The organism is Collinsella sp. AF37-9, assembly GCF_003475115.1.
Classification (GTDB): Bacteria; Actinomycetota; Coriobacteriia; order Coriobacteriales; family Coriobacteriaceae; genus Collinsella.
This window is the reverse complement of sequence record NZ_QROQ01000021.1, coordinates 1-46,621: the sequence shown is the minus strand read 5'-3', so window position 1 is coordinate 46,621 and position 46,621 is coordinate 1. Positions and strand designations below refer to the sequence as shown.

The following is a 46,621-nucleotide window of genomic DNA, read 5'->3' as shown; positions in this document are numbered from 1 at the left end:
CGGCGTAGTCGCTATTTATTCAGTCCAAGTTTCGGGGCGCAGTTCACTGTTCCCTTTGTGGTGGTTTTTGGCGCGGATGGGTTAGTTGAGGGCGGCTCGGGCTAGGCGAGCTTCGGCGTCCTCCTCGGTGACGCCCAAGGCCACGGCGAACTCCTCGATGGAGCGGCGCTTGGCCTCCTTGAGTACGCGCATGTAGTAGGAGCTGGGCTTTTTATCGGCTTCCTCGGCCTGGCGAATGCGGTGCATCATGGTCTTTGCCACGCGGACCGTCTCGGGCGCGCCCAGCTTGAGCTGCTGCTTAAAGTGTGTCTCTTCAAGCGAGCTGTTGCGCTCGGTAAAGGTGTCGCACTCCAGCTCGTCATAGTGGCTCAGCAGATGCTCGGCATCTTGCTGAGAGATGGCGGCATGCAGACGGTCGGCCTGCGCCACGGGGTACATAAGGATCGTCTGCGCATGCCCCTGCTTGGCCTCGAGCAACAACATGGGCTGCGGCGTGTCGTCCCTAAAACCGACGACGGTGCAGACTCCCTGACCCGGATGAATGACGTGTTGACCGATTGAGAACATGCTACCTCCAACTTATACGAATTTACGTATGTCTAGAATAACACGCTGACGTGCGCAAATCCTCGCTTTATGCAGGAAAAGCACACAACTCCGATAGGTAAGAGTATTCGATAAAAGACACAGCTCGTTCACACCTTTATGCATTTTCAACGCGTGCATAATCTGCAGGCAGACCGGCATCTTTGAGTGAGTCCATACAAGCTGTAGTCAATTTTGTGCATATGCAATTTCGATTGGCTTTACCCTGCGACAGTGCCCGTCGCTTGTGATAGAGTGCTACAAACTCTGGCTTTTGCCCTACGAGCGACCAAGAGCTCGGGGGCTTTAACACAAGGAGGATCTATGCCCGAGAAGATTGAAGAGCTGGTACGCGCTGCGCTTGCTGCGGCCCAGGAGGCCGGCGACCTTTCCGCATTTGAACTTGACGATTGCGCTATCGAGCGACCGGCTGATACTTCTCATGGCGAGTGGACCTCTACCATGGCCCTGAAGTCCGCCAAGCTGGCCCACTGCGCCCCGCGTAAGATCGCCGAGGCCATTGTTGCCCATATGCCCGAGGACCCCGCGATCGAGAAGGTCGAGATCGCAGGCCCCGGCTTCATCAACTTCTACCTCTCCGTCGCCGTCAAGAATGCCATCTTTGGCGAGGCTCGCGAGAAGGGCATGGACTTCGCTAAGTCCAACGTTGGTGGTGGCCTGAAGACCCAGGTCGAGTTCGTTTCCGCCAACCCCGTCGGCCCCATGCACATCGGCCATGGCCGCTGGGCCGCGCTGGGCGACTCGCTCTGCCGTGTTATGGACCACGCCGGTTACGACATCCAGCGTGAGTTCTACATCAACGATCACGGCTCTCAGATGAACACCTTCGGCAACTCCATCAGCACGCGCTATATGCAGCTTGCCGACATCATCGCCAAGCAGGGCGTTGATATCGACGAGGCTCACAAGCTGCTGATCGCCGACCGCGACGCCTTTGTTGCCGACGAGAACGACGAGCACCCCGAGACCCATCCGTATCAGGACAACTTTGCCGAGACTCTGGGCAAGGACTCCTACGGCGGCGACTACATCATCGACGAGGCTGCCGAGTTCTGGCGCACCGACGGCGATAAGTGGGTCGACGCCGATCCCCAGGAGCGCATGGAGAGCTTCCGCGAGCGCGGCTACGTAAAGATGGTCGACAACATGCGCGACCTCTGCCACGCCGTCAATTGCGACTTCGATCGTTGGTACTCCGAGCGTTCGCTGTACGTGAAGGACACCGAGGGCGAGACCGCCGGTACCTCCGCCGTCGACCGCGCTTTTGAGAAGCTCGACAAGATGGGCTACCTCTACACCAAGGACGGCGCCCTGTGGTTCCGCTCCACCGACCTGGGCGATGACAAGGACCGCGTCCTGATCAAGTCCGACGGCGAGTACACCTACTTCGCCTCCGACGTTGCCTATCACTGGGATAAGTTCCAGCGCGTCGACCACGTCATCGACATCTGGGGCGCCGACCACCACGGCTACATCGAGCGCGTCCGCTGCGTCTGCGACGCTCTTGGCTATCCCGGAAAGTTTGAGGTTCTGCTGGGCCAGCTCGTCAACCTGCTGCGCAACGGCAAGCCCGTCCGTATGTCCAAGCGCAAGGGCACCATGGTGACCCTGCAGGAGCTCGTCGACGAGGTCGGTTCCGATGCCGCTCGCTACACGCTCATCTCCAAGAGCTCCAACCAGATGGTCGACTTCGACATCGAGGCCGTTAAGAAGCGCGACAACTCCAACCCGGTGTACTACGTGCAGTACGCTCACGCTCGCGTCTGCTCCATCCTGCGCCGTGCCGCTGACGTAACGCCTGAGCAGGCCGACGAGATGGGCATGAAGGCCGTTGCCGCCAAGGCCATCGGTGAGAACGTCGATTACTCGCTGTTGACCGACCCGACCGAGCTCGCCCTTTCGCGTAAGCTCAACGAGCTCACCGACCTGATCGCCAGCTGCGCTCGCGACCGCGCCCCGTTCCGTCTGACGCACTTTGCCGAGGAACTCGCTGGTGACTTCCACAGCTTCTATGCTGCCTGCCAGGTGCTGCCGAGCGAGGGCCGTCCCGTCGACCCCGAGCTTTCGCGTGCCCGTCTGGCCGCTTGCGACGCCGTCCGCGTGACGCTCGCCCTGGTGCTCACCCTCGTTGGTGTCTCCGCTCCCGAGCAGATGTAAGCTACGGGTCATTTGACCGCGCAGGTTTGGTTTAACTGAGCCTTGAAAGTCCGATCTCCCATATGGAGGTCGGGCTTTTTGCGTTTGGTGAGACTATTTGGTTTGCTGGGAAATGCTACCAAATCGCAACTATACCGGTTTACGGGGCTGAATCGCCAACTGGCGACCATGGTGCCAATGGCAAAATTAAACCCGCAGGTAGATGGCTTATTGTTTCTAGAAAATGCAGGGCATGGTTGGCTTGCAGCATTCTGGCCCCGTAATCCGGCGTAGTTTTGAAAATTGTCCCTTGGGGACGGAGGAAAATGGATCATTTTTGTCTCGCGGAGGGGTGGCGGGATACCGTCCGCCACGAATTGGGCTCATCTCCTACGTTTGGACGCATATCCCGAACCATGCCGAAAAGTACGATATTAAAACCGCAGGTAGCAGACTCGTTGTTTTTGAAAAAACAAGGGTATGGTCAGGGGCTCGGGTGCAAACGTAGTAGATGGGCGCGATTTGTGGCGCGGCTATTCCGGGTGCCACGGCTTCACTCCTCTGGCGCGACATTTCAAGGCGCTTTTGAGGAGGAGTGTCCCTGATGACTGGGCGTTTAAGAACGTCCAATGACTAAGTTGCAGGTGGTTGCGGTTGTGTTACACTAACGCTGCGTATATGACGCAATCATCTCGATACAGATCAATGATGTCCGTCGTTTTGAACGGAACTAGACTGTTTAGCCGCCCTGAAGGTTTATGCAGGGAGCATGTGATCACAGGGCTTGAAAAGAAAGTTGAGCAAACACTGTGTCTGATCAACAGCAAGAAAACGAAATAACGACGACGCAGGCCGCTCCCGCTGCACCGGTTGCGTCGGACCAGGTCGCGGCGCCCGCGCAAGCCTCGGCTCCTGAGACGCCTAAGGCTGCTTCGACGCCTACGCCTGCAGCGGCTGAGAAGGCCGTGCCTGCAACTGGTGAGGAGGCTGCTCCGGCAAAGCCCAAGCGCACGCGCCGCACGGCCAAGCCTGCCGCTGACGGCGAGGAGGTCACCAAGCCAAAGCGCCGTACCACGCGCACGACGCGCGCCAAGCTCACCGTTGCAGCTGACTCCTCGGCGCCGATTTCCGATGAGGTCGCGCAGGCACGTGCGTTGGCGCAGATTAGCGAGGCTCAGGTGGTGCGCGCCCGCCGTCGTGCTGCCGAGCGCGAGGCCGCGGCTCTGACCGAGCTTGCAGCTCCGTCTGTGCCCGAGACGCCTGCCGCCACCGAGACTCCTGTCGCCGACCAGCCGACCGAGAAGCCGGTACCGCGCACACGCCGTCGCACGGCTGCTAAGGCCGAGCAGGTTGCTGAACAGGTAACCCCCGAGCTCGCTGAGGCTTCGGTCCGTTCCGCGGCAGGGGAGGGCACATCGCCTGTTGAGCCCGCTGCGCCTGTCGAGGCCAGCGAAGTTCCCGTTGTCGATCCGGCTTTGCGCCCGCACCGTCGCGGTCGCAAGCCCAAGGCCTTTGTCGAGGCCGAGAAGGCCGCAGCCGCAGCCGCCGCCGCTCGGGATGCTGCGGCGACCGCCGAGTCTGCAACCGCTGCCGATGCACCCGTCCAGGATGCTACGACTTCCGAGGCCGCTCCCGCCGATGTCGAGCCCGCCGACGTCCGTCCTGGTCGCAGCCATCGTACTGCTGCTAAGCGCACGTCCAAGGCTAAGGCTGCCAAGAAGGGTGCGTCCGAGGATTCCGCCGAGACGACCGCCGATGCATCGACTGATGCCGCCGAGCCCCAAGACGTCGAACAGTCTGCGTCCGAGAAGCCCAAGCGCGGTCGTAAGAAGTCCGCTAAGGCCAAGGCGTCCGAGCAGCAGGCTGATGCCGAAGCGCAGATTGATTCCGGCGCCGAGGCCAATGACGCCGCTGCGGCCAATGTTGGCACCGCCGCAACCGATGGTGCCGCCCCCGCTGAGGGCGAAGACGGCACTCGTCCCAACCGTCGCCAGCACAAGCGCAACGACGAGCGCAACGAGCGTAAGGACGACCGCAACAACGACCGTCGCAACCGCCAGCGCGATCGCAAACAGCGCAACAAGGAGCGTAATGCCGCTCCCACCGAGCCCACGCTTTCGCGCGAGGAACTCGCGGCCATGAAGGTCGCTGAGCTGCGCGAGAAGGCTAAGGAGTTCGAGATCGAGACGACCGGCAAGAAGAAGGCCGAGCTCGTCGAGGAAATCTACGTCACCGCTGCGAAGGCCGAGGGCTTCCGCGACATCAAGGGCATTCTGCAGATTCGCCCGGACAGCTCCGGCATCATCCACGCCCATGGCTACATGAAGTCCAACGACGACGCCTTCGTGCCCGCCTACCTCATCCGCTCCGCGCGCCTGCGCACGGGCGACGTCATCGAGGGCTCGCTGCGTCCTTCGCGCGGCGGCGACAAGCGCGCCGGCCTCGCCAAAATCACGACCGTCAACGGTCTGGACCCCGAGCAGATTCGCAACCGTCCCAAGTTCGGCGACCTCACCCCGGTCTATCCCAACGAGCCGTTGCGCATGGAGCACGGCAAGGACTCTATTACCGGCCGCGCCATCGACATCGTGTCACCGATCGGCAAGGGCCAGCGCGGCCTGATCGTGTCCCCGCCCAAGGCCGGCAAGACCACGATCCTCAAGAAGATCTGCCAGTCTATCTCGATTAACAACCCCGAGGTGCACCTCATCTGCCTGCTCGTCGACGAGCGCCCCGAAGAGGTCACCGATATGCAGCGTTCCATCAAGGGTGAGGTTGTGGCGTCGACCTTCGATATGCCTGCCGACAACCACACCCGCGTGGCAGAGCTCGTCATTGAGCGCGCCAAGCGCATCGTGGAGCTGGGTGGCGATGTTGTGGTGGTGCTCGACTCCATCACGCGTCTTGCCCGTGCCTACAACTTGGCGGCGCCCGCCTCAGGCCGCATCCTTTCGGGCGGCGTCGATTCGGCGGCCCTGTATCCGCCCAAGCGCTTCCTGGGTGCAGCCCGCAATATCGAGAACGGCGGCTCGCTCACCATCCTGGCCTCTGCCCTCATCGACACCGGTTCCAAGATGGACGAGGTCATTTTCGAGGAGTTCAAGGGCACCGGCAACATGGAGCTTAAGCTCGACCGCGACCTGGCCGACCGCCGCATCTTCCCGGCTATCGACCCCGTTGCCTCCGGTACGCGTAACGAGGACCTGTTGGTCGACGAGCAGATGCGCCCGTTTGTCTTTGGTCTGCGTCGCATTCTTGCCGGCATGAACAACACCGAGCGCGCGGCCGCATCGTTTATCAAGGGTCTTAAGGGCACCAACACCAACCAGGAGTTCCTGGTGCGTTCGGCCAAAAAACACAGCGACTACGAGCAGACGTTTTAGACCATAACTGCGCGCAAAGCTGCCATAAGAATGGGCAATAGGGCCGGGGTTTTATATCCCGGCCCTTCCTTTATGGTGCCACTCGGCAACATTTTTTGACCTTATGACCGACAAGCAGCGGTTTTCGAGCCACAATCCGGCATCGCCGCTTGCAATCGGAGGGTCGGTTTCGCATAATAACTTTTAAGCTTCGCGACGGAAAACGCAGATGAAACGAACCATATACCGTTGCTTTGGGACGCATGTCCCGCTTCATCTTCTCTCGCGCAGCCAACTGAATGATGCGATTTGGGTGCTGGAAGATGGGGAGAGCTCATGGCTTCTTCTGATGCAACACAACGAGCAGTCCTTGCCGGACTTTCCTGCGGGATCGGCCTTGCCGCCCCCGTGGTGATGTATGCCGCGACGCTGCCGTTCTCGTCGGTCAACGAGACGGTTGTCGCGGGCGCTGTTCCCTTTGCCGTCGGTGCGGTGGCGGGCGTGGGCATCTATGCCGCCTCGCTGGGTATCTCCGAGTACCGTGCGCAGCGTGAAGAGCGTCTGTTCCAGCCCGATGCCATGGGCGGTGCCGCCAATCTCAATCAGCATCAAAGCGAGTTCAAGACCGCCTCGATTCCAGCTCAGCAGCAGGATGCGACTCCATATGCTGCCGCTTCTGCTTCTCAGGCTCAGTCGGAGCAGTCTACCTCGGCATTCCTTTCCGGCCTGACTGGTGCGTTCCAGCGCCGTCATGCCGATGATGGTGTCCCTACCATCGCTCGAGCCGCAGATGCCATGGACGAGGCCGAGGCTTGGTCCATGATCGACAGTATGCTCGACGACGATTCGCCGGTGAGCTGCGACCCTGCGCGCTCGCGCGACGTCTATCAAGTCGCCATCGACGAGCTCACCAACGGCGGGCAGACCGGCTCCTTCAATCGCGACGACATCGCCGCCGCGGCACGCGCCGTGTCTGGCTCCCAGGCCGCCCCTGCGGGCAGCACGGCGGCTTTCGTGGCACTCGTTGCCAGCGCGGCAGTCAATAACGCCTACAGCGCTACCTCGGCGGACGCGAACGCTTCTGCCGATAATTCGTACGTTGATGAAGCCATGACCGCGGACGAGGAGGCTGTTGCCGCCCGCCGTGCCGCCGAAAGCTCGCTTTGGGGCGCTCCTGCCCAGCAGCAGGCGGCTGAGGCTGCGCCGTACAACGCAAACCTCGCCAGCATGCCTATCATTTCCGGTGCCGCGGACATCGATCTCGATGACCTCGATGAGCCTGCAGCCATCACCGCATCGATTGATGCCCAAGATCGCATCGACACCGGCGACCTTCCGGACGCCTCGCTCGAGGTTGATGTCCCCATGGCCGACTACTCGGGCCACGAGGACATGTGGGCCGCCGCCACCGCGATTCTGGATGAGATCGACGAGCCTGCTCCTGTTACGGCCCCCGCTCCCGTCGCTGCCCCTCAGCCTGCTGCCCCCGCCTATGTCGGCCGTCACAGCGCCGTGTTCCCCGAGGATACCGCCCGTATCTCGCGCGAGAGCATCGAGCGAGCCGAGGCTATTGCCGCCGGCATTATGGAAAATCGTCGTCACGAGCGCGTCAATCAGATCCTCGAAGAAGAGATCGAGCGCCTGCAGTCCTCTACCGCCAAGCGTACGGGCCGTGCCTATCTGAGCGTTATCGAGGGCGGTACCGCCAGCTTCGCGCCGCTCCGCGCGGAGGCATAACTTCTGCATGGTTAAGATCAATCGAAAATGGGCGGTCGTGACCTGCCTGATGGCGCTCTTGATCTGGGGCAATTCGCTGGTTCCCGGCTCGGGGTCGGGCTCGCTGAGCCTAACGGTCATGGAAGCTATCCGCGGTTTCCTGCACGGCGTGGGACTTCCATATGAATGGGTGACCAACTTTGTTGTTCGCAAGTGCGCGCATTTTACCGAGTATATGGTGCTCGGCATCTTGGCAACGCACGCCTTTGATTTTGAGGGCCGGCGCACCTTTGACGTGCTGCTGCCCACGGCGGTGTTCCTGCTGCTGATTCCCTCGATTGACGAGACGATCCAGCTTTTTGTGCCCGGTCGCGCTGGCATGATCACCGATGTGATGATCGACTGCTGTGGAGCGGCAACGGGCGTTGTGCTCCGATATCTCTTACGGTCGCTGATGTGCGCCAAAAAAGCCGCCTAGGACGTATTGTTTGGTCCTAGGCGGCCTTTTTTATTTGAGGGCTTATATGAGGCGTGGTGGCGTCGTCCTGTAGGTCGGATTTGCCGGGCGTGCCACGCCCCGTGGGTGCGTCTGCTACTGGAGCGCCTGTGCACCAAGAGCCAGGCAGCCCATAATGCCCTGTTTGCCCTCGAGGCTGTTGTTGACGATATAGCTATCGATGTCGGCCATCTCGGGCGTGACGATGTAGCCGTTGAGCATCTCGGCACACTTCTTGCGGGCGAGCGGCACGATGGGGGTGTGGTCGGCCACGCCGCCGCCAATGATGATCTTTTGCGGCGCGTAGCACAGCGTGTAGGTCATGAGCGCCTGCGCCAGATAGCCGGCGAGCAGGTCCATGGCCTCCGGGTCATCGGCCATATCTCCGGCGCTCTTGCCATCCCAGCGCTTTTTAACGCCGGGGCCGGCGATGAGGCCCTCGAGGCAGTTGTCGTGGAAGGGGCAGCCGCTGTGCTCGCCAATGGTGTCGCGCGGGTCGCGCGTGACCAGGATGTGACCGGCCTCGGGGTGCATCATGCCGTGCACGAGCTGGCCGCCCGAAAGCACGCCGGCGCCCACGCCGGTGCCGATGGTCAGATACGCCACGTCAGTGAGGCCCTGGGCGCAACCAAAGGTGACCTCGCCCAGGCAGGCGACGTTGACGTCGGTGTCGTAGCCGCAGGGAATGTCGAGTTCGTTTTGAATGGTGCCCAGCAGGTCAAAGTAGCGCCATGCCGTCTTGGGGGTCTCCAAGATCTTGCCGTACTGGGGCGAGGCGGGGTTGACTGCGGTGGGGCCAAAAGCTCCGATGCCCAGTGCGGCGATGCCCTTGTTCGCAAACCATGCGTTGACGGCCTCGACGGTCTCCTGCGGGGTCGTGGTCGCGATCTGCTCGCACTCCAGGACCATACCGTCTGCATAGCCCGTGGCGCAGACCATCTTGGTGCCGCCGGCCTCGAGCGCTCCGATAAGCTGCTGCTCTGCCATAGTGTTCCTTTCTCTATGACGAGTTGCTCTGTCACTAAAGTATAGCGCTCTAAACAATGTAAGAAAGCGCTATAAAAAGAATCCTCGCAACGCGGTGGACGGTGCGAGGATTCTTTGGTTCCTATAGTTGTCGGGCTGTCCTTACCAGCGCGGCTTGATTTTATCTCGCAGAGACTTGAGGTTCTCCAGCGCCGCGCTGAGCGTCTCGTCTCGCTTGGCAAAGTGGAAGCGGATGAGGTGGTTGACGGGCTCGCGGAAGAAGCTGGAGCCCGGAACGGCGCCCACGCCCACCTTGGAGGCCAGATCCTCGCAGAAGTTGAGGTCGCTGTCATAGCCAAACTCAGAGATGTCCATCATCACGTAGTAGGCTCCCTGCGGCACGTTGTGCGTGAGGCCGATGCTGTCGAGTCCCTGACAGAATAGGTCGCGCTTGGCGGTGTAGAGGTCGAGGACCTCCTGGTAATAGCTGTCGTCGAAGTTGAGGGCGGTGACGACGGCCTCTTGCAGGGGGGCGGCGGCGCCTACGGTGAGGAAGTCGTGGACCTTCTTGATGCGCTCGGTGATTTCGGCAAGGGCGATAGTGTAGCCCAGACGCCAGCCGGTGATGGAGTAGGTCTTGGACAGCGAGCTGCAGCTGATGGTTCGCTCGAACATGCCGGGCAGCGTGGCCATATAGACGTGCTCGTGGGGCGCGTAGACGATGTGCTCGTATACCTCGTCGGTGATGCAGTAGGCGTCGTACTTTTTGCACAGGTCTGCGATAAAGGTGAGCTCCTCGCGGGTAAAGACCTTGCCACAGGGGTTGGACGGGTTGCATAGGACGATTGCCTTGGGATCGTTGTCTCGGAAGGCTGCCTCGAGGACCTCACGGTCGAAGTCAAAGGTGGGCGGGTTGAGCGGCACATAGATGGGCTCAGCGCCCGAGAGGATCGTGTCGGCGCCGTAGTTCTCGTAGAACGGCGAGAAAATGACGACCTTGTCGCCGGGGTTCGTGACCGTCATCATGGCGGCCATCATGGCCTCGGTGGAGCCGCAGGTGACCACGATGTTCTCGTTGGGGTTGATCGGCATGCCCATAAAGTGCTCCTGCTTGGTGGCAAGCGCCTCGCGCATGGCCTGGGAGCCCCAGGTGATGGAGTACTGGTGGTAAAGCGGCTTGGGGTCGGTGGCAATGGTGCTGAGGCTATCGAGCAGCTGCGCCGGGGGATTGAAATCGGGGAAGCCCTGCGACAGGTTGACGGCACCATACTTGTTGGAGATGCGCGTCATGCGGCGGATGACCGAATCGGTAAACGCCGCCGTGCGGTTGGAGAGTTCTTTCATGCCTATCCTTTCGAGCATTGGGTGGAGCAAGTTTACTCCTATGGAACCGATGGGATTTGCTTGAAATGGTCTCGAAAAACTCTTTTCAAAATTCTTGAAAATTGGGGCTTGCATCGCGTGGCGTTCCTTGCAATAATAGTCGAGCGCGAAGCGCACAGGACACGGTGGGTGTAGCTCAGTTGGCTAGAGCGACGGGTTGTGGTCCCGTAGGTCGAGGGTTCGAGTCCCTTTACCCACCCCAGTTCTTGCTTCGTGTTGATATCGGGTCGTTAGCTCAGTTGGTAGAGCAGGGGACTCTTAATCCCAAGGTCCAGGGTTCGACCCCCTGACGGCCCACCAAAGCATGTTTAGACGGTCAACGAAAGTTGGCCGTCTTTTTTTGTTAACAGTACATGGGGTCGAACCCGTAAGGGCGCGGAGCTGAGGAAATGCGCGAGCATTTGCCAGCGCAGCGCGCAAGGCGCGAAGCGCCGCAGCGGCCGCCTGCGCAGCAGGCTGACCCCCTGACGGCCCACCAAAGCATGTTTAGACGGTCAACGAAAGTTGGCCGTCTTTTTTGTTGACCTTTCATGGGGTCGAACCCGAAAGGGCACGGCCGCTTTCACAGATCGAGTCTACCCTGGGGATCGGTAAAACCGTCAGTACCTTCCTTGAGTTTCTTCTCCGCTGCCTTCACGCGACGCTCGAGCTTTTTTGTATCCTCGGCAGGTGGCAGGTTCTCGGGGACAATTCCGCGGTCGATGAGGCTGCCACGCACGCTTGTGTTGTTCTCGACGTGCTCTTGCTTGATCTGGTCCAGACCGTACAGGTCGTGTTCCTCGGCGTTGAAGGCCGTCATCGAGTTCGTAAGGTCCTTTGCTTTGATGAGGACATCGGCTAACCTGTCCGCCAATGCCGCGCTCTTGGATATGCCGAGCTGCTGCTTCATTTCCGCCGTGCTTCTGCCGCCGAATAACGCTTCGTCGCCCTTCGACTTGATGATTGCGAATCCTTTGGAGTCCACGCCGCGTTTGAACGCAATACCCGAGAGCTGTTTCTCTGAATCGGATAGCGAGTGGCGCGCCTGTAAGCGCTGAATCTCTGCGAAGCGCTGCTCTATGAGCTCTTGGCGGCGCGTCTGCACGGCAAAGTATGCCTGGGCGAGCGCGATCTCTGGCTTGTTTGAATCTCCGTTTTGGGCGATTAAATAGCATGCATAGCGCGTAAGCTTGTAGTCTTTAACCGCGCGAGCGGCGACACCGGCAGTTATCATTTTCGTGGTGTCACGAAAATGGGAATCAACTGGAGTTTTATTTGTTTCGCACGAGACTTTTGCCCTCTTAACAACTTCGGCGAAGTTCTCCCATCGAGTGTATCCCATGGGTTCCATTAAATCGCGTGCGAGCCAATACTCAACGCCGTCTTCCACATTGGCGTAGCTATCAAGTTCGACACGCCACTTCTCGATATCACTACTGTCCATATCTCCTCCTCGCTGATCTATTGTCTATGCGCGCTTTGCCCGCTCTGTACTCAGAATAAGGATACGCTGCCGTGCGGACACGAATGGGCCCCGTGCCACTTCGAGGTCACGGGGCCCATAGATATCGATTAGTTGTGCTCTGCTCTAGATAGGTGTCCAGTTTAATTCGATCGATAGTGCGAACCCAGGCTTTCGGTCCGCTTGCGCATGGCTTTGACCATCTCCGTTGCCAGCTGATTCTGCGATTGCAGGCGGGCGAGGGCTGCGATCTCGCTGTCATTGGCATGCGGCTTGCTCAGCGCCGTTGCCTCGTCTTTCAGGCTTTCAAGCTGTTGCAGGGCCTTGGATAGACCTGCTTCGGTCCTGTTGATCATGCAATAGGTGCTCATCGTGTGCTTAAGGCTGTGTGTCAGGCGTTCGGCATCTGTTGTGGCAATGCCATACTGAGGGAGGGCGATATCCATCGGAGCGGCCGCCTCGGGAGCGTCCAGCGCTGCTTGGGCTGCCGATGCGCCCGCGATGCGCCCAAACACGATGCCATTGGCACTCGACAAGCCGCCGATGCGGTCGGCGCCGTGCATGCCGCCTGTTGCCTCACCGCAGGCGTAGAGGCCTTCAACGCCCGTGTACGCGGTCTTGTCGATTTTGATACCGCCGTTGGCGGCGTGGGCATACATCGCCACGCGCATCTCGTCAGTCGGGGCGATGCCGTGCTCGTCTTGCAGCCAGGTGGCAAAGGTCTGCACAAACTCTGGGACATCCTCGCGGGGAAAGTCGTAGTGGAGTGCCAGGCCTTCGACACCTGCCTGATCGATGACGAGATCGATAGCGCGGGAGGCCAAGCGTGACGTGAAGGGACCATATCCAGAGCGCTGCTCGAGCAGGTCGTCCAGCTTGTCGTCGGCAATATCTACCGGCTGGTCTACATGTACGTAGCGCCAGGTTTTCTCGTTGAAGACCAGGTTGCGCTTGGGCTCGATGAAACCGGGCATCATCTGCATGAACTCTATATTAGTAAGTGTTGCGCCGTGCGCCAGCGCGATGGCCTGCGAGGAGCTGAGCACATCAGCCGACGTAAGGCTGCGCTCGAACAGGCCGCCTGTGCCACCGGTTGCGATGATCGTGGCCTTGGCAGCAAAGGGCACGATTCGATTTTCGGTGAGGTCGTAGAGCACGGTTCCGGTTATTCTACCGTTCGTGTCCTCAACAAGGTCGATAAGCTCATAGCGGGGGAGCAGGCGAATGCCGAGTGACTCGATTCGGGTCGTCAGAGCGTCCTCAAGGGGCTTGCGGGTGAGGCCGCGCCACATGCGCGTCTTGTGGTCAAAGCAGGGGATAAATTGCTTTTGCTGGGCGCTCTCAGCGCTTTGCGGACGCTGGAGCTCAACGCCTAGGTCTTGCTCGAGCCATTCAATTGCCTGGGGAATGCCGTGGACAAACGTCTGGACAAGCTCGGGGTCGGCGACGCCGCCACCAACGGTCTGAATGGTGTCGATGAGGTCCTGCTCATCGTCTTCGTCGACGGGTCCGATAAGCCCCAGGCCCCAGGTTCCGGGGAAGAAGCTCGATCCACTCATAGTCTTTCCGGCGCTTGCCACAGTGACGGTTGCACCCGTGCGTGCCGCTTCGATGGCGGCGCAAAGGCCCGCAATGCCAGATCCAATTACCAGTACATCAGTCGATTCCATCGGATTCCTTTCTCGTCCGGCGCATTGTCGCATGGGTGATCGGCAATGGGGCCGCAAAGACTCGGCAAATCGGTAAAGGGCAAATATGGCAGGTGGGCGTCATGGACGTTCTGACGCTCCGTCTCATCACATCTCGTATTTCGCCCCAACTGATATATCGGCATTAGTTGCCCTGCGACAGCGTAAACAAAAAGAGCCGCTACCCCGAAAGGTAGCGGCTCCAAAGCTCAACTATGTGAGCATCGCGCGGGCGCGACTAGGCCTTGAGGGCCTCCTCGACGGCGACAGCGCAGGCGACGGTGGCACCGACCATGGGGTTATTGCCCATGCCGATGAGACCCATCATGTCGACGTGCGCAGGCACGGAGGAAGAACCGGCGAACTGGGCGTCGGAGTGCATGCGGCCCATGGTGTCGGTCATGCCGTAAGAGGCAGGGCCGGCGCCCATGTTGTCCGGGTGCAGGGTACGGCCAGTGCCGCCACCAGAAGCGACGGAGAAGTACTTCTTGCCAGCCTCGAGGCGCTCCTTCTTGTAGGTGCCAGCGACGGGGTGCTGGAAGCGCGTGGGGTTGGTGGAGTTACCGGTGATCGAGATGTCGACGTTCTCGTGCCACATGATGGCAACGCCCTCGCGGACGTCGTCGGAACCGTAGCAGTTAACGGCAGCGCGGGGACCATCGGAGTAGGGGATGGTCTCGACGACCTTGAGCTCGCCCGTGTAGTAGTCGAACTGGGTCCTCACGTAGGTGAAGCCGTTGATGCGGGCGATGATCTGAGCGGCGTCCTTGCCCAGACCGTTGAGGATAACGCGCAGCGGCTTCTTGCGAGCCTTGTTGGCGTTCAGAGCCAGGCCGATAGCGCCCTCAGCGGCAGCGAAGGACTCGTGGCCAGCCAGGAAGGCGAAGCACTCGGTGTCGTCGGAGAGCAGCATAGCGCCCAGGTTGCCGTGGCCCAGACCGACCTTGCGGTCCTCGGCGACGGAGCCGGGAACGGTGAAGGCCTGGATGCCCTCGCCGATGATGGCGGCAGCCTCAGAAGCGGTCTTGGCGCCACGCTTGACAGCGAGAGCGCAACCGAGGGTGTAGGCCCACTCGGCGTTCTGGAAGGCGATGGACTGGGTGTTGTTGACGATCTCACGCGGGTTGAAGCCCTTGTCGGTGCAGATCTGCAGAGCTTCCTCGAGGGAGGCGATGCCGTTGTCGGCGAGGCACTTGTTGATCTTGTCAGCGCGGCGCTCGTAACCTTCGAACGTAACAGTCATAGTTATTTCCCTCCCTTTCTACTCGTGAACCGGGAACACGCTGGCGACGGAGTGAGTCTCCTCGTCGGTGCGCGGGTCGATGTACTTGGCAGCGTTCTCCCACTGACCATAGTGGCCCATAGCGCCAGCGATGGCCTCCTCGGGGGTCTTGCCGGCCTTGACGGCGTCGGTGAACTTGCCGAGGTTCAGGAACTCGAATGCGATGATCTCGTTCTTGTCGTTGAGAGCCATGCGGGTGACGTAGCCCTGAGCGAGCTCGAGGTAACGAGCGCCCTTGGCCTTGGTGCCGAACATGGTGCCGACCTGAGAGCGAAGGCCCTTGCCGAGGTCGTCGAGGGAGGCGCCCACGGGCAGGCCGCCCTCGGAGAACGCGGTCTGGCTGCGGCCGTAAACGATCTGCAGGAAGATCTCGCGCATAGCAACGTTGATGGCGTCGCAGACGAGGTCGGTGTTGAGGGCCTCGAGGATGGTCTTACCGGGAAGGATCTCGGAAGCCATGGCGGCAGAGTGGGTCATGCCCGAGCAGCCGATGGTCTCAACGAGGGCCTCCTCGATGATGCCGTCCTTGACGTTCAGCGTGAGCTTGCAGGCGCCCTGCTGAGGTGCGCACCAACCCACACCGTGCGTAAGACCGGAGATGTCGGAAATCTCCTTAGCCTGGACCCACTTGCCCTCCTCGGGGATGGGTGCGGGGCCGTGGTATGCACCCTTGGCAACGGGGCACATGTTCTCCACTTCCTGTGAGTACTGCATGCCTCTCCTCTCTATCGTGTTGGCGTCCCGTCTGGGGGTCGTGGCTGGCGATTGCCGGGCGACCCTTCGAAAGGGACATGACATGCAGCCCCTATAATACCGCGAAATGCACGGAATATTCGGCGAACGGCTCAGTTTTCGTAGCGAGAAGTCCGGAAGTTTTAATTGAAACGGTTTAACTATATGTTCTGTGGTCGCGAACTTCCGTAGAGGGGGTTCGTCTTGGGCAAGCTTTTGGTCAGCTCTTGTATGCGTTGCGGGGTCTGACCTGTTGCAACGGTGCCGTTCGCCGCCCGTTTACTGCCTTTGGCCGCGCGAGTGTATTGTTTTGCGTGAATGTTTTGATGGCACGCTTCAATCGTGCTGTATTGGATGGCAATCAGATCCCGGCGAAGGGAGCGCCATGCAGCGCGTTTGGAGAACGGTTACCGGCTTTTACCATGTCTGTGCCCGCGGTACGGGCAAGCAGCTCATCTTTGAGGGCGATGAAGACCGGTGGGAGTTTTTGGAGCTGATGCGCGAGTGCTGCCGCGAGGCGGGCGTGACGGTTATCGCCTGGTGCCTTATGGGCAATCACGTGCATCTGGTGCTTGCAGATTACGAGGACGCGATGAGCGCGGCGATGCACCGGCTGCTTTTGACGTACGCGCGGCGGTTCAATAAACGCACGGGGCGCACGGGGCATCTGTTCCAGAACCGTTTTGACCGGCGCTCGCTCGATACCGACCGTTATCTAATGGCTGCCATTCGCTATGTTCACGCTAATCCGCAGGAGGCGGGTATCGCCCTGATCGAGCGTTATCCCTGGAGCAGCTTTGCCGAGTATCTGAGAGCGTATGACAACGATACGACGAGGGGATTTTCGGACCCTTCTTGTGTGCTTGAGCTCTTTGAGTCTGCCAAGGGGTTTCTGGATTATTCTCTGTCGATGCCCGATGGTTCCGATCCGGTGATTCACGATATGGATGAGACAGAGTGGGAGCGGCGTGCGTTTGCCGACAAGATGGCGAAGCGCCTGGGCGTGCCGCTCAACGAACTCAAGACCGTAGCGCCCTCGCGGCGAGATGGAATCATTTTCGCCCTGCACGATGTCGGCTACACGGTGCGCGAGATCGAACGATATACGGGAATCAGCAAGAGTACCGTCTCTCGTATCGTGCGCGCTTATGTTCGGGTGAATGCTCAGGCTGAGGGCTCGGAATAGAAAATGGCCGAACCACTCTTGTCAAGCGATTCGGCCAACAAAATTCTTAAGATTTGGGACAAATACTACTGATTATTTTGTCCCGTGAGCATGCCGTCGAGGGTGCGCCAGGCGAGCTCGGCGCATTTGACGCGGGCGGGCATGTGCGAGATGTCCTGGAGCTGGGCGGCTTCGTCCAGGTCTTCCAGGTCCTCCTCGGAGAGCTTCTCGCCGCGGATCATGGCGAGGAAGAGCTCTGCCAGGTGGCGAGCTTCCTCGACGGTCTCGCCGGTGATGAGGTCGGCCATGATGTCGGCACTGGCCTGGCTGATGGCGCAGCCGTGACCGGTAAAGGAGGCCTCCTCGATCACGTTGTTCTCGACACGCAGCTGCAAGGTGAGCTCGTCTCCGCAGCTAGGGTTGATGCCGTCGTGCTCGTGCGTGGGAGCATCCATCTCGTACTTATAGTCGGGGTGCGAGTTGTGCTCCATAAATGTGGTGGAGGTGTACAGATTACCCATTGAACGTGCTCCAAACGTGATGCAGGCCGGCGATGAACTTGTCGATGTCGGCCTTGTCGTTGTAGAAGGCTACGCTGGCGCGGCAGCAGGCAAGGTTCTCGACGCCCAGCCAGGTGAGCAGCGGCTGCGCGCAGTGGTGACCGGCGCGGATGCAGACGCCGTCCATGTCCATGATGCTCGCGACATCGTGCGGGTGGATGCCCTTGACATTAAAGCTCACGACGCCGTGGTGGTTATCCCAATAGATTGAGCCGATGATCTGGACAAAGTCGAGCTGCATGAGCTCGCCCATCAGGTAGTGGACGAGTGCCTGCTCGCGTGCCTGGATGTTTTCGTAGCCCACCGTGTTGACGAGGTAGTCGAGGGCGGCGCCTGTGGCGAAGATGCCGGCGGCGTCCTGCGTGCCGGCCTCGAACTTCTCGGGGACGGGAGCCCAGACGGCGTCCTGCTCAGTAACCGAGTCGATCATCTCACCGCCGGTAAGCATGGGCGGCATGGCGTTGAGCAGATCCATCTTGCCCCACAGCACGCCGATGCCCATGGGGCCCATGGCCTTGTGCGCGCTAAAGGCAAAGAAGTCGGCGCCCAGATCGGCCACATTGACTGGCATGTGCGGCAGCGACTGTGCGCCGTCGACGACCAGATAGCCGCCGTACTTGTGCACGAGCTTGCCGAGGTTCTTGACCGGATTCTCGACGCCCAGGACGTTAGAGACCTGACCCACGGCCAGGATCTTGGTCTTGGGGCCCGCCTTGGCCAGAACCTCCTCGGTCGTGAGCTGGCCGGTCTTGGTGGGGTAGAGGTAGACGAGCTTGGCACCGGTCTCGCGGCAGACCTGCTGCCACGGAATCAGGTTGGAGTGGTGTTCCATGATGGTGATGACGACCTCGTCGCCCGGCTCGAGGACTGTGGGTGCAAAGCTCTTGGCGACCAGGTTGAGCGACTCGCTCGTGTTGCGGGTGAAGACGACTTCGTTGGCCTGGGGGGCGCCGATGAGGTCGGCGATCTGTTGGCGGACCTTCGCGATGGCGTCGGTGGCCTCGACGGACAGCGAGTACAGGCCGCGCAGGGGGTTGGCGTTCATGCGCTGGTAGAAATCGCGCTCGGCGTCGAGCACGCAGGCGGGACGCTGCGCGGTGGCGGCACTATCGAGGAAGGCGATCTCGGGATGCTGCTGGAACAGCGGGAACTGTGCCTTGTAGGGGTTGGTCTCGATGTCTACGGTAGGCCAGCCGCGCGAGGCCTCGTCGCTGGCGTCGAGCTCCATGGGCTCGGGGGCGGTACAGGTGTCGCATTTAACGTGCTCGGTATCGATCATGCGAGCTCCTCTTCAAAGTTGTCGATCAGGTTGTTGCCCAAGCGGACGACGGCGGCGCGGGTACGCTCGTCGGTGGCGGAAAGCGCGGCGTCTTCCAGCTTGGCGCGGATGAACAGGTCCTCGGCGGCGTTTTGGTCAAGGCCGCGGCAGGCGAGGTAGAACAGCTGCTCGTCGCGGACGTGACCGATGGTGGCGCCGTGGTTGCCGGCGACGTCGTCCTCGTCGCAGAGGATGACGGGGACGGTCTTGTTGTCGACGCCCTTGTTGGCCAAAAGCACCGTCTCGCGCTCGGTGCCGGTTGCACCCTTGCAGCCGTGCACGAGGTCGATGGTGCCGCGGTAGACCTTCTTGGACGTGCCGGTCAGCACGCCGTTGGCGTCGATCTCGCACTCGGTCTTGCGACCGCGGTGGCGCAGCTCGTAGTTAAAGTCGCGCACCTGCTCGCGGGCGCCCAGGTAATCGGTATCGATGGTGACCTTGGCGGTATCGCCCAGCAGGTCGCCGGCAAGGCCGGTGGCGCTGGCGCCGGCACCCAGGACGGTGTGTTGCACGTTGACGCGCGCGCCCTCGTCCAGGAACAGACCGGTGTCGTCGAGCGCGATCCAGCTATCGTCGAGCGTCTGCGTGCAGGTCACGTTGACGGTGGCGTACTCGTGGGCGCAGACGCGCAGCACGGAGCCCACGACACCCTCGCCAGCAACGGGGGAGTCCAGGGCGATCTGCAGGTCGAGCGTTGCCTGCGGGCGGGCGACGACGTCGATGGCGGCAATCGCAGCCGCTGCGTCGACGCCACTCACGCGCACGGTAACGGCGGCGTGCTGGTAGGCGGGAACATCGATGACGATGCGCTTGGTGGCGTGCTCGGTCAGATACGCATAGGCAGCCTCGCCCATGCCGGTCTCGAAGGCCTCGGCAGGGGAGAGCTCCTCCTCGAGCTTGATGGCGCCGGCCTGGTAGACAGAGGTGGCGGGCACGTCGAGCTCGGTCTCGGGCGTGATGCGGGCACGGTCGGCAGCGTCGCCGGGGGCGGAGGCGCGGCGCTCGGGGAAGCGCTCGGCCATGGCGTCCATGGCGGCGTCGAAGGCGTCGGCCGAGCCGGCAAGCTGCTCGTCCAAGCCCTCGACCTCAACGGCCTCGGCGGGTGCGGCGGCAAGTTCGGCCGAAAGCTCGAGCTTAGTCTGGTTCATCTTGAGCCAGCCCCAAGTTGCAGCAGGCATCGCATTGACCTGCTCGAGCGTGGTGGCAGCGGTGTTCGTGGTCTGTTTCATTATCCGATCGCTCCTTCCATCTCGAGCTTGATCAGGTTGTTCATCTCGACGGCGTACTCCAGCGGCAGCTCCTTGGAGACCGGGTTGGCAAAGCCGTTGACGATCATGGTGCGGGCCTCTTCCTCCGAGATACCGCGGCTCATCAGGTAGAACACCTTGTCGTCGCCGATGCGGCCGATGGTGGCCTCGTGGCCGATATCGACGTTCTTGGCGCGGATGTCCATGGCCGGAATAGTGTCGGAGCGGCTCTGGTCGTCGAGCATCAGCGACTGGCAGCTCACGGTTGCCTTGGAGCCCTCGGCCTTGGGTGTCGCCACAATAGAGCTGCGGAAGGTCTGAATGCCGCCACTCTTGGAGATGCCCTTGGTCTCGACGGTTGCCGAGGTCTCGGGCGCGTTGAGCACGACCTTGCAGCCGGTATCCAGGTTCTGGCCGGCGCCGGCAAAGGTAATGCCGGTAAAGCTCGAGCGGGCGCGACGGCCGTTGAGCACGCTCATGGGGTAGAGGTAGCCCACGTGGCTGCCGAAGGAGCCACTGATCCACTCGATGTCGCCGTCCTCGTCCACGCGCGCACGCTTGGTGTTGAGGTTGTACATGTTCTTGGACCAGTTCTCGATAGTCGAGTAGCGCAGGTGCGCACGCTTGCCCACAAAGAGCTCGACGGCGCCGGCGTGGAGGTTGGCCACGTTGTACTTGGGCGCGGAGCAACCCTCAATAAAGTGCAGGTCGGCATCGTCCTCGACGATGATGAGCGTGTGCTCAAACTGGCCGGCACCCTTGGCGTTAAGGCGGAAGTAGCTCTGCAGCGGGAAGTCGAGCTTGGTGCCCTTGGGCACGTAGACAAACGAGCCGCCCGACCATACGGCGCCGTGCAGGGCCGCAAACCTGTGGTCGGTGGGCGGGATGAGCGTCATAAACTTCTCGTGGATGAGCGGCTCCCACTGCGGGTCGTGCAGGGCCTCCTCGATGCCGGAATAGACGATACCCATCTTGGACGCGGTGTCCTGCATGTTGTGGTAGACCAGCTCGGAGTCGTACTGCGCGCCGACGCCCGCCAGGTAGCTGCGCTCGGCCTCGGGGATGCCCAGGCGCTCAAAGGTGTTCTTGATGTCGTCGGGCACCGACTCCCAGTCGTGCTTTTTGTCGGTGTTGGGCTTGACGTAGGTGACGATGTTGTCCATGTCCAGGCCCTCGATGGAGGGGCCCCACGTCGGATCGGGGAAGCGGTTGAAGATCTCGAGGGACTTGAGGCGCAGGTCGAGCATCCACTGCGGTTCGTCCTTCTTGGCGCTGATCTCGCGCACGATGTCGGGCGTGATGCCGGCGTCGAGGCGCTCGAATCCCTCCTCGCCATAGGTGAAGTCGTAGAGGCTGCGGTCGATGTCCGCGACCTCGGTGCGGTTCTTGGTCATTACGTCGCCCCTTTACGCCTGCTGCTCGGCAGCGGCGGCCTCGGCCTGGGCGCGCTGCTCGGCGGCCTCGCGCTCGAAGGTCTCAAAGCCGTTCTTGTCGATCCAGGGGATGAGCGAGGCGTCGTCCTCGCGCACGATATGACCCTTGACCATAACGTGGACGCGGTCGACATCCAAGTGCTCCAGGATGCGCGTGTTGTGCGTGATGATGAGCATGGAGCCGTCGCAGCTCTTGCGGTAGGCGTCCATGCCGTGGCTGACGGTGGAAAGCGCGTCGACGTCCAGGCCTGAGTCGGTCTCGTCCAGAATGGCGAGCTTGGGCTGCAGCAGCAGAAGCTGGAGCATTTCTACCTTCTTCTTCTCGCCGCCCGAGAAGCCCACGCCCAGCTCGCGGTTGAGGTAGGCGGTATCCATGTTGAGCTCGGCCGCGAGCTCTTTGACGCGACGGCGGAACTCCTTGCCCTTCATCTCCAGACCGGGGCGGCCGGCGATGCTGGCGCGCAAAAAGCTCGACAGCGGCACGCCCGGGATCTCGACCGGGGCCTGGAAGCTCAGGAACAGGCCGGCACGCGAGCGCTTGTCGGTGGTGAGCTCGGTGATGTCCTGGCCGTCAAAGACAATACGGCCGTCGTTGACGGTGTAGACGGGGTCGCCCATGACCAGGTGGCCAAGGGTGGACTTGCCGGCGCCGTTGGGTCCCATCAGCACGTGGGTCTCGCCGGCGGCGACGTTGAGGTTGACGTTGTGGAGGATGGTCTTCTCGTCCACGGAGGCGGTCAGACCTTCGATGGAAAGCAGCGGATTTGCGCTCATGCTGTCCCTCTCTGTATATGGTGTACTCATGGGTGTGCGAAACCCTAGGAATCTTCTCGGAATAAAGTTACTATGGGTTTGGCGTTAGTCAAGGGAAAACCCGACTAATCCACTCGACTTTTCAAATTCTGGGACAACATAACCTGTTGTGTTTGTCCCATTTACTTAAGAAATGGGACAAACAAACCTGGTTATGTTGTCCCAGATGCGATGGGAGGGTAGGTATGCTCATTTCTTCCAAGGGCCGCTATGCCCTCCGGCTGATGATCTATATCGCGGCGCTGGGCGACGCCGAGGGCAAGATTGCCCTGCGCGAGGTTGCCGACCGCGAGCGTATCTCGCAAAAGTATCTGGAACAGCTGGTTCGTCCACTTATGAAGGCTGGCCTGCTTAAGAGCGTGCGCGGCAAGGGCGGCGGCTACATGATGGCCAAGGATCCATCCGAGGTGCGTGCTGGCGACATCCTGCGCGCTGTCGAGGGCAGTACTGCTCCGGTGGCGTGCGATGGTATCGACAACAGCTGCGCCCGCAGCGATCTCTGCTCGACCGTCAAATTCTGGCGCGGTCTGGACGACGTGATCGAAAAGTACGTCGACGGCGTGACGTTGGCCGACCTTGCTGCCGTCCCTGAGATTAACTTTGACATTAAGCTGTAGGGCTGCAGATGGTATCTCTCGACAAGGTGTACAAGCAAATTGAGATTTTTGCTCGGGAATGTGACGCCGAGAGGGTTGTGCTGTTTGGTTCTCGTGCCCGCGGTGACAACTTACCTAAGAGCGATATTGATATTGCTGTAGCAGGTTGCCGGGATTTCGACCGTTTCTCATATCTGATAGAGGAGCGTCTTGATACTCTTTTAGATATAGACGTCGTCAATCTGGATGAGTCCTTATCGCAGCAATTGCTCGATGAAATTGCCAGGGATGGTGTGATTCTGTATGAAAAAATATGAGAACTTTGCCAGCGCCTTGGCGAATCTTGAGGATGCACCCAATCAGGATCTTAGCAATGATTTTGTTCAGAGTGGATTGATTAATAAGTTCAACCTTCAGTTTGAACTGAGCTGGAAGCTCCTTAAACGTCTGCTCGAGTATGAGGGCGCCACGCTTGCTGCATCGGGGTCTCCTCGTGCCATCTTGAAGGAAGCCTACCGATTCTACGACTTTATTGATGAGGCGGCATGGCTAGATATGCTCAGAGACCGCAATACGAACGTCCATATCTATGACAACAAGCTCGCTCAAGATTTGATTCAGCGTATCCTGAACGTCTATATCCCCGCTTTCTGTCAGTTGAGAGACGGGCTGATGGGACGCTACGGCGATCTTCTTCTGGTGCCCGACGACCAGTTTGTTTAATTCCTTTAGATTTCGCGGATTTCGCGGAGGGTTGTTGCCGTTTACCGAGGGGTTGTTGTGCAACAACGGGCGAGCTGCAATACTTACTCTTATCTTTGCAAACTGCACTTTAACTACACCAATGCAGGGAGGATCTTATGCAGCCCAAGCATTCTGCTATTGTCGCGGGCCTGACGCTGGCGCTTTCGTTTGGCGCCGTTTCCGCGCCGGCACCCGCCGCTGCCGAGGAGCCCACGCCGGGCGTTGCCTCGAATGCGACCGATATCGATAAGGGTCTCTATACCCAGCAGTCCTTCTCGGGCGTGCTGAGGTCGGTCCAGGGCGTTTCGTTTGTTAACGTGACCACCGAGATGAAGTACTTTACCAAGTACGAGAGCCATGGCAACTATAACCAGGGCTTTTCGTATGGCGACGGCTATAACGCGCTGGGCTATTACCAGTTCGACCGTCGATGGTCGCTCATTCCGTTTATGAAGCAGGCCTACAACTACAACCCCGAAAAATACAGCATGCTCAAGGATGCGATTGATCGCGGCAGCGAGATCTCCAACGCGAGCAATGCCATGTACGAGAACGGCCAGCTCACCGAGCTGGGCCATATCGCGCAAGATGCCTTCCAAGGTGCGTACAACACCGATCCTGTTGAGTTCTCAGCACTTCAAGATGCCTATGCGTACAACTCGTACTATGCGGTGACCGAGGCGTGGCTCAAGAGTGGCTTGGGCATTGATGTTTCGGGCCGCGCCGATTGCGTTAAGGGCATGGTGTGGAGTATCACCAACATGTGCGGCACCGGTGGTTGCAGGGACTTCTTCCGCTGGGCAAACCTTTCTAACAGTATGACCGACCGCGAGTTTGTGACGGCGCTCTCCAACAGCGTGGTCAATAACGTGGCGACCAAGTATTCGAGCCAGCCCCAGTATCATGAGGGCTGGAAGAACCGCTACCGCAACGAGCTGAAGGACTGCTTGGTTTATATCGCCGAGGATGAGGCTGCCGCTGCGACGCCCGTGCAGCCCGAGCCTACGCCGGCGCCCTCGCCGACACCTGATTCGAATGACGACTCGAGTGACGATGCCAACGATGACAGGATGGATGCGCCCTCGACCGATACTGACGGTGATGGTTCTGCTGGTGGTACTACCAACGACGGCTCTACCTCGAACGGCTCTGCTGCGGGCGATTCGTCTTCAAGCTCTGTCGGCAATACGGGCGGCGACGCTTCTGGTTCGACCGGCGCTGACGCCTCTAACTCATCCACCGGCTCGAGCGATTCGTCCGCTGACACCGGCTCTAACAACGGCTCTGGCTCTGCCGCAATCCCTGATTCCGATGCTTCCAAGGACGACTCGAATAAGGCGCCGGACGCTCCCGTTGCTTCGCCGGACAAGAAGCCTTCTTTCTCCGTGCAGCTTGGTTCTACGCTGGGCTCTTCGCTGATGGCTGGTGTCAATAACGGCTCGACCCAGAACAGGGACAATTCTGATCAGGTTTCCACGGAAAAGTCCGAGGCCGCAAAGGGCGACTCCAAGGACAAGGCTTCCGAGAAGACCGAATCCGATAAGGGTTCTAGCTCTGATGAGAAGGGCGACAAGTCCGGTCAGAAGAAGGACGAGAGCAAGACCGAGGGCGAAAAGAAACAGTCCGAAGACGACGACAAGAGCGGTGCTGACGACCAGGTCCAGGAGCAAAATGACTCCAAAACGGTGACAACTACAACCACGACGACTACAACGACCAAGTCATCTGGCGGTAACATGCCCAAGACGGGCGACCTTATCGTTATGGCGAGCCTTGCCAGCGCGAGCTTGGCTACGCTGGGTGCTACGTCTATCGTAAGTGGTAAGCATAAGCTTGATCAGCAGAAGAAGGCTTCTGGGGAGGACGGCTCGGAGGAGTAGCCTCTCGGTTGCCAGATAACTAAAGAGTTGGGACGGGGTCCGGTGCGAATGCATCGGGCCCCGTTTTGTTGTGCAACGATTAGTTATGCCCCCTCACACCTCTTGTTGCTACCGTTGCCCGATATGTTCGCGCGGCGTCGTCGGTACGCGCGAGGCGGTCATTACAATTGGCATCGTGCAGCGATTTAGGGGGAACGTTTTGGTGTCTGAACAGGCAAATGTTGATTGTGCTGCTGGCTTTGGCGTGCGCTTGATCGGCTGTGCCGACGATGCGGTTTTGCCCATTGGCATGCACGACTATGCGGAGGCCCTTGGTTGCTGCATGCTGGTTGACAAGACCGTGTTTATTGCCGATGTGTTGGACTGCGACGCGTCCGTTGTGGTGTGCTGTCGACCCGAGGGTTTTGGCAAGAGCATGAACTTGTCGATGCTTAGGGCTTTTCTGGAGCGTCCAGCGGTCGGTCGCTCTGGTCAGCGTTTGTTTGCCGATGCTCAGATTTGGGATGCGAACGGCGGGCGCTATCGGGATGAGTATACTTGCTATCCGGTGATATCGCTGGACTTTTCTGGCGCTGCGAGGCGTGGCCCCGCTGTTGCCGGCGTCGTGCGCGATGCCCTTTCGGGCGAGTGCGCTCGCTTGTTGGCTCTCTTGGAGGCTCCGGATTTAGCTCGAGATAAGGTGCGTCACATCGAACGTGTCGCGCGTGGGGTGGCGAGCGAGGACGAGGTCGCCTCGGTGCTCGGTGTGCTCATAGAACTGCTGGAGATTGCCTGCGATGAGCAGGTTGTATTGCTCGTTGATGGGTACGATGCGGCGTGGTCTCGCCGTGCGAGCGCGAGGGACGCTTCCGACGCCGATCCGGCAGAACTACTTGACCGTGTGCTGTTTGACGCCATTGCCACTGCGCGCGATTCGTTGCGGCTGACGTGTCTGATGGGGGAGTGTCCCGGTCCTGCCGAAGCGGCGCTTTCTTCGCGCGGCTGCTCGTATTGTCTGACGACGCCGCTGTCGGCGTGGTGTGACCGATGTCTCGGTTTTTCGGATGCTGAGGTCGAGGCTCTTTTGAATCATGCTGGGCGCGAGGAATACCTGGATGATGCGCGTGACTGGCTCGAGGGGTATCGGTTTGGCAGGGCCTATTGCTCGAGTCCAGAGCGTGTGATCGGTTTTCTGGGCCGAGGCTGTACGGCGCCTGTGCGTGCCGATCTGTATGGATATGCCGATTGCCTGAGTAGGGTAGTTGCCGGGTGGAATCTCGACCGCCTTTCGGTCTTGTTTGATTTGCTCGAGGCCCATGGGTGCGCTGAGGTCCCGCTTTGTTTGGGCACTGCGGAGCCAGATGTCTCGCCTGACGATGGCATGTGGACAGCGCTGTATCTGTCCGGTTTTCTCACGACGGATATGACTGAGGAGCCAGAGCATGGCGATCGCCTCCGTGCTTTGCGATTGCCCAATAACGAGCTTCGCCAGGCCTTGCGTCTAGTGATTATTGAGTGGTTTGAGTGCGCTGCAGAAGACATTCGAGACGTCGATGCGTTTCGCGACGGGCTGTGCCATGGGAACGAGGATACCGTGAGGCGGACGCTAAGCCGCATCTTGGGAGATGCGGGAATCGGTGCGACCGACCCAGATGCTCCGCTGCCATATCACCTACTCTTGCAAGGACTCTGCTTTGGATTGCCGGGCTATGCCAATCCTGCTTCGAGGCGAAAGTGTGGCGCGGATCGCTGGGACATCCAGGTTTTTCCCACGGGCGCCGTGTTCGACATAGCCGATACGATCGGTATGCTCGATGAACGTCCGCTGATAACGATCAACATGATGTATGACCCCGGTGTGGATGCGCTGGGCCTGGAATTGCTGGCCGTGCAGGCGCTGCTCGACATAGAGCGCGACGGCATCGACGAAATCCGTGTGCCGCGACCCGGCGTTGGTCGCATGCGCTGGGGGTTTGGGTTTGATGGACAGCATGTGGCTACGGTGTACCAGCGGCTTTAAGCGCTGAGGTGTTTCCGGCTTCCGTTACTCGGTGTCCTTCATGGGCGGCATGGGCTTCCAGTTGGGATCCTTAACGATCTTGCGGGCGTCCTTCATGCCACGGCGCAGCGCCGGGATACCGGTCTTAAAGCACTTGTCAACGGCGGCCAGGCGAATGAATTCCTTGCAGAAGGTCGCGGCGTTGCCCAGACGGAACAGCACTGGGTGGTAGTCGCCGTAGATCTGCATGTAGCGAGCAAGGAAGCCTCGGTTGCGCATGATGTAGTAGCGGTTGGTGTCGCTCGTGGAGTTGAGCTGGCGCTTGCCGGCGATATCCCAGTTAGAGACGGCGCGGGCGCGCTTGAGTACCACGTCGGCAACAACGGCGGCGGGGAAGTGCTGGCTGGCCACGTAGCCATAGCAGGCATCGTCGCCGTAGATAAAGAAGCGCGCGTCGGGTAGGCCAATCTTGTCGACCACGCGGCGCGAGAACATGCCGCCCTCAAAGCACAGTTGGTTCATGGTGCGGTGGCCCTCGGGCCCCAAGTCCCACTTGGCGACTGGGTTGGGAATGCCGAGTGAAAGGATGAGTTGGTATTGCCAAAAGAAGGCGCCGCCGTCAAAGTCCAGGCGCGAGCCCTGGATGACGTCGTAGCGGTCGGTCCACTTGGCCAAGCGCTCGATGCCTTCGGGGATGACGAGCACGTCGTCGTCCATGACCCAGAACCACTGGGCCCCCAAGTCGTAGGCGCATTTAGTGCCGGCGGAGAAGCCGCCCGCACCGCCGCCGTTTTCGAGCTGCGGGGCGTAGATGACACGGTCGGTGCGGCCCTGCGCGTCGGGCTGCTCGGTGTCGATGCCCCACAGGTTGGCCAGGCGCTCGTTGAATGCGGTGCACATGGCCTCGGTCTCGCGCGAATTTTCGTTATCGACAATCACGATGCGCCAGGGCGTTGCCGTGAGCTCGGTCATTGAGTCGAACAAGTTGGCCAGGAGTTCCTGGCGCTTGTACGTAACGACGACGATGGCGAGCTTGTCGATGGGGGCGGGAAGGGTGGAAGTCATGAACGAGAATATCCTTTCGCGTGGGCAGCATATCGGCCCTGCGGAATAAACAACGTGTCCCATGGGACACAACTATTGTAAGCGTAGGCGGGCGCCCGCGGGTAATGTTCCGCTAATCACCAAGAACGTTTGCTACAAGCCTGGTTGACGTGTGGGCGTAGCGAGATTGCATGCGCGCATTGTGGTATTACATAGGTGCCGATTCCTGTGGACGCAATCTTTCTGTTTGGATGACCCGTGAATAAAACTCGTTTAACCTCCTTTGCCGATAGCCTCCCCATCAAGGCCATGTTGCTGTTTTTTGGTTCTTCAGGTCGCATTTGTCTTGAGCAATACGGTGGCAAATTGTCTTCCGCGGTCCGTTATCGAGTCGCATGCGCAGGGTTCGGAGTCCTCGGCCCTGCTGTCTGAAATGTATGTCTACGACCACCGTGTTGCTGCTGGTCCTGCTTGCTTTGATAACAATCGCTTTATCATTGAAGTCGCACGGCAAAAGGACCAAGGTTCTCCGTTTAAGACGATGGCTGTTGCCGAGATTGATGACGTTACGAAAGCCAACGGGATTACGCATCAGCAGTATTACCGGTATTGGCATGGATGGCAGCTACTTACGAATGTCTGCCTGTTTATTGGCGGTATCGATGTGGTCGTGGTGCCTGCGGCTGCTCTGGCGATTGTCGGCTCCGCTTGCGCTTACGTTGCCTTGCGGAAGCGGTTTTCAAAGCCAGTGACGTTGGGTTTCCTTGCAATCCTGTTGTTCTCGACCAATCTGTTTTTCAATTTTATCGGTGATCTGCTGCTGTGCATCTCGTTCTTTGTGGCGCTCATCATGATGTCTTGCATGAGCCTTCGTTTGGACTCGGCCCCGAACGCGCGGGTTTTCACAAGCCGCCTTGTCCTTTGGTCGATAGCGACGGGCGCCGTGTTTTCGTTTCTTGACTTTTTAACGATCCCTGCTGCAGTTGTCGCCCTGCATTGCTTTTTCGCCTTCATTGCGCTCCCCGAGGGCGAGCGCCCCAAGCGCTGCGTCGTCACGATGCTGCAGGCGCTCTTTGGGTTTGGGCTTTCGTTTGTGTTTACCTGGGCGATGAAATGGGTTGTCGCGGCATTTGTGCTGGGCTGGGACGAGGTCTTTTCGAACGTTCTGGGCGAGATGGGTCTTTGGTCTGCGCATGGGACTTCGTCACTGTTGCCCCAAGTTGACTGGCCTCAGATTTTGAAGGAGTTTTATTGCATGAGCCCGCAGCTGTTCGCCATTTGCTCAACTGCTGGTTATGCGATGATCTCGAACATCGTTTGTCTTGTTTCGTTTGCTGCCGTATTGGCGATTTGGATTGCCGTGCTCGTTTGCTCGATACGGGGCGGAGCGCAAGGCGGTCGTCGTCGCAAGATGTTGATCCAGTCACTGCTCATGGCGCTGCCTCTGGTGGTTGTTCTGGGTTATTTCGTTGTTATGCATGACCATGCGATCGTTCATATTCCGGTATTTGGCTGCAAGAACTGGGCGATTGTCTTTGCGATTTTATTTGCTTCGGGTGTTAGCGCGCTTCGTGGTCTGCGGAGTCGGAAGGCTGCTTAGCTGTTCATGCGAGCCTTGATGGCGTCGACCACGGCCCTGCGTACGATATCCACGAGGAGCAGGGCAAGCGCGAGGCAAAGGCTCATAAGGATTCCGAGCAAAATGGCGCCGGCTGGATGGGGCTCTCCCGTTTGGATGCCTGTCGCCATGGTGTAGATTGCTTTGTCAAAGATGGGTCGCCAGACGTTGCAGGTAAACGACTGTACGGCGTAGAAAGCGAGCGTTCCTGCGGCGAGAGACATGATTGTCTTGTCTGCAGCTGGGACTTCGTGGCGCGGCTGATGGAGCGCTGCGGCGGCAACGGATGCGGCGGCCAAGATAAAGGATATGACGGAAGTGGACTTGTAGGAGAGCTTCCAGAGCGTGTCGTACTGGCTGTTTGCCGAGAGTAGAAGCTCGAGCGCGATGGTGGCGGCAACGAGTCCGATGAGTACGGTCTTGGATTTTTGAGCGCCAGATGCGTTGCCGTGGTATTCGAGGACAAAGCGCATTTCCCCAGCCGCAATAAACGCGACCAGGTAGGTAACGGCGCTCATGAGCTTGCGCCACAAAACGATACCGGCAGCTTCGTTTGCCGTCGCCGCGATGTGGCAGTTGATTCCAAATGTTGCGAGCACGAGAAGTGCTACGACAAACGGGGCCCTTATGCTGCCGATCCGCTGTCGTATCAACGCAATCACTGGGACGAGCAATACAGATGTCGCGTAGACCCAGATAAACTCGATGCCCAACGTGAGCCAGCCAATCTCGTGTAGCGAGATTTCGGGCAGGGGATAGACGTACATCGAAACAAGCAGACAAGCTACGCAATAAAAGAGCGTGGGCAAGACGATTTTCTTTAACCGCGTAAACGATTTACGAGCGAGATCCGGTGCGGATGACCCGTTTTGGAGGGCACGAACCGCCGAGGGAATAAGGAAGTACCCCGAGATCATAAAGAAGACCTCGTTGGCCCAACAGCCCAGCAGGTTGATAAAGCCGAGCGCGCCGGAGCAAGGGAAGGCAGCGAGCGGCGCATATTCCGGTAGGCCGGTGCAGACGGCTTGGAAGGTCCATTGAAACGTGTGGAATATGGCAATCCCGGCGACCGCGACCAAGCGCAGCGCTTCGATGGAGGTATTTCTGCTTGCTTTGCTGCCCATCAGACTATTTTCCAGCGCGTGCGTTGTATGAACCAAAGTGCGATGTAATCATTTTTAGAGTTTGCTTGGGCCCCTTGTTCCATACGTTATACAGGCCCTCGCCCACGAGGTCCTTGGCGTATGCGCAGTAGCTGATTTTAGGGTCGGTGATGCCCATATACTCGGCATAGAGTTTTTTGGCCGCAGGGGTAACGCGAGGATTGGCAAATACCAGCTCTTGCGGCATGCGTTCGAACATCTTGTGGATGGCCTGCTTGATTTCGGGGTGCCCCTCAATTCCGGTGTGCTCAATAATGATGCCCATATAGGTGAAGCCGCGTGTGATTTGCGGTGTCCAGACGGCGGAGTCGGTGACGTTGAGCCGCTCAAGAATATCGACCATGTCGTTCCAGCGATTAAACGGCATCAAGGGGTCACGCTTTGCCAGGGCGGCCGCCTTTTCGGGTGTTTCCTCGCGGTAGCAGTAATACGGCTTGGGCCAGTAAGCGATCGCCTTTGCCTGGCAGAGCGTTTCGACAAGGAATGGATTGTCGGCCCAGCCCGCACCGGGGATCTCCTTAAACCGGATATTGTTTTGCATCAGGAAGTCGCGACGATAGATTGCCGACCAAATGGACGGATGATGGGCCAGCAGGTGCGGAGCGTCGTGAATGGTGAACGGTTGCCGAGGCGGTTTAATGCGACCGCGATATGCGCAATGTAGTTTGACCTCTTGGGGGGTATCGGGGTTGCGGATGATCCAATAGGGGGTCTCAATAATATCGAGCTTGTTCGGGTCGCCAAATTCGCGCTTGGCAAAGGCAAGCATGTCGGAGTACATTCCGGGCTCGATCCAGTCATCGGGCTCGAGGATGGCAATCCAGTCGCCCTTTGCCTCGCGAATGCCCAGATTGCAGGTTGCGCCGTAACCCTGGTTTGCCTTATTGATCACTCGAATGCGTGAGTCGCGCGCAGCGAAATCTTGCATAATGGCGAGCGAGTTGTCGGTGGATCCGTCGTTGATGGCGAGGATTTCCAGTTCGATTTTGTTTTCGTTTAATAGGCTGCCTATAGCCTGAGAAAGATACGGCTCGGCATTGTAAGTAGGCACGATTACGGTCAGCATTCAAACACTTTCTCTAGGCGATTTGGAAGAATTATACCCTATTGCAAAGCAACGATTTTGGTTGCATATGCTCTGAAGAAACTAAAACCGTTGCAAACGAACGAAAGCAACTAAATTAGTTGCTATAATCGCCATGAGGAAAGGAAGCCTGATGAACAATAGATATTCGGCCCTCATGGTTGATATGAGACATTCGAGATGTCTTTCGGACAGTAGGAGGCAAAGCGCGCAGGAAGATCTTGCGAACGCTATGGACTGCACAAACGAGCTGTTTAAAACTGAGCTCGAAATGCCGCTTATGTTTAGTGCGGGCGATGAATTGCAGGGTCTATTTCGTAGTACGGCTGGCGCATTCTTGGCATACAGATTTATTAAGATACTCGTCCAGACGGTTGATCTTAGGGGCGGTATTGGAGTGGGAGAATGGAAAACTCGGATGCAGTCCGCATTGTCGACGGAACAAGACGGGTCAGCATACCATCGTGCGCGTAGAGCAATTGCTGAGTCTGAAAAGGATAAGTACAGCGATTTAAAGATCATTGATGTTTCGGGCGTTTCGCGCGAGAAGGAACTGTGCGCGGCGGGTTGTCTAGAAATAATTGATCGCAGAAACGAGTCGCAGCGTAATTACTGTGAGGTTGTTGAATTACTGCGACCGCTTATGCTGCATGATGACAGAGACGCGACTTTGAGCAAAAGGTATGCTGAGCTAATCGGGGCGCGTATAGGCAAAAAGTACGGCGCTAAAAGCAATCCGAGCGATTGCGCGCCAGTGGCGTTGGGCAGCTCTCTCAACCTCAACGTAGATAGCATCAGGGCTAGTCATGTAGGGCTTGCGGGACAAATGGGTGTTGCGATGGGGAAGACGAGGCAGGGGCTCGAGAAAAGCCTTAGGCTCGCGAACGTTGTAAGAGAAAGAGAGCTGGCTGCTTTCGCCGTTCATTTCCTTAATGAAATGGAGCCGTCATGAGGGTGTTCGGGTGTTTCCTTCTATTCCACATGCTGTTCGATTTTTATTTTCAGACGAATAAGATGGCAGATAAGAAGGAAAGCAATAGAATTGCCCTTGGTCTGCACTGTTTAATTTACGCGGCAGGCGCCGCAGCAACAGTAGCTCTTCTGTTTGAGGCGAGTGTAGCCGCCACGGCTGCGTCCTTTACAGTATTTGCTCTTTCACACTGGTTTATCGATGGCAGCCTGAGAAGAAAGATTACAGGGCTTGATCTCTCACCGGTTGGTAGTTTTTTGATCGATCAGATGCTGCATATTGTACTTTTGTTTATGTTGAGCGTTCTATGCTGTCACCTGTGGGTCATGCGGCCAGTTGCTTCGAGTCTTTTAGACGCCCGTGGAGTTGAGCTCTCTTGGGTTTCGACATTGTGCTTTTGCGGGCGCCCTTGCAGTATCGCTATTGCCAAGGTCCTTCAATCTCACCGAAACCCTGGTACAGTGCAGTCGGCGGGCACATCAATTGCGCATTCTGGCAAGTGGATTGGAATATTTGAAAGACTGATTGTCGCGGCGCTCTCTCTGCTAAACCAATATTCGGCTATAGCATTTATCTTTACCGCAAAAAGTATCGCGCGCTTTAAGCAGCTGGAAAGTGACAAAGATTTTGCTGAGGTGTATTTGCTGGGTTCGTTGGCGAGCGTGTTTCTAGCAATGGCTTCTGCGATCTTATTTATGTACTTGTTTAACAGTGCTGGTTGCTGATGTTAATAAGGGCCCGGATAGGCATCGACTTGAGAGGTGGGCTACTTTCGATTGACGATCATCTCTTTATCCTAGGTGCATTTAGATTTGCATAATATGTTTGCCTGTATAAATTAAGTCTATTGAATGGGTTTTTAAGGAGTTGAAAATGACATCGGAATTAAATGGGGGCCATGTCAGACCAAATATTATTAAAAGTAACCTTACAATCTCTGGTGCACAGTGGGTCAAGAGCGAAGCATATTATGCTGCTGGCCAAACGCTTGATATACCGATTTATGAAGTGTCTAGCATTCATGGTTTAAATCGTTTGATCGGTTATTCTAAATTTATGAATAAGGATGTTGGGAAAGTTTTGTACCGAGGTCAAAATCAACTGTATGGAAGTCTGACCCCCTCCTTGATGCGCGGTAAGAAATACTCCGATAAGTGCCTGCATAACCTCAAGTCGCTTGTTAATAAAATAATGTCAGACTCGCCTCTGAACAAACAGTTCAATCTTCCTGCTGGTTGTAACTCAAATCGTTCTGTTATTGAGGGGGCGCTGCAGCACTATGGCATAAGCACTCGTTTTATTGATTTGGTTGACAATCATTGGACTGCTTTGTGGATGAGTTTATATGAGCCGGAAACTATTAAATCTATAGATATTTACACCCATTATAAAAGTCGGTATTTGGATAACTATGATTTGCTTTCAAACATTGCTAGAGGGGATAACGATCCAATAGGTTTCGGTTATTTGTTGATGGTGTGCGTGCCAGAAATTAAGTCTCCGATGGAAAACGGGCTTTATCGAGGTAATGGGTTCGAATTGATAGATTTAAGAAGATCACTTCCTTCTATCTTCCTTAGACCGCATGCGCAGCATGCCTATGTTCTGCGTAGAAGAGGATCCGACGACAATAACCCTAATTATTACGATGTAGCTTCACAGTTGATAGGCATAGCAAAAATACGATTGGACTATATCGCCAAATGGCTTGGGAACGGAGAGCTTCTTACTCAAAATAATCTATTCCCTCAACCATGCTTTGATCCTGGATATGAAATGTTGTTATCAAGAGCAGATTTATTCGATTCGAAATTTGCAATGATTACAAAGTATGTTTAAACGGTCCTCCCATTGCGCTCGAACTGCCATGCAGTCGTGAGAACGAGGAGGTTCCACATGTCGAGAAGGATTAGGACCAGGGAGGTCCCGTGGCTGCGGTCGGAACGCTAGCGTCGATTTGGGGATCGATACATTGAGCGTCTTTAGGCTCTTTGTGCTCCTGCAACCGATAGGAACTTGACGCAGTAGTTTCCTCGGGTTTTACCTGTAATATACTCTTGTGAGCATCATTTGAACTTGTAACTAACGGGGGTTGGTATGAAGCGTCGTCTGCGGCTATTTGCTGTATTTGTTGCGGTAGCAGTTATCGGACTCAATCCATTAATTGCGCCGGTCTCCACGGCCTATGCAATTAATGGAGAGTCTAGTCAACAGGATCTAACTGCTGGGGTCACGGATTCTGCGAACAATTCAAACTTGGCTAGTGACTCTGCCTCATCTGCTTCCACTGGGAGCCAGGGCGCGTCTGATAATCTTGCAGAAGAAGAAATTGATTCTTCCGTTGCATTGGATGGGGGCAGCCACGTTTCGACAGACTCGTATCAATATCTCTATATCGCTTACCCTCAACTGCCGGTCGGCGTTGATCAGGTGATTGCTTTTGCTACTCCAAATGATTCTGATGTGATTGTTGACGCAACGCTCAAACTTGAGTCCACAACTGGCTACACCTTCCTCGTTAAATCTTCAGCAGTTAATACCAATACAGCCGCTTTCCAGTTCGGCAAGGATTATGCCGAGTGCGGATATGATTTGATTTCGATCACCTATCATTTGCAGGGCGACGATGCGGAGCACATTGTCGATTTGATGCAATGCGGATATGCGTTCGACATCGATGCAAGCGCCGTTGCGGATGACGATCTTGTTGAAGACAACACCAATGCATCCGTCTACTATTCAGACGATTCCGGCAACGCGATTCAGGCTGCCTCGATTGGTGATGCACTTGTTGCTGCAAATGGTGAGCAGTCACTTTCGCTTGCAAGCACCACCGTAAATGGTGCTTATGTAATTGCTCTTGATCCTGGGCACGGCGGTATGGATCCTGGTGCCCAGGGCAATGGAAAAAGCGAGGCTGACTTAACATGGAAAATTGCAGTTGCTTGTAAGGTCAAGCTTGAGCAGTATGGCTTTAAAGTTGTTATGTCCCGCGACCAATATGGTACATATGGCGGCAATGACTTCTTGTATCGCGTGCAGCGTTGTGTAAGCCAGGGCGCCCAAGCATTTGTTAGTTTTCATATCAATTCTGGCGGATCCGGTGCGCACGGAGCTGAGGTATACGCCCCCACGGCAAACGGTTCTAGCTATACCCAGGCATCCGTTGAGCTTGCTCAGAAAGTAATGAATAACTTACATGCTCTTGGCCTTAGCTATCGCGGAGTATTTCAAATGGAGCTCGGTGATGAGTTCGCAGTTATTCGTTGTGCTCGCGAGCAGGGAATCCCCGGCATCTTGATTGAGCATGGCTTTATTTCAAATTCGGGTGATGTTTGGAATTACTTTAGCGATGCCGGCTGTAAGCGTCTGGGTGAGGCTGACGCTGACGCGATTATCGCTCAGTTCCCGCGCTCTAGTTGGATGGATTACTCTGCTGTATTTGATGCCGACTATTATCTTAAGAATAATCCCGATGTCGCTAAGTGGGCTAACAACGACAATGACAAGGCTCTCCAACACTTCATTAACTGCGGCATGGCCGAGGGCCGCCGCGGCAACGAGGCGTTCGACGTCCAGAGCTACTACAACGAGTACCCAGACCTGAGGGCCGCCTTCGGCACCGACATCGTCAGGTACTACGAGCACTACGCGACCTTCGGCAAGGGGGAGGGCCGCCACCCGTCCGGCTGCGCGTCGATCAAGGGTATGCGGACGTCCCTCGGCGGCACGGACTACTCTGCCGTCTACGACCCGGAGCACTATCTCGAGCACAACGCCGACGTCAAGGGCTGCTACACCAAGAAGGTGGGCGCCTTGTCCCTCATTGACGACGCCGCCGTCCTGCGCCACTTCATTAACTGCGGCATGGCCGAGGGCCGCCGCGGCAACGAGGCGTTCGACGTCCAGAGCTACTACAACGAGTACCCAGACCTGAGGGCCGCCTTCGGCACCGACATCGTCAGGTACTACGAGCACTACGCGACCTTCGGCAAGGGGGAGGGCCGCCACCCGTCCGGCTGCGCGTCGATCAAGGGTATGCGGACGTCCCTCGGCGGCACGGACTACTCTGCCGTCTACGACCCGGAGCACTATCTCGAGCACAACGCCGACGTCAAGGGCTGCTACACCAAGAAGGTGGGCGCCTTGTCCCTCATTGACGACGCCGCCGTCCTGCGCCACTTCATTAACTGCGGCATGGCCGAGGGCCGCCGCGGCAACGAGGCGTTCGACGTCCAGAGCTATAAAAATCGATATACTGATTTGCAAATTGCATATGGAAATCGACTCGATTCGTATTATTTGCATTACCTTACTTTCGGATTTTATGAAGGCCGATCCGGCGCTCCCTTTTCAAATGACGAGCTGATTATGGGGGTCTCTTTTGTAAATTTTGATCAAATGGCAGGTTATTATCTGTCTAAGGTTGGCATGGGTGTTTACCCTTCTGATATTCTTAAAGATAAGGGCGCCGGCACCATTATTGAATTCTGTAAAACCCTGATAGCCGAAGCATCGTTTGAGGGAGTTCGTCCTGAAGTTCTTTTTGCGCAAGTTATGATTGAGACTGGGTGGCTTCGATTCGGAGGTAATGTTTCCGCGGGACAGTGCAATTTTGGAGGCTTGGGGTCAACTGATAGCGGCGTAGCCGGTGCTTCTTTTGATTCGGTGGGTATTGGTTTGCGGGCCCAGGCTCAGCATCTAAAGGCGTATGCATCAACGGATCCGCTTCTTGGAGATTGCGTCGATCCAAGATTTTCTATGGTTAAAAGGGGTTCAGCTCAATATTTAACACAGTTGAATGGGAAATGGGCTGTTCCTGGTGAAGGTTATGGTGAGCATATAGCCTTAATTGCGAGAGAGCTATCCTGTTATGTTGGTTAGGTATTAATTGGAGTTTCGGAGTGTCGTCTCGCAATAAATTGGTAAAAAACATGGTGTGGAATACTACGTATCAGGTTTTATCTTTATTAATTCCTTTACTTACCATTCCTTATGTGTCACGTGTACTTGGAACGGACGGTGTTGGAGTTTATTCATATACGTACTCGATAGCAAACTATTTTGTATTGTTTGCTACGCTTGGGATGGCTCAATATGGAGTTCGAGAGATTGCTAAATGTGGTAATAACAGAGAGCGGAGATCCAAGGTATTTTGCTCCGCTTGGGCCGCGCAAGTCTTAGTCTCTCTTCCGATTGTATGTGTATATGTACTTTATATAATTGCTTTCAGTAATAGAGATTATATTGCCAGCTCATTTTTATGGCTATTTTGGGTGGTGTCAAGCTCCCTTGATATTTCTTGGCTGTATTTCGGGGTGGAGGAGTTCGCTGTTCCAACCGTCAGAAGTGTTATCACGAAATTAGTCGGTACCTTTATCATTTTTGTATTTTGTAGAACTTCTAATGATTTGTGGGCATACGTGTTGGGGATTTCGCTCCCCTTTTTCTTGAATGCCCTCATGCTGTTCCCATTTTTAAATCAATATGTTGATTTCATTAGGTGTCCCTGGGCAGAGATTAAGCGACATTTTGTTCCGAATCTCAGGTTGTTTGCACCTGTAATCGCTATATCGCTCTATTCGTCTTTTGATAAGATTCTTTTAGGTTTGGTTTCTGGTATGAATGAGGCTGGACTGTTTGAATACAGCGACAAAGTGGCCAGAATGCCCTTGGCAGTTGTTACTGCATTGGGTACCGTGATGCTTCCTCATATGACTGAATCTATGAGTTGCTCAAGTAATGGGAAAGAGTCTGAATCTCTTCTCCAGAGCTCCTTTGAAATAATGCAGTTTATTTCTCTTGGACTTGCTTTTGGGATTGTTGCGGTTGCCAAGCCGATTGCAGATATCTATTTTGGGCCAGGCTTCGGAAAGTGTTCCATTGTTCTTCCTATCGTAGCAATTATGATTCCAATCATTGCTGCAAGCAATGTACTGGGTGTTCAATATATGCTGCCTAAGAACATGGACAAACAATACACTAAGTCCGTTGTTTTCGGAGCAATTGCAAATATATTACTGTGTTGTTTGCTATTAAAACCGTATGGCTCCATTGGTGCTGGAATCGCCACTGTTCTCACGGAACTAACCGTCTTGTTTGTTCAGGGTTGTTACGTAAAAAAGCAGCTTAATTTATACTGTATGGTTGTAAGTGCGCTTCCCTATGTGATTATCGGTGTATTAATGCTCTTTTTGGTTGCAATTTTTTCTCCTGTATTCATCACGTATTTGGGTTATTCGTGGGTCTATTTACTCAGTCTGATACTCTTCGGCGCTTTCATTTATTTATGCTTTAGTGTTCTGTACTATAAAACAGTCCGATTTCTTGTTATAGGGGTTGTTCGTGAACAATAAAATCTATGTCGTAACGCATAAACAGGCAGAGTTTCCCCGCGATCCGCTCTATTGCCCTATTCAGGTTGGTTTTGGAAATGAGCTTTTTTGGAACGATGCTCCAATAATTAGGGATAACAGCGGTGACAACATCTCTGCTAAAAACAGTACATTCTGTGAATTAACTGCCGTATATTGGTTATGGAAGAATATAGCTTCTGATGGTTTTATCGGCATTGAACATTACCGTAGGTACTTATCGACTAATCGATTTTCGAATAGCTATAAGTATTTTTTAAAGGAAGATGACATTCTCTCTGCGCTAAGTTATTGCGATTTCGTTTTGCCCGAGCAGTATATTTGGAAAAATAGAACTGTATTTTCAAATTATGCACTTAGTGTCGGTCATGAGACTGATTTAGGTGTTTTGCGAGACACCATATCTAATAAATCGAAGGAGTATGTTGAAACATATGATGCTGTTCTAAATTCAGGATCAGCTTATTATTGCAATATGTTGATTTGTTCTAAGCAACTATTTGACTCGTACTGCGAATGGTTATTTAAGATTCTCTTTGAATTCGAGAATATTGTTGATCTTAGTGACTATTCAAAGTCGCAAAAACGTATTTTTGGTTATGTCTCAGAGATTTTATTGAATGTCTGGCTAATTAAAAACCAGAATACCGTCAAAACGTTTCCTATGATCAATTCAGAGGAACCAAGCGCTTTAAAAGTATTGAGGCATATTAAGCAGGGGAAATATAATATGCCCTATACACCTGATTGGTTAAAAACTAAATAACAGCTCTATTTTTGAATCGTTATGAATCTATTTCAGAGCCTGTTACTGATATTAAGATAAAGGTCCCTATGAGCCCAAGATTACCACGCAGGTTGTGTCTCCATACTCTTGCCTTATTCAAATTAATTGGTACTTGAATGGTGCTGCAGCTTTTTAATTGAATGTAGCTATTGAGATGAGTTATTTGTTTTTTACTTAACATGGAGCCATAAACTTCTTTGAAAGACTCAGCCTGCTCAATAGTTTTAATCGTATCGGCTTTTAGCTTTTCTATCTGATGTATAGAATTCCATAAAGATTTTTCTTGTGCACCAAGAGTATTGTTTTCGTGTTGACGATAACAAATTGTTTGATTGTCTATGAAGCCGATACGTCCAAATGCCGATGCGATTAACGAGCACCACCAATCATGCATGCAAATGTAGCGATCATCATTCGTTAATTTGATCAGGTCTCTTAGACTGTCATTAATTAGCATAGTGCATCCAGTAACATTTGCCGTTGCAATATGAAATTCGAAGGTTGAGGTGTTTGGATTAATACCTGAATACTTATAGAAAGAATCGGCAATGCGATTTAATTTACTGTCAACTACTCTTAAATCAGTATGAATGAGGATCGGGGTGTCAGGGGACATCGCCTCTTCTTGTATCATAGCGCTGAGGCAAGTGGTTATTTTATCTGAATCCCACACGTCATCTTGATCGGAACACATGACGTATTTGCTGGTAGTTATCTTTAATAGCGATAAGAAATGTGTGCCCGCATTACCGAAGGCTGAATCTTTTAATACAACCTTGATTCTATTATCTTTAGCAGCGTAGCGATTGATGATCTCTACGCTGTCATCATTTGAATTATCGTCCGAAATGAGTAGTTGCCAGTTTTTATAATCCTGGTTGATAATCGATTCTATTTGTTCTTTCAAATAGAGAGATCCGTTATAAACGGCCATTACGATTTGAACTTGGGGGGGATTTTGTATTTGCAACTTAAATTTTTCCAATCAAAAATAGGAACCTGAGGCAAAATTCACTTATATAAGTTGGTCTTAGTCGATGTGGGAACAGCGCTTTTTTGAGCTGGCTTGGTATGCCTTTTGCTTCAGTGAACAGGTTTAGTGCTTCCAATTCATCGTTATTTAATTTATCGTTAAAACAATTCTTAAAATGTGAAAGTTTTTCTGCTTCAATTTGTGCCCTTGTGCCAAACAACTCCTCTTTAATAAAATACTTGAATAAATCAATCATGTGGTTATCAGAAGCGGTTACGGCTGCGTCATGCCTGATATGCTTTGCTGTAGGTCTTTTATCGTAAACCAGCTGGCCTAGTGCGCAGGCACAGCGTATTATCCATCTGTCGTGCATTTCGTCGCCTGGATTAACATTTTTAATAAACTGGTTAAATGCTTCACGGTTAAATGCGATAGTGAAACCAAGTCCTAGTGTGTAAAACAAGCTGTGATAAAAATCGCAGTTCTTAGTTTGGTCGGAAGAATAGCGGATGTGATTTAAATTGGAGTCGCAATACTCAAAAGAAGAGAAGTACACCTTAGGAATATCATTGTGCTGATCATTTAATAACTTGATGGCATACTCTATTTTTTGTTTCTCCCAGTAATCGTCCTGATCAGCATAGAAATAATAGCCATAAGTAGACGGAATCCTCCGCAAAATCTCATAGAAGCTGCCGGGGACTCCAAGATTTTGATTGTCGCTATCTAGTAATGTAAAGTTATCTTTGTCTTTAATAAAAGACTTAATCATTTCAACGGTGCTATCCGTGGAGCCGTCATCTCTGATGAATACATCTATATTGTTGTAGGACTGATTGTTAATCGAGACTAGAGTCTCATTGATAAACTTAGCCCCGTTATAGGTTGGCAAAATGACGCACGCCTTGTTCTTATCGGGATTCATCTTGCCTCCTTTTCTTTGCTCGAACTTTCATGAATAAAGGAATAAGCGAGGTGATGGCTTTGTATCTCGCGGAAGGAAAGGGCGAAGTAATTGTATTGAACAAACCCCATGCCTTGTAGTACTGCTCCCAGCCATATTCGATTGGAGCTTCAGACCAAGGGGTTTGTCTAAGATAATAGAAATAGTCTGAAGAGAACCTATGGGTGTTTCCAGCTCGCCAAGGTCGATCTTCTCCGAGAAAATGAACTATAGCCGGATTTGCTCTTGCATGTTCGAATGCTATTTTGCTGCAGAAGTTTGGCATAAGTTTATTTAAATATTCAAATGGATAGTAATCGAATATATTTGAATAATTATAAGAAATTGACATTACTTTGATGTCGTCCTTGAGATAGACGTTTAAGGCATCCTGATCGTTTGCGAACAACTTCTCTTTATTCTGTTTGCAGAAATTTAGTATTCCTTTCTCCATGTCGTTATCCCTCCATTTTTTCAAATTAAAGAGAACGACACCGGCATTGCAATATGGATAGGAGCCAATGCCGAGGCTTGTTCTTCTATTTCTGTCTGCTGTGGGTTCCGGTGCCATGGCAATAGTCTTTCCATCTAGGTCAGCTTGCCAGAGTCCCCTTAAAGATGACCTGCAAATTGTGTCAGCGTCTAAGTAAATGACCCTTTCAATTTTATTCGGAAGATAATTGTCTAGCAGGAGTCGTGCAAGGACAATCTCATTCCATCCCGTTGTGTCGAATTCAAATGCAATCCTGTCTTTAAAATCGCTGATGTCAATGATGATTACATCGCATAGCTCATCAGAGAAAAAGTCTGTTAAGTTGTTAACATTTGCTTTACTTAAACCCATCGATAATATATAGAAATTCAAATGGATATTAGGGTTGTTTTGTTTTACTGATTGAATATTCGCGGCCAATTGAGGAACAAAATTGTTATCAATCGTATAAACGAGATTCATCAAGTTATCTCCAATAACACTTGTATAGTTGTTCTAGAATATTTTACAGTTGTTAGACTTTCAGGGAGCGGAATTGTATAGCAAATACAATCATACCTTTGTTGTTTGCGCGTATGGAAAATCGCCTTATTTGATTGACTGCGTTGAATCACTTTTAAATCAATCCATACAATCTAATGTCATTATCTCGACAAGCACTCCTAACGATCTAATCGCTTCGGTTGCTGATCGTTACGGTTTGCCTTTATTTATCAATGAAGGTGCTGCGGGTATAGCTCATGACTGGAATTGCGCTGTCAATCATTGTTCAACTGAGCTAATTACTATTGCGCATCAAGACGATGTCTACTCTTGCTCATATGTCGAAAGTATGCTCGAGCGAGTGAATCAGAGCCGCAAACCTTTGATTTTCTTTACGGATTATGAGGAGCTTCGCGATGGCTCGGTTTGCTCGTCGAGTTTGCTTCTAAACATAAAAAGGATTTTATTGTTTCCCCTGAAAAGTAAACAATTATCTTCGAAAAAGTTTGTAAAACGCCTTTCTCTTTCTTTTGGGTCATCAATCTGTTGTCCATCGGTGACCTTAGTTCTGCCCAATTTAAAAACTCCGATTTTTAAGGAAGGCTTTAAATCGAATTTGGATTGGGAAGCATGGGAGCATATTTCTCAACTGGATGGAGACTTCTGCTATTGTTCAGAAAAACTCACAAGGCATAGAATTCATTCTGAATCTGAAACGTCTGCACTTATTAAAGATAATACGCGCACTACGGAAGATTACTTGATGCTTCGAAAGTTTTGGCCAGATAAGATCGCGCGTTTAATCAATGTTTTATACTCGAAAGGCCAAAATAGTAATACTTTATAAAATTGTTCCAGCGGAGGTATTTATATGAAAGGCATCATCCTCGCCGGCGGGTCTGGCACGCGCCTGTACCCGCTCACGCTCGTGACCTCCAAGCAGCTGCTGCCGGTCTACGACAAGCCCATGATCTACTACCCGCTGTCCACCCTCATGCTGGCGGGCATCCGCGACATCCTGGTCATCTCCACGCCGACCGACCTGCCCAACTTCGAGCGCCTGCTCGGGGACGGCTCGCGCTACGGCGTGAACCTCTTCTACGCCGAGCAGCCGAGCCCCGACGGTCTGGCCCAGGCCTTCACGATCGGCGAGGAGTTCATCGCCGGCGAGCCGTGCGCCCTGGTGCTCGGCGATAACATCTTCTACGGAAACGGCCTCAGCCGCCACCTGACGCGCGCCGTCCAGAACGCCGAGTCGGGCCGCGCCACGGTCTTCGGCTACCACGTGGACGACCCCGAGCGCTTCGGCGTCGTGGAGTTCGACGGCGAGGGGAGGGCCGTCTCCATCGAGGAGAAGCCCGCGGAGCCCAAGAGCTCCTACGCCGTCACCGGACTGTACTTCTACCCGGGCGACGTGGCCGCCAAGGCGCATGGGGTGGAGCCCTCGGCCCGCGGCGAGCTGGAGATCACCACGCTCAACCAGATGTACCTGGAGGAGGGGACGCTGTCCGTGGTGACCTTGGGCCGCGGCTACGCGTGGCTGGACACCGGCACCATGGAGAGCCTCCACGAGGCCGCGGAGTTCGTCCGCGCCGTGGAGCACTCCCAGGACCTGCCGGTCTCGGTCCCCGAGGAGATCGCCTGGGAGAACGGCTGGATCTCCACCGAGGGGCTCAAGGAGGCCGCGAAGGCCTACGGCAAGTCGGTCTACGGGCAGCACCTGAAGAAGGTCGCCGCCGGCGAGATCGTCAACAGCCCGCGCGAATACTAATCCGATTAAATGGGAGATAGAAACATGTCTGAAGAGCTCTTCGAGCCCAGGAACATCATCGTCACGGGCGGCTGCGGCTTCATCGGCAGCAACTTCGTGCACTACGTCGTAGACAACCACCCGGGCGTACATGTCACCGTCCTGGACAAGCTGACCTACGCCGGCAACCCCGAGAACATCGCCGGGCTGCCCTCCGACCGCGTGGAGCTCGTCGTGGGCGACATCTGCGACGCCGGGCTGCTCGATAGGATCGTCCCGGGCCACGACGCCATCGTGCACTACGCGGCCGAGTCCCACAACGACAACTCCATCGCCGACCCGGAGCCGTTCCTGCGCACCAACGTCGAGGGCACCTTCCGCCTTCTGGAGGCCGTGAGGAAGTACGGCATCCGCTACCACCACGTCTCCACCGACGAGGTCTACGGCGACCTCGCGCTCGACGACCCGGCCAGGTTCACCGAGGAGACGCCGTACCACCCGAGCTCGCCGTACAGCTCGACCAAGGCCAGCTCCGACATGCTCGTGCGCGCCTGGACCCGCACCTACGGCCTGCGAACCACGATCTCCAACTGCTCCAACAACTACGGCCCCTACCAGCACGTGGAGAAGTTCATCCCCAGGCAGATCACCAACATCATCGACGGCGTGCGCCCCAAGCTCTACGGCCGCGGCGAGAACGTCCGCGACTGGATCCACACCGAGGACCACTCCTCGGCCGTCTGGGACATCCTCACCAAGGGCCGCACGGGGGAGACCTACCTCATCGGCGCGAACGGGGAGAAGGACAACATCACGGTCCTGCGCATGATCCTGGAGGCCATGGGCCGCGACCCCGAGGACTTCGACTGGGTCGCCGACCGCCCCGGCCACGACCGCCGCTACGCCATCGACAGCACGAAGCTGCAGCGCGAGCTGGGCTGGAGGCCGGCCCACACCGACTTCGCCGAGGGCCTGAAGGCCACCATCGACTGGTACGTCGAGAACGAGTCCTGGTGGCGCCCGGCCAAGGAGGCCACCGAGGCCCGCTACCGCGCGCAGGGGCAGTAGGAGGGGAGAGACATGGCTGACATCGCATTCGAGAAGGACCTCGCCGTCACCGAGACGGGCATCGGGGGCCTGAAGGTCGTCGACCTCGCCGTCCACGGCGACTCGCGCGGCTGGTTCAAGGAGAACTGGCAGCGCGCCAAGATGACCGCCCTGGGCATCCCCGACCTCCGCGTCGTCCAGAACAACGTCTCCTACAACGACAGCCGCGGCGTCACCCGCGGCATCCACGCGGAGCCCTGGGACAAGTTTATCTCGGTGGCCCGCGGCTCGGTCTTCGGCGCATGGGTCGACCTGCGCGAGGGCAGCGCCACCTACGGGAAGGTGTTCAC

39 protein-coding genes and 2 tRNA genes are annotated in these 46,621 nt (G+C 55.8%); 23 read left to right on the top strand and 18 right to left on the bottom strand.

Annotated elements, in window-relative coordinates; all coding sequences use genetic code 11:
* Positions 1-81: 81 nt before the first annotated feature.
* Positions 82-567 carry a CarD family transcriptional regulator gene (locus tag DW024_RS07205; RefSeq protein ID WP_118377348.1) on the bottom strand — a complete coding sequence of 162 codons (486 nt, stop codon included), beginning with the start codon at positions 565-567 and terminating at the stop codon, positions 82-84.
* A 342-nt stretch (positions 568-909) separates the two neighbouring features.
* Between DW024_RS07205 and argS the strand changes: the two genes are divergently transcribed.
* The 4 genes from argS (at position 910) to DW024_RS07185 (ending at position 8,298) form a co-directional block, all read left to right on the top strand.
* The gene (gene argS / locus DW024_RS07200) at positions 910-2,763 is read left to right on the top strand and encodes an arginine--tRNA ligase (RefSeq protein ID WP_117655689.1); all 1,854 of its coding nucleotides are present in this window, start codon (positions 910-912) and stop codon (positions 2,761-2,763) included.
* A 788-nt stretch (positions 2,764-3,551) separates the two neighbouring features.
* Positions 3,552-6,125, top strand: coding sequence for a transcription termination factor Rho (rho, locus tag DW024_RS07195; RefSeq protein ID WP_233541355.1), 2,574 nt, complete (start codon positions 3,552-3,554; stop codon positions 6,123-6,125).
* A 315-nt stretch (positions 6,126-6,440) separates the two neighbouring features.
* On the top strand, positions 6,441-7,841 hold the full coding sequence (locus DW024_RS07190; RefSeq protein WP_118377347.1) for a hypothetical protein: 1,401 nt from the start codon (positions 6,441-6,443) through the stop codon (positions 7,839-7,841).
* 7 nt (positions 7,842-7,848) lie between these two features.
* A complete protein-coding gene (locus DW024_RS07185) occupies positions 7,849-8,298 on the top strand; it encodes a VanZ family protein (protein WP_006235485.1) in 450 nt (149 codons plus the stop codon).
* Between the two features lie 114 nt (positions 8,299-8,412).
* On the opposite strand, the gene DW024_RS07180 is transcribed toward DW024_RS07185, so the two are convergent.
* Positions 8,413-9,303 carry an ROK family protein gene (locus DW024_RS07180; protein WP_118377346.1) on the bottom strand — a complete coding sequence of 297 codons (891 nt, stop codon included), beginning with the start codon at positions 9,301-9,303 and terminating at the stop codon, positions 8,413-8,415.
* A 141-nt stretch (positions 9,304-9,444) separates the two neighbouring features.
* The gene (locus tag DW024_RS07175; protein ID WP_118377345.1) at positions 9,445-10,626 is read right to left on the bottom strand and encodes a pyridoxal phosphate-dependent aminotransferase; all 1,182 of its coding nucleotides are present in this window, start codon (positions 10,624-10,626) and stop codon (positions 9,445-9,447) included.
* A gap of 164 nt (positions 10,627-10,790) precedes the next feature.
* On the opposite strand from DW024_RS07175, the gene DW024_RS07170 reads away from it, so the two are divergent.
* Positions 10,791-10,867, top strand: a tRNA-His gene (locus DW024_RS07170).
* Positions 10,868-10,889: 22 nt separating this feature from the next.
* Positions 10,890-10,965 (top strand) — tRNA-Lys (locus DW024_RS07165).
* A 262-nt stretch (positions 10,966-11,227) separates the two neighbouring features.
* Here DW024_RS07165 and dinD read toward each other — a convergent pair.
* From dinD to DW024_RS07145, 4 genes are all read right to left on the bottom strand, one after another.
* The gene (dinD, locus tag DW024_RS07160; protein ID WP_117757949.1) at positions 11,228-12,088 is read right to left on the bottom strand and encodes a DNA damage-inducible protein D; all 861 of its coding nucleotides are present in this window, start codon (positions 12,086-12,088) and stop codon (positions 11,228-11,230) included.
* Between the two features lie 161 nt (positions 12,089-12,249).
* A complete protein-coding gene (locus tag DW024_RS07155) occupies positions 12,250-13,776 on the bottom strand; it encodes an FAD-dependent oxidoreductase (RefSeq protein WP_118377344.1) in 1,527 nt (508 codons plus the stop codon).
* A gap of 256 nt (positions 13,777-14,032) precedes the next feature.
* A complete protein-coding gene (locus DW024_RS07150) occupies positions 14,033-15,037 on the bottom strand; it encodes a GGGtGRT protein (RefSeq protein ID WP_118377343.1) in 1,005 nt (334 codons plus the stop codon).
* An 18-nt stretch (positions 15,038-15,055) separates the two neighbouring features.
* On the bottom strand, positions 15,056-15,790 hold the full coding sequence (locus DW024_RS07145) for an iron-sulfur cluster assembly scaffold protein (protein ID WP_006235554.1): 735 nt from the start codon (positions 15,788-15,790) through the stop codon (positions 15,056-15,058).
* Between the two features lie 403 nt (positions 15,791-16,193).
* Between DW024_RS07145 and DW024_RS07140 the strand changes: the two genes are divergently transcribed.
* Positions 16,194-16,994, top strand: a complete 801-nt coding sequence (locus tag DW024_RS07140) for a transposase (RefSeq protein WP_118377342.1) — start codon at positions 16,194-16,196, stop codon at positions 16,992-16,994.
* Positions 16,995-17,059: 65 nt separating this feature from the next.
* On the opposite strand, the gene sufU is transcribed toward DW024_RS07140, so the two are convergent.
* The 5 genes from sufU to sufC are packed head-to-tail and all read right to left on the bottom strand — an operon-like array spanning position 17,060 to position 22,305.
* Positions 17,060-17,494 carry a Fe-S cluster assembly sulfur transfer protein SufU gene (gene sufU, locus DW024_RS07135; protein ID WP_117563904.1) on the bottom strand — a complete coding sequence of 145 codons (435 nt, stop codon included), beginning with the start codon at positions 17,492-17,494 and terminating at the stop codon, positions 17,060-17,062.
* Positions 17,487-18,812 (bottom strand): aminotransferase class V-fold PLP-dependent enzyme, encoded by a 1,326-nt coding sequence (locus DW024_RS07130; RefSeq protein ID WP_199576946.1) that lies wholly within the window; start codon positions 18,810-18,812, stop codon positions 17,487-17,489. The genes sufU and DW024_RS07130 overlap by 8 nt, the downstream gene beginning before the upstream one ends.
* Positions 18,809-20,080 carry a SufD family Fe-S cluster assembly protein gene (locus DW024_RS07125; protein ID WP_118377341.1) on the bottom strand — a complete coding sequence of 424 codons (1,272 nt, stop codon included), beginning with the start codon at positions 20,078-20,080 and terminating at the stop codon, positions 18,809-18,811. Before DW024_RS07125 ends, DW024_RS07130 begins: the two co-directional genes overlap by 4 nt.
* Complete coding sequence (gene sufB / locus DW024_RS07120; RefSeq protein ID WP_118377340.1) at positions 20,080-21,492, bottom strand: Fe-S cluster assembly protein SufB; 1,413 nt, start codon at positions 21,490-21,492, stop codon at positions 20,080-20,082. Before sufB ends, DW024_RS07125 begins: the two co-directional genes overlap by 1 nt.
* 12 nt (positions 21,493-21,504) lie before the next feature.
* Positions 21,505-22,305 (bottom strand): Fe-S cluster assembly ATPase SufC, encoded by an 801-nt coding sequence (sufC, locus tag DW024_RS07115; RefSeq protein ID WP_006235561.1) that lies wholly within the window; start codon positions 22,303-22,305, stop codon positions 21,505-21,507.
* A 224-nt stretch (positions 22,306-22,529) separates the two neighbouring features.
* Between sufC and DW024_RS07110 the strand changes: the two genes are divergently transcribed.
* The 5 genes from DW024_RS07110 (at position 22,530) to DW024_RS07090 (ending at position 27,563) form a co-directional block, all read left to right on the top strand.
* Complete coding sequence (locus DW024_RS07110) at positions 22,530-22,961, top strand: Rrf2 family transcriptional regulator (RefSeq protein ID WP_117757946.1); 432 nt, start codon at positions 22,530-22,532, stop codon at positions 22,959-22,961.
* A gap of 8 nt (positions 22,962-22,969) precedes the next feature.
* Complete coding sequence (locus tag DW024_RS07105; protein WP_117655961.1) at positions 22,970-23,257, top strand: nucleotidyltransferase family protein; 288 nt, start codon at positions 22,970-22,972, stop codon at positions 23,255-23,257.
* On the top strand, positions 23,244-23,663 hold the full coding sequence (locus DW024_RS07100) for an HI0074 family nucleotidyltransferase substrate-binding subunit (protein ID WP_117635061.1): 420 nt from the start codon (positions 23,244-23,246) through the stop codon (positions 23,661-23,663). Before DW024_RS07105 ends, DW024_RS07100 begins: the two co-directional genes overlap by 14 nt.
* A 137-nt stretch (positions 23,664-23,800) precedes the next feature.
* The gene (locus tag DW024_RS07095; RefSeq protein WP_118377339.1) at positions 23,801-25,564 is read left to right on the top strand and encodes a hypothetical protein; all 1,764 of its coding nucleotides are present in this window, start codon (positions 23,801-23,803) and stop codon (positions 25,562-25,564) included.
* A 202-nt stretch (positions 25,565-25,766) separates the two neighbouring features.
* The gene (locus DW024_RS07090; RefSeq protein WP_158572184.1) at positions 25,767-27,563 is read left to right on the top strand and encodes an AAA family ATPase; all 1,797 of its coding nucleotides are present in this window, start codon (positions 25,767-25,769) and stop codon (positions 27,561-27,563) included.
* A gap of 24 nt (positions 27,564-27,587) precedes the next feature.
* Here the strand turns inward: DW024_RS07090 and DW024_RS07085 are convergent, their stop codons facing one another.
* Positions 27,588-28,607, bottom strand: a complete 1,020-nt coding sequence (locus tag DW024_RS07085) for a glycosyltransferase (RefSeq protein ID WP_118377337.1) — start codon at positions 28,605-28,607, stop codon at positions 27,588-27,590.
* A 262-nt stretch (positions 28,608-28,869) separates the two neighbouring features.
* Between DW024_RS07085 and DW024_RS07080 the strand changes: the two genes are divergently transcribed.
* A complete protein-coding gene (locus tag DW024_RS07080) occupies positions 28,870-30,186 on the top strand; it encodes a hypothetical protein (RefSeq protein WP_147352065.1) in 1,317 nt (438 codons plus the stop codon).
* Here the strand turns inward: DW024_RS07080 and DW024_RS07075 are convergent.
* The gene (locus DW024_RS07075) at positions 30,183-31,328 is read right to left on the bottom strand and encodes an acyltransferase (protein ID WP_118377335.1); all 1,146 of its coding nucleotides are present in this window, start codon (positions 31,326-31,328) and stop codon (positions 30,183-30,185) included. The two genes, DW024_RS07080 and DW024_RS07075, sit on opposite strands and share 4 nt — an antisense overlap.
* Positions 31,329-31,332: 4 nt before the next feature.
* The gene (locus tag DW024_RS07070; protein WP_118377334.1) at positions 31,333-32,433 is read right to left on the bottom strand and encodes a glycosyltransferase; all 1,101 of its coding nucleotides are present in this window, start codon (positions 32,431-32,433) and stop codon (positions 31,333-31,335) included.
* Positions 32,434-32,584: 151 nt separating this feature from the next.
* Here DW024_RS07070 and DW024_RS07065 point away from each other — a divergent pair, with 151 nt between their 5' ends.
* From DW024_RS07065 to DW024_RS07040, 6 genes are all read left to right on the top strand, one after another.
* The gene (locus DW024_RS07065; protein ID WP_158572183.1) at positions 32,585-33,403 is read left to right on the top strand and encodes a SatD family protein; all 819 of its coding nucleotides are present in this window, start codon (positions 32,585-32,587) and stop codon (positions 33,401-33,403) included.
* Positions 33,400-34,146, top strand: coding sequence for a DUF3307 domain-containing protein (locus DW024_RS07060; RefSeq protein ID WP_118377332.1), 747 nt, complete (start codon positions 33,400-33,402; stop codon positions 34,144-34,146). The genes DW024_RS07065 and DW024_RS07060 overlap by 4 nt, the downstream gene beginning before the upstream one ends.
* Positions 34,147-34,294: 148 nt before the next feature.
* Complete coding sequence (locus DW024_RS07055) at positions 34,295-35,260, top strand: FRG domain-containing protein (protein WP_118377331.1); 966 nt, start codon at positions 34,295-34,297, stop codon at positions 35,258-35,260.
* A 258-nt stretch (positions 35,261-35,518) separates the two neighbouring features.
* Positions 35,519-38,305, top strand: a complete 2,787-nt coding sequence (locus DW024_RS07050; protein WP_118377330.1) for an N-acetylmuramoyl-L-alanine amidase — start codon at positions 35,519-35,521, stop codon at positions 38,303-38,305.
* A gap of 20 nt (positions 38,306-38,325) precedes the next feature.
* The gene (locus DW024_RS07045; protein WP_158572182.1) at positions 38,326-39,777 is read left to right on the top strand and encodes a flippase; all 1,452 of its coding nucleotides are present in this window, start codon (positions 38,326-38,328) and stop codon (positions 39,775-39,777) included.
* Positions 39,767-40,561, top strand: coding sequence for a DUF4422 domain-containing protein (locus DW024_RS07040; protein ID WP_158572181.1), 795 nt, complete (start codon positions 39,767-39,769; stop codon positions 40,559-40,561). Before DW024_RS07045 ends, DW024_RS07040 begins: the two co-directional genes overlap by 11 nt.
* Positions 40,562-40,580: 19 nt before the next feature.
* On the opposite strand, the gene DW024_RS07035 is transcribed toward DW024_RS07040, so the two are convergent.
* From DW024_RS07035 to DW024_RS07025, 3 genes are read right to left on the bottom strand one after another with little or no spacing between them, the layout of a single operon-like run.
* Positions 40,581-41,567 carry a glycosyltransferase family 2 protein gene (locus tag DW024_RS07035; protein WP_158572180.1) on the bottom strand — a complete coding sequence of 329 codons (987 nt, stop codon included), beginning with the start codon at positions 41,565-41,567 and terminating at the stop codon, positions 40,581-40,583.
* The gene (locus DW024_RS07030; RefSeq protein ID WP_118377326.1) at positions 41,554-42,480 is read right to left on the bottom strand and encodes a glycosyltransferase; all 927 of its coding nucleotides are present in this window, start codon (positions 42,478-42,480) and stop codon (positions 41,554-41,556) included. The genes DW024_RS07035 and DW024_RS07030 overlap by 14 nt, the downstream gene beginning before the upstream one ends.
* Entirely contained in the window at positions 42,467-43,453 is a 987-nt protein-coding gene (locus DW024_RS07025; RefSeq protein ID WP_118377325.1) for a glycosyltransferase family 8 protein, read from the bottom strand. The genes DW024_RS07030 and DW024_RS07025 overlap by 14 nt, the downstream gene beginning before the upstream one ends.
* 73 nt (positions 43,454-43,526) lie before the next feature.
* On the opposite strand from DW024_RS07025, the gene DW024_RS07020 reads away from it, so the two are divergent.
* From DW024_RS07020 to DW024_RS07005, 4 genes are all read left to right on the top strand, one after another.
* The gene (locus DW024_RS07020) at positions 43,527-44,321 is read left to right on the top strand and encodes a glycosyltransferase family A protein (RefSeq protein WP_118377324.1); all 795 of its coding nucleotides are present in this window, start codon (positions 43,527-43,529) and stop codon (positions 44,319-44,321) included.
* Between the two features lie 24 nt (positions 44,322-44,345).
* Positions 44,346-45,245 (top strand): glucose-1-phosphate thymidylyltransferase RfbA, encoded by a 900-nt coding sequence (gene rfbA, locus DW024_RS07015; protein ID WP_118377323.1) that lies wholly within the window; start codon positions 44,346-44,348, stop codon positions 45,243-45,245.
* A gap of 24 nt (positions 45,246-45,269) precedes the next feature.
* Positions 45,270-46,292, top strand: coding sequence for a dTDP-glucose 4,6-dehydratase (gene rfbB / locus DW024_RS07010; RefSeq protein ID WP_118377322.1), 1,023 nt, complete (start codon positions 45,270-45,272; stop codon positions 46,290-46,292).
* A gap of 12 nt (positions 46,293-46,304) precedes the next feature.
* Positions 46,305-46,621: dTDP-4-dehydrorhamnose 3,5-epimerase family protein (locus tag DW024_RS07005; protein ID WP_147352064.1), on the top strand; the 317-nt coding region annotated here is incomplete at its 3' end.

Excerpts from the sequence above, each read along its gene's own strand:
- DW024_RS07050 (WP_118377330.1), top strand. The coding sequence starts at position 35,519 with ATGAAGCGTCGTCTGCGGCTATTTGCTGTATTTGTTGCGGTAGCAGTT.
- DW024_RS07110 (WP_117757946.1), top strand. The coding sequence starts at position 22,530 with ATGCTCATTTCTTCCAAGGGCCGCTATGCCCTCCGGCTGATGATCTAT.
- DW024_RS07075 (WP_118377335.1), bottom strand. The coding sequence starts at position 31,328 with ATGGGCAGCAAAGCAAGCAGAAATACCTCCATCGAAGCGCTGCGCTTG.
- DW024_RS07145 (WP_006235554.1), bottom strand. The coding sequence starts at position 15,790 with ATGCAGTACTCACAGGAAGTGGAGAACATGTGCCCCGTTGCCAAGGGT.
- DW024_RS07130 (WP_199576946.1), bottom strand. The coding sequence starts at position 18,812 with ATGATCGATACCGAGCACGTTAAATGCGACACCTGTACCGCCCCCGAG.
- rfbA (WP_118377323.1), top strand. The coding sequence starts at position 44,346 with ATGAAAGGCATCATCCTCGCCGGCGGGTCTGGCACGCGCCTGTACCCG.
- argS (WP_117655689.1), top strand. The coding sequence starts at position 910 with ATGCCCGAGAAGATTGAAGAGCTGGTACGCGCTGCGCTTGCTGCGGCC.
- DW024_RS07100 (WP_117635061.1), top strand. The coding sequence starts at position 23,244 with ATGAAAAAATATGAGAACTTTGCCAGCGCCTTGGCGAATCTTGAGGAT.
- DW024_RS07095 (WP_118377339.1), top strand. The coding sequence starts at position 23,801 with ATGCAGCCCAAGCATTCTGCTATTGTCGCGGGCCTGACGCTGGCGCTT.
- DW024_RS07150 (WP_118377343.1), bottom strand. The coding sequence starts at position 15,037 with ATGACTGTTACGTTCGAAGGTTACGAGCGCCGCGCTGACAAGATCAAC.
- DW024_RS07055 (WP_118377331.1), top strand. The coding sequence starts at position 34,295 with ATGACATCGGAATTAAATGGGGGCCATGTCAGACCAAATATTATTAAA.
- DW024_RS07185 (WP_006235485.1), top strand. The coding sequence starts at position 7,849 with ATGGTTAAGATCAATCGAAAATGGGCGGTCGTGACCTGCCTGATGGCG.
- DW024_RS07025 (WP_118377325.1), bottom strand. The coding sequence starts at position 43,453 with ATGAATCTCGTTTATACGATTGATAACAATTTTGTTCCTCAATTGGCC.
- sufU (WP_117563904.1), bottom strand. The coding sequence starts at position 17,494 with ATGGGTAATCTGTACACCTCCACCACATTTATGGAGCACAACTCGCAC.
- DW024_RS07030 (WP_118377326.1), bottom strand. The coding sequence starts at position 42,480 with ATGAATCCCGATAAGAACAAGGCGTGCGTCATTTTGCCAACCTATAAC.
- sufC (WP_006235561.1), bottom strand. The coding sequence starts at position 22,305 with ATGAGCGCAAATCCGCTGCTTTCCATCGAAGGTCTGACCGCCTCCGTG.
- DW024_RS07180 (WP_118377346.1), bottom strand. The coding sequence starts at position 9,303 with ATGGCAGAGCAGCAGCTTATCGGAGCGCTCGAGGCCGGCGGCACCAAG.
- DW024_RS07175 (WP_118377345.1), bottom strand. The coding sequence starts at position 10,626 with ATGAAAGAACTCTCCAACCGCACGGCGGCGTTTACCGATTCGGTCATC.
- DW024_RS07205 (WP_118377348.1), bottom strand. The coding sequence starts at position 567 with ATGTTCTCAATCGGTCAACACGTCATTCATCCGGGTCAGGGAGTCTGC.
- rfbB (WP_118377322.1), top strand. The coding sequence starts at position 45,270 with ATGTCTGAAGAGCTCTTCGAGCCCAGGAACATCATCGTCACGGGCGGC.
- DW024_RS07155 (WP_118377344.1), bottom strand. The coding sequence starts at position 13,776 with ATGGAATCGACTGATGTACTGGTAATTGGATCTGGCATTGCGGGCCTT.
- DW024_RS07125 (WP_118377341.1), bottom strand. The coding sequence starts at position 20,080 with ATGAAACAGACCACGAACACCGCTGCCACCACGCTCGAGCAGGTCAAT.
- DW024_RS07190 (WP_118377347.1), top strand. The coding sequence starts at position 6,441 with ATGGCTTCTTCTGATGCAACACAACGAGCAGTCCTTGCCGGACTTTCC.
- DW024_RS07070 (WP_118377334.1), bottom strand. The coding sequence starts at position 32,433 with ATGCTGACCGTAATCGTGCCTACTTACAATGCCGAGCCGTATCTTTCT.
- DW024_RS07060 (WP_118377332.1), top strand. The coding sequence starts at position 33,400 with ATGAGGGTGTTCGGGTGTTTCCTTCTATTCCACATGCTGTTCGATTTT.
- sufB (WP_118377340.1), bottom strand. The coding sequence starts at position 21,492 with ATGACCAAGAACCGCACCGAGGTCGCGGACATCGACCGCAGCCTCTAC.
- DW024_RS07085 (WP_118377337.1), bottom strand. The coding sequence starts at position 28,607 with ATGACTTCCACCCTTCCCGCCCCCATCGACAAGCTCGCCATCGTCGTC.
- dinD (WP_117757949.1), bottom strand. The coding sequence starts at position 12,088 with ATGGACAGTAGTGATATCGAGAAGTGGCGTGTCGAACTTGATAGCTAC.
- DW024_RS07105 (WP_117655961.1), top strand. The coding sequence starts at position 22,970 with ATGGTATCTCTCGACAAGGTGTACAAGCAAATTGAGATTTTTGCTCGG.
- DW024_RS07065 (WP_158572183.1), top strand. The coding sequence starts at position 32,585 with ATGAACAATAGATATTCGGCCCTCATGGTTGATATGAGACATTCGAGA.
- DW024_RS07140 (WP_118377342.1), top strand. The coding sequence starts at position 16,194 with ATGCAGCGCGTTTGGAGAACGGTTACCGGCTTTTACCATGTCTGTGCC.